The following is a 54,904-nucleotide window of genomic DNA, read 5'->3' on the forward strand; positions in this document are numbered from 1 at the left end:
GGTCCGTTCTGGACACATAGGTTACGGTTTATTCCTGAGACATAGGTAACACCTTTGGGCCGAAGGGGTTCGGCAGTGGTTCGAGCCTGCATGTCTCGTCATCGAAGTATCCCAGATCGTAATCCATGAAGCTTGCGAGCCAGATATGGTCTTCGACCTGTTTGATTCCAACGGCCTGTCCGGCAAAAACCAGGCTGAGATTGATCTTCTTTCGTTTGTAACAGATGCGGCCGCATGTTGTGACGGTCACGGTCTGGTCGTGGAACGGATAGTCGAGCTCCGGCAGGCCGTGATAAGGTCGTGATGAAGCGTGGTAGCGCTCTGCCGGGCAAGCCATATTGAGGGCCTGGTGTGGCCGCTCGGTGTTAAATTCTTCGACGAAGTCGTCAAAGCGGGCCTGCTGCTGCAGGAAATTGGCGCCGGCCGGCTTGGTGGTTTCCAGCTTGAGTGTGAGATGCATGCGTTCGTGGCGGCCGTTCTGCTGCGGATTGCCTGGCTTGATGCGTTCGATGTCGATACCGAGCCGGAGCCACCAGACCGCCAGTCGCGACAGATTGAACAAGCCGTTGGGACTGGCGAAGGGGACGCCATTGTCGGTTCTGATCGCTCCGGGCAGGCCGAACTCCTTGAAGACGCTCTCGAACACGGTGAAGGCGTAAACTTCCTTCGTCGTGTGCAGCGCTTCGCAAGCCAGGAGATAGCGGCTAGCGAAGTCGGTGATCGTCAAGGGATAGCAGTAGCGCTTGTCGGCGAGCATGAACTCGCCCTTGTAATCGGCGCACCACAGGTCGTTGGCCTGGCGGGGTTGGGAGAGCGGCGTGCCTTCCGCCCTGTTGCGCCGTCGCTTGCGGTGCTGGACCAGCCCGTTGCGGTCGAGCACCGCATGCACGGTCGAGATCGCCGGCGTTTGCACGTCCGGATAAAGCCGCGCCAGTCGTTCCCTGATCTTCGGTGCGCCCCAGTTCGGCTTCTCCTGCTTGGCACGCACAATCAGCTTCTCGATTTGGAAAGGAAGCTGATTGGCGTGCCGGTAGGGACGCCGCGAGCGATCCGTCAGTCCTTCCAGCCCGCAGGCATTATAGCGGCTGATGATCTTGTGGCCGGTCTTGCGGGAGATGCCGAACTCGCGGCATAGCGCCGCGATCTTCTCGCCATCCAGAACCCGCGCAACGAATTTGAGACGCTCGTCCATGCGGTTACACTCCTGCCAAGGCACCTTCGCTCTCCTCGCAAAGGCCAAAAGTGTAACCCATGTCTCCGGTATGAACTGTCACCCTTCTCTCGGGAAGGACATATCGTCGGCAACGATTGCATCAAGAAGATCCAAAGCAAGCGAAGCTGCTCAATTGGAATCGCCGTCCCGTATGTCTTCCGAGGATAAATGCCGGCAAGCGCCAGTCACCCCACCTTACCAAGGTTTAACCCAACGGACGTCCGGCGGTAATCTTCGGCACGCTATTGTCTGATCGTACTCAGCGGCCAAGCGCCGCTCCTATTGGACATAAGGATCAAGACTATGTGGACCACCATGCGTACGCTCGTTGCCACCGGTCTGGTCGCCTTGACAATTGCAGGCACGTCAATTGCCACCGCTTCCCAGGCTGAAGCTCACAACAATTTCGGCCGCGGCCTTGCCGCCGGCATCGCTGGCGCCGTCATCGGCGGGGCTCTGATTGCCGGTGCGACCGCGCCTCACGCCTATGCCGAGCCCATGTACGCCGGCCCCGCCTATGCACCCAGCTACTTACCGCCGGCAGCTTATTATCCCCAATGCCATGTGGTCTGGCACCAGAATGCTTGGGGCGATATGTACCGCACCCGCGTCTGCGATTGATAAGCCTCCACGCCCGGGCCTGATTTCAGCTCAGGTGGATGAAATAGATCGGCGTGGGGAGACCGGCCATTTTCCGGGTCGTCTTCCCATCCGGCAGCGATAAGCTTGTGATAGCTCAATGAGCGACGCGGCGAGCGCATAATGGAATTGCGGAAACCGGCCAAAGAGGCGGTTTCACAGCTTCAACACCACTACATCCGGTTGAGATGACAGAAATCAGATCGACAATGGGTGCCTGCCCTTTGCGGGGCAGTAATCAATTCAACCCGCCAGCCGGCGGCAAGCCCCCGCCGCGCCGGCATTCGCTTTATAAGAAAACGGCTTTTCCTCAACCTAATGGTTCTTGTTCGGCCCCTTGCCGGTCGCGAAGCTGCAGGTCTTGATCTTGCAGTTCGGATCGTCGCTGGTGGGCACGCTGGCGCTGGCCATGGCGCCTTGCCCCAGGCAAGCCATCGAATTCGAGACGGTCCGATGGTACATCATCAGGCCCGGATGGTGTGAGGGATATCGCAGCACGATCGACCCTTCCTGAGCCATCTTTTCATGCACGGCTGCGCAGGTCATCGACTTGGAATTATAGGCTGACATGGCCATCGCGTTCGTGGAGAACATTCCAACTGCGGCAAGTATCATGATCGTCTTCATGGGGCTTCCTTTGGTCGCGCCGAAGGGCGCTATCGAAAATGAGATAGTCGTTGATTAGCATTGGGTTTATGACAGCGAACCGACTTCCCTTTATCGGCTGTTTGACCACTGCCAAGGGTGACCGACGCCTGTCTGGATACGACTGCGCTGGAGGTCACTATGCGTCGCACGGTGCCGGTCGGCAGGATGCGGTGCGAACGGAGATTCAGAAATCGTCCGTCACGACAGATGGGGCCCGATACGAAGACCGGGCCTCATTTCTGTGAACGTCAGCCGAGACCAAAAGCCTCAGAAGGTTCGCTCGAAGCGGAGGATACCCGAAAAGCTATCATCGCTCGGCAGATCATAGTGAACATAGGTGAACTCCGGCTCGACGAGCAGGTTCTTCACCGGATTGAATTTGACGTTGGTGGTCGCTTCGAAGATCTTGGAATCGGTATAGGCGAGCTGCAGGTTCCACTTCAGCTTGTCGTTGATCGGAACGCCGACGCCGCCCCAGACTGCCCAGTCACCCCAGCCGCAATCTGCGCCGTGAACGACGCCGTCGGAAGTCGTGCAGGCCGAGACGTTCTGGTTCGAACCGGCATATTGGTTGAGCTTGTCGCCGTCGGTATTCCACCCGCCCATCAGGAAGGCAGAGAAAACGCCGAAATCGGCATCAACGCGCGCCTTGATGGCCCCCTCTTCGACGATGGAGTCATAACCGCCGACCACGCGAAACTGCCAGGCGCCGGCTTTATAGCCGAGACCGGCAACAACATTCGGAGCGTAATGATCGCTCTTGGAGAGCTGCCAGCTTCCGCCATAGGCGCTGGTCGTCGTTCCGGAGTTGCTGTCTTCGAGCGAGATGACGCCGGTGAAGCCCGTGCCGCTGTCGTAGTTGTAGGTGATCTGGTTCAGCTCGTACGGGCCGTCATAGATCACGTCGTCCTGGATCACGTCGCCGGCGTAACCGATGAACTGGTTGTACTGCGAGTCCGTCTTGCCCACGCTGAAGCCGCCGAGGTTGATGTAGGCCCACAGCAGGTTCGTGCCGGTGGAACCGCCGTCGTTCCAATCCCAGCGCACGATGGTTTCGGTCTTCAGCGGACCATATTCGGTATCGGTTGCGGTATTGAGGTTGAGCTCGGCGCGGGTATGCCACTTGGTGCCGAAGTTGCTGGCGCGATTGTACGGATCCTTCCACTGACCTTCGGTGCGAACCTTGCCGCCGACGCGCAAGCAGGTCTCCGTGCCGGGAATGAAGAAGTAGCCCGCACCGAACGCGTCGCAGATACGGACATATTCCAGCGGCTCCGGTTCGGCGGCAACGATGGCATCGGCAGCATGTGCGCCGGATACGATGCAGAGGGCAGCGGCAGAACCGATAAGCAAACTCTTGATGTTCATGGTAACTCCATCCGTCGAATGAACTTGCGCGATGGACGAACCTGGGGGTCGCTCGACATCAAGTTCCAGTGCCTAATTCGAAGCACAAGCCTCACTTCGATTAGTAAGCTGCATTTACTATTTTCCCGTGACAAGGATTTAACTAGGCCCTCAACATATGTGACAGCACCCAGATATGGCATGTTGCTCAAACAACGCATATGTGTATGAACGATGACAACCGGGTGACAACTAGATGACAACACAGACAGTTAAACCCCGTTTGCCATGCTCCACCGAGATACATTGCTGGACTGGTGGCGACGAATTTTGGTAGACTCTTCTGCAGAGACAGCACATCCATCCACGGCAAATCGCAGGCAGGATCATCATGCCGAAGATCGATATTGCAGCCATACCCGAAGTCAAAGGCACGCGTTATCCCGCCCCATTCAATGACCCCTGCGCCGAGCGCATACGCCAGCGGCTGGGCGATGCCGGCGGCCTCATGGATTTCGGCGTCAACCTGATGCGGCTGCCGCCGGGGAACTGGTCGAGCCAGCGGCACTGGCATTCCGAGGAGGATGAATTCGTCTATATACTGGAGGGCGAACTGACGCTGATCGAGGATGATGGTGAAACCATCTTACGCGCCGGCGATTGTGCCGCCTTTCCGAAAGGTTCGGGCAACGGCCATCACATGATCAACAAATCGGCTACGACGGCTGTTTATCTTGAGGCCGGCACGCGCTCGCCCACGGATCTAATTACCTGTTCGGATGTCGACATGATGAGCTCCAGCACCGATGGACGCTTCGTGCACAAGGACGGCATGCCCTATCCGGACGGCTAAGTCGGCTCGTCGATATCAGCCGCAGCCAGCCGATGGGAAAGCAGATGGGTCGGCGCACCATGCAGCATGACTTCACGCTCGAAATGGAATCCACATTTTTCCAGCACGCGCAGGGAGGCCAGATTGACGGGGCGTACAAGCCCGATAACGCGCTTCGCCTGCAGATCGTTATGGGCGAAAGCCAGCGCCTCCCTCACCAGCTCGGTCGCATAGCCGTTTCCCCAATGATCAGGATGCAGATGATAGGAGAGATTGAGCCCCTCGAATTCGGTGGAAACGGTAACGCCCCCGAACCCGATCAGCCGCCCTTCCGTTTCGATCGCCCAACGCCCGAATCCATGCAGCCGCCAATGTGCCCGGTCACGGGCCAGGCGCCGGGCACTCTCTTTGGGAGAATCCGGCCTCGGATCCGGCCGATGGACGACCATTTCCGGCCGCAAGAACAGGGCCGTCAGAAAGTCGATATCCCCCTCCTCCGGCATCCGCAGGGAAAGGCGCGAGGTACGACGGATCATGGCGCCTCCGCTCGAAGGGTCAAACAGCTTCCGCGAGTTCAGGCGGATCGTAGCAGCAGGCATCCGTGGAAACACCCATGCGGCACCCGCTCGCCTCGAGCGCTTTCTTAACGACATCAACGAAAAGGCGGCGGAACCATACCGAGCGGCTGTCGGCCTGATCGACGCGGCGATAGAGCATCGTCACCGGATCAGCCGGCAGCTCGAAAGGCGGCTCCGAAATCGTAAGATCATGCAGTTGCGCCATGCAGCGGGCAATCGCCTCGGGAACCGTCGCAATGGCGGGAATGGCTTGTAGCGTCGTCGGCAGGGCCGAAAAGCGGGGAACGGTCGCCACCACTTGCCGGCGATGGCCGAGGCGCGCGAGAGCGACATCGACACTGGTGGATATGGAGCCTTCAAGCGAAACAGTCACATGCGGCGCGCTGGCAAAATGCTTGAGGCTCAGCGGCGCCGCGCATTTGAGATGCCGGCCATCATAGATGCAGAGCGAAGCCTGTTCGAACAGCGGCGCGCGAACATGCCAGGAAGCGGGCTCATCATGCACGGAGATACTGAATTCGAAGGCGCCCTCGTCCAGCAGCCGCACGGCATCACGCCGGTCGAAGGCAACGCTGGTCAGCCGGGCATTCGGCGCGAGCTGGCGCAGCCGCGCCGCCAGCGGCCCGAAGAAGGATGATTCGAGATTGTCGCAGAGTCCGACGCGGAATTCCCCCTGCCAACTTCCCGGATCGAAGGCCGCCGGCGGGCGGATGGCACGCTCGATACCGGAAAGCGCATCCTCGATCGCCGGCGCGATAGACAGCGCCCGCGGCGTGGGCTGCAAGCCGCGCCCGACGCGCACGAACAATTCGTCATCCAGCGTCTCGCGCAGGCGGCGCAGCGCCGCAGAAAGCCCGGGCTGGCCGAGCAGCAGCCGCTCGGCCGCACGGCTCACATTCCGCTCCTGCATCAGCACGGAGAAGGCGAGCAGCAGATTGAGATCGATCTTTCGAAGCGTGGCATCATTCATCATTATCAGTAATACCTGACATGGTTACTATCAATTTGCAATAGGGTTTGAAGGTGTACATTTTCTCGTTCCCTGCCGTTTTCAACCTCCCAAGAGGCGGCAGCCTAGAAAGGAACGATCCCGATGACTTCTTCCCAAACCCGAAGCGGGGCCGGATTGGCGTTGCTGCTGCTATGCGCCGCCAATTTCCTGGACGCCATGGACGTATCCACCATTGGAGTGGCGCTGCCCGCAATCCAGACAGAATTAGGTATGAAAGCCACCTCGCTGCAATGGGCCGTCAGCGCCTATGTGCTCGGCTATGGCGGCTTTCTGTTGCTTGGCGGCCGCGTTGCCGACCTTTTCGGCCACCGCCGCGTCTTCCTCTGGTCGCTTGCCGTCTTTGCCGCCGCCAGCATTGCCGGCGGGTTCGTCGATAGCGCTCCGACCCTGATCGCCGCCCGTCTGATCAAGGGCATCGCCGCCGCCTTCACGGCCCCTGCCGCGCTTGCCCTCCTGCTCTCCGTCTTCGGAGAAGGCAACGCCCGCGCCAAGGCGCTCGGCGTCTTCTCCTCCACCGGTGCCGCCGGTTTCGTGCTCGGCATGGTGCTCGGCGGTGCGGCGACTATCATCAGCTGGCGTGCGACCCTGGTCATGGGGGCTCCCATCGCCATCCTCGCGCTGATCGTCGCGCCGCTCGTCCTGCCCGCCGATCACAAGAGAAGCGGCGTGCGACCTCCCTTCGATTGGGCCGGCGCATTGACGATTACACCCGGCCTTCTGCTTTTCGTCTTCGGCGTCACCAATGCCGCCGCCGATGGCTGGCAGGCATTTGCAACCTGGGGTTCTCTGGTGGCAGCGCTCGTTCTGATCCTGCTTTTCCTGGTCGTCGAGTCCCGCCACCGGGATCCGATGGTGCCGCTCGCCATGTTCCGGCGTGCCAAGCTCAGCCATGCCAATGCCATTGCCGCGCTGTACCAGGGAGCCTATGTCGGCTTCCAGTTCATCGCGACACTCTATTATCAGACCGTCATCGGCTGGTCGGCCTTTGCCACGGGTTTTGCTTTCGCCATCGGCGGGACCTGCGTCATGTTCCTCGCGCCACGCTTCGCCACGATCGGCCAGAGCCGCGGAACGACGCTCCTGATGACCTTCGGCGTGGGATTGCAGGCCATCAGCTATCTTTTCTGGGTGCTGTCGGCCGGCCAGATCGATACGATCGTGCTCGTTATCGTCTCGCAGCTGTTGCTCGGTATCGGCTATGCCATGACCTATCCGTCAATCCAGGTCGCGGCCCTGTCCGAAGTCGGCGAGGATGAATCCGGCCTGGCGTCGGGCATGCTGTTTGCCTCCTTCCAGATCGGCGGCGGCATTATCCTGGCAGCGGCCTCGGCCGTCTTCAGCGCTGCACCGAGCTTCGGCTGGAATCCCTACATTGCCGGCATCGGTTTCGTGACGATCCTCGCGGCTGCCATCACGCTGCTTGCCGCCATCGGCCCGCGCTCATCCGCCGCGAGAGCCGCAAATTATCAGGCTGCAGAATAGCTTGAAACAAGCTGATCCGCCTCCCGGGCGGATCAGCTCTTCTCCGCGTCGGCGGCTTCGGCGGCGCGGCGCAGCAGCAGGTCACGCTCCCTTTGATTTTCAGCGATCGTGGCTGCCGTTTCGAAGGCCAGCCGCGCTTCGCCGTATCGACCAAGCTTATAAAGAAGATCGCCGCGAACGCTCGGCAGAAGATGATAGCCCTTCAGCGCCGGCTCGTCGCGAAGACGTTCAATGATCTCCAATGCCGTTTCGGGACCTTCGACCATGCCGACGGCAACCGCGCGATTGAGCTCGACGATCGGCGAACGCGTGAGTTCGGCAAGCTCTGCGTAAAGATCAGCGATCAGCCTCCAGTCGGTTTCATCCGATGTCCTCGCCCTCGCATGGCATGCGATGATCGCGGCTTGCAAAGCATAAAGGCCGTCGGCGCCCCTAAGCTGCTCTACTCGCCTCAGCGCTTTCAAGCCGCGCCGAATCTGCAGGCGATCCCAGCGGGCGCGATTCTGCTCGAGCAAAAGTATCGGGTTGCCGTCGGCGTCCGTCCGGGCCGCTACGCGGGATGCATTCAGTTCCATCAGGGCCAGTAACGCATGCGCCTCCGGCTCCAGCGGGGCGACGGAGGTCAACACCCTGCCCAGCCGCAGTGCCTCATTGCACAATTGCAGCCGAAGCCAGTTCTCGCCGCGTGCGGCCGTGTAGCCTTCGTTGAAGATCAGATAGACAACCTCCAGCACCGAGGCCAGGCGCTCCGACAATTCCTCGCCGTGCGGCGTCTCGTAGGAAAGCCCCGATTCCGATAACGTCTTCTTGGCGCGGACGATGCGCTGGGCGATCGTCGCTTCAGACACCAGAAAAGCCCTTGCGATCTCTTCCGTCGTCAGGCCGCAGATCATCCGCAAGGCCAGCGCCACGCGTGCCTCGCGCGAAATCAGCGGATGGCACGCCGTGAAGATCAGGCGCAGCATTTCGTCGCCGATATCATCGTCGAGAAGGGTATCTAGATCAGGCATGATCCGCTCGTCCTCCTCCATCTCCCGAACGATCAACTCGTGCTTCTGGTCAAGCATCCGGCGGCGGCGCAAATGATCGAGCGCCCGGCGCCTGGCGGTAGTCATCAGCCAAGCGCCAGGGCGTTCGGGGATGCCCGTTTCCGGCCATCGCTCCAGAGCCACGATCAGTGCTTCTTGAGTGAGATCCTCGGCCAGCGGTACGTCGCGCAGCAATCGCGCCAGGCTGGTGATCAGCCGTGGCTGTTCGATCCGCCAGACGGCCAGAATCGCCCGATGGGTGCCGGCGGGCGTCACGGCCACCCGCCCCGATGACAGGCCGAAATCATCATGCCCTTGCTTCGGCGAGAGGATCGCATACCCCCTCCGCGCCCGGCTCGAAATAGGCACGCACTTCACATGTGCCTTCCCAGCCGGGCATGAAATCCTTGTGCAGCTGCATGAACTCGACCGCGAGCGCCACGGCCTCCTCCTTGCTTTGCAGCTCGAAGATCGCATAGCCGCCGACGATCTCCTTGGCCTCGACGAAGGGGCCGTCGATCACGCTCAGCTTGCGATCCTTGATGGTGACGCGGGCTCCGGTCGCAAGCGGCATCAGCCCGGCCGTGTCGAGCATGCGGCCGGCCTTGATCTCCCGATCGGCCAGCTTGCCCATGGCCTCGGCAAGTTCCGGCGTCGGAGCCATGTGATGGGAAGAGGTGACGATAGACATGAAACGCATGGAAAAAATCCTCCGGAAGCGAGACACCGGCACCATTGCCGCTTAACAAGCCCGCTCATATTGACGACGAAGCAGTCATTCGCAAATCGACAATCGTTTCAAAAAAATCAGCTTGCGGCCGGGCGCCGACAAATCCATGTCCGGCGCCGCGCAGTTCATCAAGATCGACAGCGCCCAGACGATTCGCGATTGGAAATTTGGATCGAACGATCCGATAACCCGTCGCTTCGCTTTGTTGACTTCCCATCACCATTGCAAGATGGTGAGACCCAATTGAACCTGCGGGCTTCGAAAGCTGGCATCTTCCAGGGGCGGCTTCGCAATACTCCGCAGACAACACGGAGCGGGTTTTCATGTTCGACCACATCTCGATCGGCGTCAAAGATCTGGCGCGGGCAAAGGCGTTCTACGATGCTGCATTGGCACCGCTTGGCTATGAACGTCTGACCAATTTCGACGGCACGGTCGGATATGGGGCGGAACGCGCCCAGTTCTGGGTCAGCGAGGTGGAGCGCCCCGTGCCCGCCGACCGTGGCTCCGGCCTGCATTTCTGTTTCATCGCCCCGAGCCAGGCTGCCGTCGATGCCTTCTATGCCGCAGGCATCGCCAGTGGCGGCGAAGACAACGGCAAGCCGGGCATCCGACCGGACTACAGCCAGTTCTACTATGCCGCCTTCGTCATCGATCCCGATGGCTATCGGCTGGAAGCCTATTTTCAGACGGGCGAATAGAGCGCAACCAAGGGCAACGTCGAGATCTGTTCGACCGGTCAGGATCGACCTGACCGGCATTGGTCGTGCCGTTCGATTTTCTTAAGCATTTGATCTTTCAGGCTGCTGTCAGGCTTCTGTCGTAGTGGACACTCGATAGTGGCCGCCTCAGCTTTTTTTGCAAACCCGGGCGGGCGCTCTTTTGAACTTGTTCAGACCGTGGCCGGCGTTCCCGATGTTCGATAATTCCATTGCCTATACAAAACGAACGGTCCCGGTAAGCAGATCCTTCGTCGCATTTCTGGCGCTCTTCACGCTCTGGTGGGTGCTGCTGTTCGTCTTCTATCATTTCCCCGCTATCGATCTCCTCGTCGCCAGGAGCGTCTTCACCGCGGCGCCTTGCGCGTCGATCACGCTAGCCGGCAAAGTGTGTGGCGCCTTTGCACTCGCCAAGAATCCTCTTCTCGAGATCGTGCGGGCTGTGACGCTTGCCCTGCCCTACATCGCCGCTGTCACCCTGGTTGCGAGTTTGATTTCATCCTGGCGCAAACATGGCGCTCGATGGCGCACGCCGATAACGGATCGATATGTCGCCGCATTGATATCGCTGACCATCGGCTGCGGCCTCATCGTGAACACCTTGCTTAAAAGCTATTCCGGCAGGCCGCGGCCGCGCAGCACCGATCTCTTCGGCGGTTCGCTCGACTTCGTCCAGGCAGGATCGTTTGCCGGTAAGTGCCTTGGAAATTGCTCCTTCGTTTCCGGAGAAGCGTCGTCCGGCGGCTGGCTGCTCTGCCTCATATTGCTGCTGCCGCCACATCTGCGCCTCCGGCTCGGGCTTCCGCTCGCGATCATCTCGATCATGATGCCGGTCCTGCGGGTAATAACCGGGGCGCACTACCTGTCGGATGCCGTTCTGGGCTGGCTCATGTCGTTGGTGGTCTTTGCCGCTGCCCTGGCCGTGATCGACGTCCTGCGGCTGGCAAGGTCAGCCCAATCCTGAAAAGCCGCGACTCAGCTGACATTGCGGATGCGCTTCAAGCTGCCGCGCGAGGCTGCCTTCCGCACACGGACCGCCATCTCGGCGAGCGCAAAGGGCTTCACCAGATAATCCACGGCGCCGATGCTCATGGCGGTCATCTGGTCCGAGAGCTGATCATAGGCAGACATGACGACGACCGGCGTCGTATCGCCGCGCGCTTTCATGAGCCTCAGCATGTCGAGGCCGCTTCCATCCGGCAATCGAAGGTCGAGAAGAACCACATCATGCTTACTCGACGCGGCCGCGGCCGTTGCGGATTCGAGAGTGATCGACCAGTCGACCGACCAGCCGTCCGCATGCAGATGATCCTGCACGGCATTGCCTATAGCCGGATTGTCTTCGATCAATAAGAGCCGCACGATTGCTCCCCGTTGCAAGCGGGCAGCTATGATGCCTATTTCTGACGGCGACCTGAACTCAAAGCGGGAGGCTGACAAAAAGCGAAGATAATCCGAACAGGGCTCGAAACAGCACTGCACAACGGTCCGTCATTCAGGTAAATGTCAGTATTGATCACCATGGTGGCCAACTTTGGCAGCCAAAACGCACCCTGCGGTAGTGGGCACTTCCGCCCCAACCGCCAGCAGATGCGCGGAGAAGACTATTGACCAATAGAAACGCCACGCCGGACCGGCAAAAATTCAGGCCGGCCATCGGCAGTGTCACGCTTTGCTTCATAGCCGCTTTATATGTACTTCTTGTGACAAACCGGATGTTTTGGACCAAGGCATACGGCTATTTTATCGCTGAACCCGCCGCCTTCGCCGCCTTCGTAATCGGCATTTCCGCTGCCATCCTGGCGCTCTTCACGCTCTTTTCCGCCAAATACCTCACGAAGCCGGCCCTGATCTTCTTCGTGCTGGTGGCATCGGTCTCTTCCTGGTTCAACGATCAGTTCGGCGTCATCATCGACAAGGAAATGATCCGCAATGCCGCAGTGTCGACCGGAGCGGAAAGCGGACACCTGATCACGGTGCGCTTCGTGACCTATGTCCTGCTGACGGGCGTCTTACCTTCGCTGGTCATCATGTGGATCCGGATCGTCCATCGTCCCATCCTCAAGAAGCTTGCCTACAATACCGCCGTCATTCTCGCCTGCTCGGCGATCTTCGTCGTTGCCGGCACCAGCTTCTACAAGACCTATGCCGGCGTCGGCCGCGCTCATCGCGACCTGATGGATACACTTAATCCGGTCATCCCGATCACCAGCGCTGTGCGCTACGCAATCGATGCCCAAAAGAACGCCAACGTCGTCGCGCAGCCGCTGGGTACGGATGCCCGCAGGGTCGGCGCGGTCGATAACGGCAAACCGCGCGTCACGATCATCGTTGCCGGCGAAACCGCGCGCGCGCAGAACTTCTCGCTCGGCGGCTACGCCAAGATGACCAATCCGGAACTGGCAAAGCGCGATGTCGTCTACTTCCCCAATACCAGCAGCTGCGGGACGGCGACGGCAACCTCCATACCCTGCCTGTTCTCGGTCTACACGCGTGGGCAATACACCCACCGTAAGGGGCTTGAGACGGAGAACCTGCTCGATGTCCTGACCCATGCCAAGGTGGATGTAACCTGGCTGGATAATGACACCGGCAGCTACAACGTCACCGATCGCGTCTCCTATACCTACCTGCCGCCCTCTGCCGATCCGCGCTTCTGCAAGGACGGCGAATGCAGGGACGAAATCCTCGTAGATAAGATCGACGGCTGGCTGGACAAGGTGAAGGGCGACAGCGTGCTGGTGCTGCACCAGCTCGGCAGCCACGGCCCGGCCTACTATCAGCGCTACCCGGAAGAATTCCGCCGGTTCCAGCCGGATTGCCGCTCCAATGACTTCAGCTCCTGTTCCCAGGAGGAAATCACCAATGCCTATGACAATACGATTCTCTACACGGATCACATCGTCGCCATGGTGATCGACAAGCTGAAGCAGCGCTCGAACTCGGTGTCCGGCTCCGTGCTCTATTTCTCCGATCATGGCGAGTCGCTCGGCGAAAACGGCATCTATCTGCACGGCACGCCCTATATCATCGCCCCTTCACAGCAGACGCATGTGCCGATGCTGGTATGGATGGCTGACGATCTCGCTAAGGCCGCCGGCTTCGACATGGCCTGCCTTGCCAAGCAGGCCGCCGAGGGCACCTACTCTCACGACAACATCTTCCACAGCGTTCTCGGCATGATGGACGTCTCGACGAAGGTCTATGATCCGAAGCTGGATGTTTTCGCGGCCTGCCGTACGCCGTCGAACAAGCTGGCGCTCAACTGATGGACTGGTCAATGTCCGGCAGCCCTTGACGGGCTGCCGGACCATCGGGATCGGTTAAAGCCGCTTGGGCGCGCGGATCGTCCGCTCGTTTTCGACATTGCCGGTATTGAGCGTCGTATTGCGCTCGAACAACACGACCTCGCAGGTCGGCTCGGCGACCGGACAGTGCTCCACCCCATGCGGAACGATGATGTATTCGCCAGGGCCAAGGACGATGTCGCCGCCGTTTTCCTCGCGCAGCTTCATGCGCAGCGTGCCCTTGACGACCAAGAACAGCTCATCCTCTTCTTCATGATGATGCCAATGGAAAGCGCCATCCAGCTTCACGAGCTTGACCTGGAAATCGTTGATGTCGCCGCCGACGCGCGGGCTCCAAGTCTCATCGAAGGCTGCAAAGGCTTTGGTAAGGTTCACCTTTTTCAGTGCGACCATGTGTTTCTCCTTGATTCAACCGCGCTCACTTCGGAGCTAATATTGGCGTGAGTACCACCGATCGCAACGCCGGCACTGCCGAATATCGCCGGTTGCCATCGGCATATCGAATTCTTCGAAGATTTCAGCCGAAACTTTCCGGGTAGTGGATGGTCGGGAGCGACACTACATGCTGTCTCAACATTATCATTTCGACACATGACAGGAAAAATCATGACGACAAACAACGTCGAATTCGGCCTGGATACTTTCGGCGACGTGACCTTCGACGATAAGGGCGCGCCGTTGCCGCATGCGCAGGTCCTGCGCAATGTCGTCGAGGAAGGCGTCCTTGCCGACCAGCTTGGAATAGACTTTTTCGGCATCGGCGAGCATCACCGTGAGGATTTTGCGGTCTCCTCGCCCGAAACGATCCTGGCCGCCATCGCCAGCCGTACATCGAAAATCCATCTGGGATCGGCCGTCACCGTGCTGAGCTCGGACGACCCGATCCGCGTGTTCCAGCGCTTCTCCAGCCTGAACGCGGTTTCGAACGGCCGCGCCGAAGTCATTCTCGGTCGTGGCTCGTTTACGGAGTCCTTCCCCCTGTTCGGCTTCGAGCTGTCGCAATACGAGCAGCTCTTCGAGGAAAAGCTCGATCTGTTCGCGGCCTTGCTCAAGAATGAGCCGGTGAACTGGCAGGGCAGCATCCGCCCGCCGCTGCGCAATCAAAAGGTTTTCCCGACCATCGAGAGCGGCCAGCTGAAGACCTGGATCGGCGTCGGCGGCAGCCCGGAATCGGTGGTGCGTGCCGCTCACTACGATCTGCCGCTGATGCTGGCGATCATCGGCGGCAGCCCCTATCGCTTCCAGCCCTATGTCGATCTCTACCACCGCGCCTTCGAACAGCTCGGCAAGCCCGTCAAGCCGATCGGCATCCACTCGCCCGGCTATATCGCCGAGACGGATGAACAGGCACGCGAGGAGCTGTGGCCCTGCTTCAAGGCGATGCGCGACCGCATCGGCCGCGAGCGCGGCTGGCCGCCCATGACGCGCGCGGAATTCGACAACGAGATCGAAAAGGGTTCGCTCTATGTCGGCTCGCCGGAAACGGTCGCCGCCAAGCTCGCCCCGGTCGTCAAGACGCTCGGCATCAGCCGCTTCCAGCTGAAATACAGCGCCGGCGCACTCGGCCATGACAAGATGCTGCGTTGTATCGAACTCTACGGCCAGAAGGTGATCCCGGCGGTGCGAGCCGCTTTGGCGGAATAGCCATAGCCAACTCTCCCGCCGACCTTTAACGCGATCAAAAGGGCGCTTTGCGATACAGCGAAGCGCCCTTTATTTGTGCTGTCATTCTTTTGCAGCAAATGCTACAGATAATCCAATTGGTAGCATTCACTACAGAAGATGTCCGATGGCAGAAGCGACGCAGAAACCTCGCACTTTCGAAGACCGCGTTCTCGATGTGATCGAGACCCTCGCACCCTCAGAGCAACGTATCGCGCGTTTCTTCGTAGATCAGAAGCAGGCCGCACTGTTGAATTCGGCCGCCCAGATCGCGCAGCTCGCCGGCACCAGCGACGCGACGGTCGTCCGCACCGCCCGCGCCCTCGGTTTCGAAAGTCTGTCGACGCTGCGGGCCGCTCTGCTTGAGGAACTGACCGGAGCGCCATCCCCCGGAACGCGGATGCAGCGCACGCTGGCTGAAACGGGCAGCCAGGCCAGCGATGTGCTTCACCATGTCATCAGCATACACGAACAGGCTTTGGAGGTTCTGCGGCGCGAGGAATTCGCCGCAAGCTTCGAACGCTGCGTCGACAGTCTCGCCAAGGCAGCCCGACGTCATGTCTTCGGCATCGGGCCTTCGGGCGCGATAGCGGATTATACCAGCCTGCAGTTCAATCGCATCGGCCTGCCGAGCAGCGCGCTCTCGGCATCTGGCATAGCGCTTGCGGATCGCCTGCTTGGGATTAGCAAAGGCGACGTCGTGCTTGTCATGGCCTATGCGCCGCTCTATCGCGAGGTCGAGGTGCTGCTGGAATACGCCGGCAAGCATGGCGCTCCGATCATCCTGATCAGCGACGATCTCGGCTTACAGATTGCCGACAAGGTGACTGAAGTCCTGCCTGTGCCGCGTGGCAACGCCGGCCACCTCGCCATGCATGCCGGCACGCTGGTGCTGATCGAATCTCTGATCGTGGCGCTAGCCGCGAAGGGCAAGGATGCTGCCATCGACCGCCTCGATCAGCTCAGCCAGCTGCGCGGTGCGCTCGATAAATCATGGAGCAAACGCGGCACGAGGAAACGCAAGTGAACCACGCCAAAGTGCAGCGCGCACGCGATATCGGCATTTGGCCAAGCCTCGGCTCATCCAAGACATGAAGAACCATCGTCCGGCAAATACCGTTCGCATTCAACGCCTTAATCGTCATTCGGGAATCAGTTCATGAACAGCCTCACGCCCATTCTCTCCACCGTGACGGCATCTTTCCTCGGCTCATTTGTCGAAGTCGTGGAAGCCTTCACCATCGTCCTTGCCGTCGGCGTCACACGAAGCTGGCGCCCGGCCCTCACGGGTGCCGCGCTCGCCCTTGCAGTGCTGGCTGCCCTCGTCCTCGTCTTCGGACCGCTGCTGGCGCTGATACCGATCGAGATGTTGCAATTCGTCGTCGGCGTTCTGCTGATCCTTTTCGGCATGCGCTGGCTGCGCAAAGCCATACTTCGCTCCCTCGGCGTCATCGCCCTGCACGACGAGGAAGCAGCCTTCTCCAAGGAGACGGCAGCATTACAGGCGCAGTCCACAGATCGCCGCGCCGATTATCTCGCCGGCCTTGCCGCCTTCAAGGCAGTGCTGCTCGAAGGTGTCGAAGTGGTCTTCATCGTCATCGCCGTCGGCGGCGCGCATGGCCTGACACTCTATGCCGGCCTCGGCGCGCTTGCCGCTTTCGTGCTCGTCATGCTGATCGGATTGCTGGTGCATCGCCCGCTCGCCACCGTGCCGGAAAACACCCTCAAATTCGTCGTCGGCCTCATGCTGACAAGCTTCGGCATCTTCTGGACCGGTGAAGGCATCGGTGCGCACTGGCCGGGCGAGGATTTCGCCCTGATCGCCATCTTCGCGATCGTCTCGCTCGCCTCCTACGCCATCATCCGCGGCCTGCGCGGCAACCCAGCAACAAAGGCAGCCCAATGACCATCCTGCGCATCGCTCTCTCCGAACTTATCGGCATGTTCATCGACGACGGCAGCCTTGCCACGCTCTGCCTTATCCTCATTCTCCTTATTGCCGGAGCGGTGGAAATCCTCGCCTTTCCACCACTCGCGGGTGGCCTTCTCTTGCTGGTCGGCTGCCTCACCATCCTGTTCTACAGCGTCCGCCGCGCCGTGAAACGATGAGATTCACAATCCTCTGCAAGAGCTTGGATTTGCAGAAGGTTGTCGGGTCAGCTGCCAATCCGCTTTAGCTCTCGACAGACGCTTTCGCAGATGCGAAGAATTTCGCACGGCAAATGCAAAGGAGAAACGGCATGAGCAGCGCCTATCCCGAAGTCTATCTGGTACGCCATGGACAGACGGAGTGGAGCCTTTCCGGCCGGCACACCGGCCGGACCGATATTCCGCTCACCGCTGCCGGCGAAGAGGCCGCCCGCAAGGTCGCCGGTCGCCTGCCTGCCATCGATTTCGCCGCCGTCTGGTCGAGTCCATCGCAGCGGGCGCAAAATACCTGCACACTGGCCGGTTTCGGCGACCGTCGCGTCGTCAAGGACGATCTGGCGGAGTGGGATTACGGCGCCTATGAGGGCATCACCACCAAGGCGATCCTTGCCGAACGTCCCGGCTGGCAAGTCTTCCGCGACGGCTGCCCGAATGGCGAATCTGCCGCCGATGTCGGCGCGCGTGCCGACCGCATCATCGGCGAACTTCGCGGCATTGCCGGCTCCGTCCTGATCTTTTCCAGCGCCCATTTCCTGCGCGTCTTCGCTGCCCGCTGGGTTGGCCTGCCGCCGGGGGGCGGTGCGCATCTGGTCCTCGACACCACGAGCATCAGCGTGCTCGGCTACGAGCATGACCTGACCGAGCCGGTCATCCGCCGCTGGAACGAAATCTGACGGACCCGCGCCTGCCCGCCAAATCTCCACAAACGCTTCGAGCGGCCCAAGGCCGCTCGAAGCTTTTTTCAAGAACCCGGTCTCTGTCGTTTACCAGGCCTTGAGACCCAGCAGCTTCTCGCCGAGCGGCGTCAGTTTGGCCGTCGTCGCATTGTGCTTTTCCCATTCGCGGGGGTCGCCCGGAAAGGCGTCGCGCTTCGGGGAGTCCAATTCCCGCCACAGACGAATGCGCTCCTCGCGCTCGGCGATATTGTCGTATTCCGCCGGATGCATGGAGATATATTGCGCCATGCGAACGCGGTTGTCCGAATGGTTGGGACGGACGCCGTGCGCCAGCAGCGAGTTGAAGATCATCAGGTCGCCGGGCTCCATGTCGATATTGACGACCGAGAGACCCGCCATGTCGGGATGCATGGGATCGCGATCCGCGGGCTGCGTCTTTTCCCATTCCTCGAAATGCTCGAAGAGCTGCGGCACGCACTGAAATCCGCCGACATCGCCATCCTGCTTCTTCAGGCTCAGAACACCCTGCACGCCGATCGGCAGGGGCCGGATCGAAGTATCGACATCCCAGTGGATGAAGCCGTTCGGATTGCCCTTCACCTTCTTCGGCGGGTTGAGATTGGCGCGATCGATCGTGACCCAGAGATCCTCGCGATCCCAGATATCGACGAAGACATCGTAAATCCGCTTTTCCATGCGGTTATCCCAGAGATACTGGTGATTATAGATCTCCAGCATGCCGGTATTGTTGAGTTCCTTCATCTTGTGCTCGCGCCGCTGCGGCGCATACCAGGTGGAAGGGTCGTTCGGGTCCTTCTCGTCAAAACGCCACAAGAGCTCGACAAGCCGCTCGACATTGACAGCAGGCACAGCCTGCCGCACGATCACATAACCCCTAGTGATCCAATGCTGCCAATCGTCCTTCGACAGCACTCTGAGCGGCAAAATCTTCCGAATATCCTTCAGTTGCGTCGTGACCGCTGACGCGGTCGGGTGAGCGTCTCGTTTCAAGGCAGGCTGCATCGGTCTCCTCCATCTCGCTGACCCTTTTGTTCTCGGGTTACGGAAGAAGTTGTAGCTCCAACAGGAGTTTCGATGTTGCCCGGCTCTGGCCACTTCTGATACTATTCTGGCTTGTCATCTATTACGGACGCTCCATGAGGCCCTATCTTGAAGTTCTGCCTCGTTCACCGGAAGCATCGTGGAGCATGCTGAACCGCCGGCTCGACGACTGCATTCCATTCCAATGGCACCACCATCCGGAATTCGAGCTGACGCTGACGCTGAATTCCATCGGTCAGCGTTTCATCGGCGATCACAGTGGCGACTATGGTGACGGCGACCTCGTTCTCGTCGGCCCCAATCTGCCGCACAGTTGGGTTTCGCATGCCAAGATCAAGGAAGAAAAGCCGCATATTGCCTTGGTGCTCTGGTTCAATCGCGACTGGCTTTTGCAGATGACGGGCGGCGCCGTCGAATTCCGGTCGATCGAAGCCATGCTGCGGCGTGGAGACAACGGCCTGCACTTTTCCGAGGCGACCTCCGCCGCCGTCCGCCCTGCCTTCGAAACCATTTTCGAAAAGCCGGCTGTCGAGCGCCTTCTGGCTTTGCTCGGCATTCTGGTGAAAGTCGCGGAAGACCGTCAGGCGACGCCGCTCGCCAGCGCGCCGGCGCAGGCTCCGGATCTCAAGGAAAGCCGTGAGCGCATCGACCGTGTGTTGACGCATATGCATCTTCACTATGCCCGCGCGATCAGCCTCGATGAACTGGCCGACATTGCGGCGCTTAGCGTCTCCGGCCTGCACCGCATGTTTCGCCGCCATACCGGCGGGACGATATCGGACTATCTCATGCGCATGCGCATCGGCGATGCCTGCGCCCGCCTCTCCTCCACCGGCCAGGCGGTCCACCATATCAGCGATGCCGTCGGCTATGCCTCGCTTGCCAATTTCAACAGGCAGTTCAGGGCACTCAAGGGCATGACGCCACGCGAATATCGGGCGATGTTTCTCAGGCGCTGACCGGCACTGCTTCGAGCAGTCTTGCAATCCTCGCCGCCGCCGCATCCGCTGCGTGCGCCTCCATGCGGGCGATGCCGAGCAACAGTCCGGGCTGCGCAGCACCCAGGTACAGCGCAGAGATGGGCCGAACCGCGAAACCATTGGCGTTGATTACACGCGCTACGGCGACATCATCGGTCTTTCCGTCGCGGAACCAGCTTGCCAGCTGCAACCCGCCGCCGCCCGCTCCGATCTCCAGCCAAGCGCAGCAATAGCGATCGAGTGCCGATACGGTCGCCGCCATGCGCTCGGCATAAATGGCGTTCATCTGCCTCAGATGTGCACGGAACCGCCCCTCGCGCATGAAATCGGCGAGGGCCGCCTGGATATGGATCGGTACGACGGTGCCTCTGAGCCGCTGCGCCGCCTCGGTCGCCGCCACCAACCGGGACGGCACGACGGCGTATGCGACACGCAGGCCGGGCGCGAGCGTCTTCGAGAAGGTGCCGACATAGGCAACGACTTCGCTGCGATCGATACCCTGCAAGGCGGCGATTGGACGCGACGCATACTGGAACTCGCTGTCGTAATCGTCTTCCAGCACGATCGCACCATTGGCCCGGGCGAATTCGAGCAAGGCGAGACGGCGCGGTAGACTCATAGTGGCGCCGGTCGGATATTGATGCGAAGGCGTAGCATAGATCAGCCGCGGCGGTGGCCCTGCACCTCGCGCAATATCGATACCCTCTGCATCGCAAGGTACCGGCACGAGACTGGCGCCGGCCATCCGCAGGATCGCTTGCGCGCTGGCATAGCCCGGGTCTTCCATCCAGACGATGTCGCCCGGATGATCGGGCTGAAGCAACACGCTCGCGAGCAACCCGATCGCGGCACCGGTCGACGGGACGATCACCACCTGTTCGGGCCGGGCGATCACGCCCCGCGTTGCAGCGATATGATCGAGGATGGCTTCGCGCAGTTCGCGGATACCACCGTGATCACTATAGCCAAGGTCGTGTACCCGCAAAGAGCGGCCCCTGGCCCCGAGATAACGCGCCCAGACTGCGTGGGGAAAGGCTGACACATCCGGCACACCCGGCTCGAACAATCCTCCGGTTTTGAATTCGGTAACGCGCGGCTGGTTCGGCAGTGGCGCAGCGGCTTGCCCTGACAATGGTGCCGATGGAAAGGCTGCGACGCGCGTTGCAGCACCGGGTGCCGATTGCAGATAGCCCTCCGCTTTTAGACGATCATAGGCATTGACGACGGTCGAACGCGCAATGCTGAGCGAGAGCGCCATTACCCGCGTCGACGGCACACGCTGTCCTGCCGGCATTTGCCCATGCAGAATACGGTCGCGCATCAGGCGATAGACTTGCCCCTCCAGGTCACCCGAATTCCGGTCGAGTGCCGGCCATTGCGCCACCGATGCCACGGAACCTCAACTGGTCTGCTAAAAATCAAGAAACTGGCTATTTATAGCCTACCTCTTTGCTGCCAGAGATCAATGCTCAATCGACGAGGAAGCCATGGCCGATCTCAACGCGCCCGATACGAAGACCTATCCGACCACCGAACGCACCCGGGTGCGGCGAAGCCCGAAGCGTGGCAGCCACGCCCATGCCGATGTCCATGCCATTCTGGATGCCGCTCCGCTCTGTCACGTCGGCTATGTCATCAACGGCGCGCCCTATGTGACGCCGACCCTGCATTGGCGGGAGGACGATTATGTCTATTGGCACGGATCATCCGCCAGCCGTTTCCTGCGCGCCGCAGAAGATATGCCGGTCTGCCTGACCTGCAGCATCATCGACGGCTATGTGCTGGCCCGCTCGGCCTTCAATCATTCCGTCAATTACCGTTCGGCCATGGTCTTCGGCACGGCCCGCCTGGTCGACGACATCGAGGAGAAGACCGATGCACTGCGCCGCTTCATCGAAGACCTGTTTCCCGGCCGCTGGGACAGTTTGAGGCCGATGACCGGTCAGGAGGTCAAGGCAACTTCTGTGCTGCGCATGAAGATCGATGAGGCCTCGGCCAAGATTCGCAACGGCCCGCCAGGCGATTTGGAGGAGGCAGATCATCCCGTCTGGGCCGGCGTCCTGCCCATCGAAAGCCGTCTGGTATCGCCACAGCCCGCCCCCGGCTTGCCCGATGGGATGGAACTGCCACAATCCCTCGCAGACCTGATACACTCCGGCCGGCTCCGCTAGGCTGTATTTGATGACCAAAGGACTTTGACATGGATCTGACGAACTGGAAGGGCGTATCCCGTCCCGAGCGCATTACTCTGGAAGGCCATTATACGCGGATAGAACCGCTCGATCCGGCCCGTCATGGCGACGATCTCTATGCCTCGGCCCGCGCGCCCGGCGCGGAAGATCGTTTCCGCTATCTCTTCGAAGACGCACCGGCTGATCGCTCTGCCTTTTCGCCCTGGCTTGAGAAAGCCGCATCCAGCGCCGATCCGCTCTTCTTCGCGACGATCGACAAGCGCACGGGCCGTGCCGAAGGCCGGCAGGCTCTGATGCGCATAGACAATACACATGGCGTCATCGAGATCGGCAGCATCCTTTGGGGACCCGCCATCGCCCGCAGCCGCGTGACGACCGAGACGCTCTATCTCTTTGCATCCTATGTCTTCGACACGCTCGGCTATCGCCGCTTCGAGTGGAAGTGCAACAACCTCAATGAACCTTCGAAGCGGGCAGCCGAACGGTTCGGTTTCGTTTTCGAAGGCATCTTCCGCCAGCACATGGTCGCCAAGGGCCAGAATCGCGACACCGCCTGGTTTGCCATGATCGACGCCGACTGGCCGCGGCTGAAGGCCGGCTACGAGCGCTGGCTGAAGCCGGAGAATTTCGATGCGGCCGGACAGCAGAAAACGAAATTGACATTCGCCTAGGCACAGTCCTGTAGCTCCGGCCTAGAGCAGCTTTCGAAAATAGACCACGCGCCTGGTTTCGACAAAACCGAGCGCTGCATGGAAGGCATGGCTCGCAAGATTGTCGATCAATGCATCCGAGGCAAACTCCGTGCAGCCGGCCTCCCGCCCCCAGGCGGCGACAGCCTCGCAAAGTGCCTGTGCCACCCCTTCCCGTCGATTTTCCGGGCGCACATAGATTCCCTCGAGGAACAGAACCGGGGATGTCTCGCAACCGTTGACGTAATCGTGCCGCAATGTTGCTTCGGCAAAACCGGTGATATGACCGGCAGCATCGATCGCCACGAAAGCAATACCGTTTTCATTGGAGCAAAACTGCGCAAGTTCCGCGCGGTGATGTTCGACCGAATGGCCGGGCCAAAGCGCCGCGCGCAAGCCAACCCACCCCTCCAGATGCTCGTGTCCCGCCTTTTCTATCCGCATGTTTCGGTCTCCCTTCCAACTGCCGTCGCCAGCGATCGGAAAAATTTCGCTTTCGACTCCACAATCATCGCGCTACATATCCCGCATACTCACGCGCAAATTTTTCGCTGATCAGAATCTGAGGATGATGGAATGACATTTCAAAGCAGTTCGCGTCTTTACGCTGCTGTTTCCTCCCTGTTGTGGCCTGCCATCCTATGCGGTGGACTAACGGGAGCCTATTTCGCCTTCCAGTCGGATATGCATCTTCTCTGGTTCAATGTCGTCTATCTTTCGACGGTGGCCATAATCGCCCTCTTCGAGCGGTTGATGCCTTACGAGAAGACTTGGCAGAAACGCGATGGCGAAACCTTCAACGATGTCGCCCATACGCTGCTGAACAAAGGCGGCGTGCAGATCGCCGCTGCGATCGGCACCTCTTTCCCCATGGCCGTTGCAACGGTTGCGCAGCCGGCACTGAGCTACCATTCGCATTTCTGGCCGGATCAGTGGCCGATGATATTCCAGGTGGCGCTCGGCCTCGTCATCGCCGAGTTCGGCCTCTATATGGCCCATCGTCTCGCGCATGAGCATCTGTCGCTATGGCGCTTCCATGCGCTGCATCACAGCGTCGAGCGGCTATGGGTCATCAATACAGGCCGCTTTCACGTCATCGATACGCTCTTCAAGATCGCGCTCGGTCAGATTCCACTCTATCTGCTCGGCGCGCCTTTGCCGGTCTTCCTCTGGATCGGTGCGGTCACGGCTTTCATCGGCCTTTTGACCCATTGCAATGTCGACATGCGCACCGGCCCGCTCGACCTCATATTCTCGACGCCGCGCCTGCATCGCTGGCATCATTCAAAAGTGCTTGCCGAAGGCAATACGAATTATGGGGAAAACCTCGTGATCTGGGACCAGCTTCTCGGCACCTTCTACAATCCGCCGCGCCCCTCCTCCACGGATATCGGCATCACCGGCAAGATCGCCAAAGGCTTCCTCGCCCAGCTCGCGCAGCCCTTCTCGAAGAAGGGCCGCAAGGAGATTATCGGCAAGAAGCCGAAGGAATTGATCCTTCAGGAAGAACAAGCCGCAAAGGCCGCCGCGGCAAGGCGGAACAGCAACATCAGGATCCGCAAATCAGGCTAGGATCGCTTTCGATAAACGCGCCGATCGCCTGGCGCACGGACGGATGCGTTCATCGATACATGCCTGTGGACAGAAACATCGCGAAAAACTCAAGCCCGGCGATTCACGTATTTCGGTTTCAAACCGAGAAAATATTGTCATTTAACGTGTATTGAAAAAGGTAGCCCAGGGGTCTACCTAGGTCCACGCAATTAATTTGGACGAAAGATTAGGAAAATCATTGAGATGGAAGGGAGGTTTACAACAGAATACCTCAAGCAACTTCACAGAATATTTTTCGTTTCCAGAGAAATAGACCGTCTTGAGCGAGAATTCATCAAGCAGGGCATAGCACATTTCCATGTTTCCGGCGCCGGACATGAGTCCACGGCGCTGCTCAACGAGTTTCTCCAAGACGACGACTGGCTGCATCTCCATTATCGCGACAAGGCATTGATGCTCGCGCGCGGCATGCCCATTCGTGAGTTCTTCTCCAGCCTGCTCGCCACAGCCAGTTCACACTCGGCCGGCCGGCAGATGAGCGCGCATCTCTCTTCCCGCGCTCTCAATATCACCTCCATCGTCGGCCCTGTCGGCAACAATGCGCTGCACGCTGTCGGCGTTGCCGCATCCCTGAAGCACAAGCCCGGCATGCCGATTGCCGTCTGCTGTGTCGGCGACGGCACCACCCAGCAGGGCGAATTCGTCGAAGCGGTCGCCGAGGCCGTGCGCGGCCAGTATCCCGTCGTCTTCGTTATCGAGGATAACAGCTTCTCCATTTCGACAAGAACGAGCAAGCAGACCTTCTTCGACCTGCCCGGCGGCCCGGCCTCCAGCTTTTATGGCGTCGAGATCATCCGCACCGAGGGTGACGATCTGCGGGCCTCGCGCGAGGCCTTTCACAAGGCGGTCCGCCACAGCCGCAACAACCGCACGCCGAGCATCGTGCTCCTCAATGTCGAGCGGCTGTCCGACCACACCAACGCCGACGACCAGAAGACCTACCGCACCCTGCTCGAAATCGAGGCCGGCTCCTCGCGTGATCCGCTGCCGAACCTGCGAGCCATGCTGCAGAAGGCAGGCACCGACGCCGACGCGCTTCGAAAGCTCGAACAGGAATTGACGGCCGAAGTCCAGGCGGAAGCCGCCCTCGCCCGCAAGGAAGACGCGCCCAAGGTCGAACCGGAGGCGAAGGCTCCCTATCCGGCTTCCTTCAAGGGAAAGACTGAATATCGCGGCAATGAAAAAACATCGACCTTGACGATGCGCGAAGCGCTGAATGCGGTCCTCGACAAACAGCTTGCCGCCAATCCCGACGTCGTCCTGTTCGGCCAGGATATCGAAGATCCGAAGGGCGACGTCTTCGGCGTTACCCGCGGTCTCAGCACGAAATATCCCGATCGCGTCCGCAATGCCGCTCTCAGCGAGTCCACCATCGTCGGCACGGCCGTCGGCCGTGCGCTGGCCGGGCAGCGCCCGGTCGCCTTCCTGCAATTCGCCGATTTCCTGCCGCTCGCCTATAACCAGATCGTCTCGGAAATGGGCAGCATGTTCTGGCGCACGGAGGGGGCATGGGAAGCTCCCGTCATTCTGATGGTGAGCTGCGGCGGCTATAAGCCCGGCCTTGGCCCGTTCCACGCCCAGAGCTTCGAGGGCATGCTGGCGCACACACCGGGTATCGACGTCGTCATGCCCTCCAGCGCCGGCGATGCGGCGGGGCTTCTCAATGCCGCCTTCGACTCACGGCGCCCCACGGTTTTCCTTTATCCGAAGGCCGTGCTCAACAATTCCGACGGCCGCACCTCCGAGGATATCGACAAGCACTTCGTCCATCCCGGCCTGTCACGCCATGTTACCCGCGGCCGCGACATCACGCTCGTCAGCTACGGCAATACCGTTTCGCTCTGCGCCAATGCCGCGAGCGCTTTCGAGGCCCAGGGCTTTTCCGTCGAGGTGATCGATCTGCGCTCGATCTCGCCTTGGGACGAGAAGGAAGTGCTGGCGAGCGCCCGGCGCACCCGCCGTCTGATCGTCGTCCATGAAGATAATCGCACCGTCGGCATGGGTGCGGAAATCATCGCGACCGTCACCGAAAAGACCGACGTGCCCGTCGTCGTGCGCAGGCTGGCGCGCTCGGATGCCCACATTCCCTTCAACTTCCGCAATCAGCTCGAAACCTTGCCCTCCTACCGCAAGCTGGTCGATCTGATGGCAGAGGTTCTCGAATGCGAAGTGACCTGGCATGAAGAAGATGACAGCGGCCCGACGGCAGCTATCAAGGCTATCGGCTCCGGCCCTGCGGACGAAAACGTCCTGGTGACGGATCTGCTCGTCAAGCCTGGCGACAAGATCGAGGTCGGTCAGCTCGTTGCCGTCGTCGAGGCGACGAAAGCCTCTGTCGAGATCTGCGCCAATATCGGCGGCGTCGTGCAGGAAGTCTTCGCCAAGGTCGGCGACCAGATCGCCACCGACAGCCCGCTTCTGACCGTCGATGCCAACCGCGATCTGAGCGAACAGAATTTTGCGCTTGCCTCCGAAATCCAGAACAAGTTCGTGCTGCGGCGCCTGAAGTCGCACGTCATCCCGGCGCTGCGCCGCCACACCGGCAGCTTCTCGGAAGTCGTCATCAACGGCATCGGCATCGCCACCGGCGCCCGCCGCGTCACCAACGAAGAGATCATCCACAATTGGCCAAATCGCCGCGCCGACGAGATTCTTGCACTGACGGGTATCAAGAGCCGCTTCTGGGTCGGGCCTGACGAAGGCACGCTGAGCCTCGCGACGAAGGCGGCTCGCGATCTCCTCAAGCAGAACCAGATCTCGATCCACGATATCGATCTGGTGATTGCCGCCACGGGCACGCCTGACATCGCCACGCCGTCGCTCGCAAGCCGCGTCGCGGTTGCCGTCGCCGAAGACGGCGTGCGGCCGTCGCTTGCCGCCTATGACATGGGCGCCGCCTGCTCCGGCTATCTCTACGCGCTGCAGCAGGCCTATGATTTCATTGCCCAGCAGAACGACGCCAAGGTGCTCATCATCACCTCGGAAGTCCTGTCGCCGCTGCTCGACATGAACGATTTCTCGACGGCGATCCTGTTCGGCGATGCCGCAACCGCCAGCCTCGTGACCAGCCGCGACATGGCGCGCAATCCGCTCTTCACCGCAAGCCGTCCGATCGTCAGCGGTCGGCCGGAACCGGGCGATCTACTCTACGTTCCGCTGCCGGACGATGGCGTCATTGCCATGAACGGCCGCTCGGTCTTCACCGAAGCGGTGCATTCGATGACCCGTTCGATCGAAAACGCCTGCGTCGATGCCGGCATCGAGCTTGCCAATCTCGATCTCCTGGTGCCGCATCAGGCCAACCAGCGTATCATCGACACGATTGCCAAGCGCAGTGGCCGCCCAGCCCTCAGCGTCATCGAGACCTACGGCAACACCAGCTCGTCAAGCATTCCGCTCGCCATGCTGCATGTTGCCGACGAACACTCCGAACCGCTCAACCTCGGCCTCGTGGCTTTCGGTGGTGGCATGACGGCAGGTGCTGCAATCGTACGGACAGTGAAATAACCTCAGTTTCATTCCCCTGGCGCCTCGAAGCCTTCAGAACGACGAACGCAACATCGCCGATTTGCCGCACTTCAGCGCTTGCGCGTGACTGAATAAAACAAAACCCCGGGCTCCCTCAGAGAGACCGGGGTTTATGAAGCTAAACAGTCGATAAAATCAGGGTTTCGGGCGGTTTCTAAACGCCTCGGCTTCGGCGTAGAACTTCTTTTCCCATTCCTTGTGGTTGTCGAGACCTTCCTTGATGAAGGGCGTGAAGATCGCCAGGTTCATCAGAGCCCAGTTGATGAAGCGGGCCGGGAATTTCAGCGGCTTGACGAAATCGACGAAGAGCACCACGCGGGTCTTGTCGGTATGGTTCCAGGCTTCATGCTCATAGGCGTCGTCGAAGATCAGCGCCTTGCCTTCCTGCCAGTGGCAAACCTGCTTGTCGACGCGAATGGCGAGCTTGTCATTCGGCTCCGGCACGATGAGGCCGAGATGCAGGCGCAGCACGCCATTATAGGGGCCGCGATGCGCAGGCAGATGTTTGCCCGGCTCGAAGATCGAGAACATCGCCGTCGTCAGGCCGGGAATCTTCTGCACGGCCGCCCAGGTATTCGGGCACGCCTTGATGTTCTGCTCGGACTTCACGCCGAAACCGAGAAGGAAGAACGTCTTCCAGCGCGTATCGGTCGAAATGGTCTTCACGTCGGTGGAGATGTCCTGGAAGGTCGGCAGCTCGCTCTGGCGCAGCAGCACCTTTTCGAGCTCTGCGCGGATGGCCGGATAATCCTTCTCGATCTCGGCCGCCCAGGGGAAGGTCGCGGTGTCATAGACCGGCGGATTGCCGAGCTTGGCATATTTCAGGTTGAGGCTTTCGGCCCAGGCAACGATGCTCATAAAAAAGCGGGTCATGGCGCTCGGACGGTCCATCGGCGCGATGCCGGCGGTGCCGAAGGTCTGTTCCGGAGCAGAAGATTGGTTGGAAGTGGGAGCAGGTGCGCTCAAGGGACTCTCCGTCATGTCTGTCTTTTGGGGCGGTGCGGTCCGGGAGGAGGTTGCCCGGGGAGTCCGCATGCGAATCCCGGAGCGAGAACAGGCTTGTCATTGGGAATGCTTTGCCGGTGCTTATCCTGATCGACGCCCGACTCCTTGTGTTATGCGGTGATCTTAATAGGCGATTATATGAGTTGATTAGTCGAATTTCGCAAGAGAGTCCGTTCGCAACAAACGGTGGTTTGTCGTGGAATGAACCTCTGCGATTCTCAAGAGGGATTCACCTCGGAATCGGCAAAAATGCGGCGAAATCTGCCGACGCCCAATCACTATGCCGTTTGAACCTGAATTATTAGCCGGACAATTGCAAGTCCTGCCATCAGAGCCCCGATCGACAGGAAAACGGACAGGCCGATATAGGCGATGGCCGGCATCCATTGGCCGCGCTCCCAGAGCATGACGCTCTCCAGCGCAAAGGTCGAAAACGTCGTGAACCCACCCAGAAGGCCTGTTGTTAGAAACAACCGCATCTCCTGCGACATACCGCCGCGAAAAGCGAAATACTCCGTCAGCAGCCCCATGATGAAGGCACCAAGCACATTGATGATCAACGTGCCGAATGGAAATTCGACCCCAAGCAGGCGGGCAACGAGCTCATTGATACCAAGGCGGAACGCGCCGCCCAATCCGGCACCGAGAAACACGACAAGATAGAGCACGACAACCTCCGCCGTCCTTGCGTCAAACCTTTCCGACCTTATGGGCATTTTCCCGCCGCGTCTTCAAGCCGCTCTCGCGAATATGGCGAAGCGGTGTATCGGCCGGGATGTTATCGGAAGCACCTTTGGCGATGCCGAGCCGCTGCGACAGATAGATGCTGGTATGGCCGCTGCAGATATAGGCAAGGAAGCATGCCACGGCGAGATAGACCGTATGCGTCGCGCCGAAGAGCTCGATGCCCATGATCATGCAGGCAAGCGGCGTGTTGGTGGCACCGGCAAAAACGGCAACAAAGCCCAACCCGGCAAAGAGATCGGCCGGGGCACCGAGAATGACGGCAAGCGCATTACCGAGCGCGGCACCGATGAAGAACAAAGGCGTCACCTCCCCGCCCTTGAAGCCGGCACTGAGTGTCACGATCGTGAAGACCGCCTTCCAGAACCAGCTCCAGTAATCCACACGGGCAGGATCGAAGAAGCCGAGGATCGTCGCATCGTCAGGGTTGGGCGACCAGACGCCAAGCCCGAGATATTGCCGCGTGCCAAGCAGATAGACGAGACCGATCAAGATCGCACTGGCGATGACAGGCCTGAGCGGCGCGTAAGCGCAGAGCCGCTTGAATGCCGCGGACGCCCGATGCGAGACCTCGCTGAACGAGCGCGCCATCAGGCCAAAGATCACGCCGGCGATGCCGGCCTTGACGAGCAGCAGTGCATCGAGATGGAAGGTGCCGGCTGGCGTGCCGGCGAGATAGCCGATCTGATACTGGATGTGCTCGATGCCCCAGGCATGGCAGGTCCAATCGGCTATGATCGCCGCCGCAAGGCTCGGGATCAGCGCCTCATATTGTATTCGCCCGATCGTCAGGACTTCGAGAGCGAAGACGGCACCAGCGATCGGCGTGCCGAAGACCGCGCCGAAGCCCGCAGCGATGCCCGCCATGAGGAGGATGCGGATCTCGGCATGACTGAGCCGGAAAACCCTCGCAAAGGCGCTGGCAATGCTGCCGCCGAGCTGCACGGCTGTCCCCTCGCGTCCCGCCGAACCGCCGACCAGATGCGTCAGAACCGTCGAAACCAGGATGAAGGGCGCCATGCGCAGCGGCACGCCGCCGCCGGGCTCATGGATCTGATCGACGATCAGATTGTTGCCGCCTTCCGATCCGCGGCCGAAGTGCTGATAGACCAGCACCATCAGGAAGCCGGCAACCGGCATCAGGAAGATCAGCCAGGGATGGTCGAAACGCGCGGCCGTCGCCTTGTCCAGGCTCCAGAGAAACAGAGCGCAAAGCGAGCCGACGACGACCGCCATCGGTACGACCAGAACTATCCATTTGAACAGGCTGCGAAACTGCTGAAAGCGATGATGAAAATAGGCGGAGGCGGACATCAGTTTGCCCCTCCCGCAAAGCCGGCGGATGGCCCCGCGGGGACGGTGGATAAATGACACGAATGGGATAACGGTAGAAAGACAGGCACGACTCTACTCCTTCGCCTCTCAGGCGCGTTGAGTAGGAGTCATCAGCTTCCCTGGAGAAATCAGAGCAGCGGTTCGGCCACCATGGCCCGGCAGAAATCCATTACCGTTATATTTTCCATACAGACACAGGCCCGCCGCTGTCAATGGACCGTGGCGAACCGCATCCGGCACAATGGCCTCAAATGGCTTTGGCAATCATCTCGATCGGCGCAAGCAGGCCGCCCTCTACCGACACGTTGACGTTACTCATGCGCTCGCCAGCCCGCGGACCCATCAGCGTACGGACACCCTGGTCTCGCACACCGCCGGCCGCAGCCGCCCTGGCGCGCGCTTCATGTGCCAATCGGATTGCGAGAGCGCTGCGGTCCTGCTCGAGCTCGACCGTGAAGCCGGCTTCGTCAAGCAGATAGCGATAGACATCGGGGCTGCGGACGAAACTCGTTTCCGGTTCCATCGCCCAGGGCATCGGATAGGGCAGCGTTCCCTCCCGCATCTGCATGATCTCATAAAGCCCGAAACGGCCACCGGGCTTGAGAATGCGCCTGATCTCGGAAAACAGCCGAGCCTTGTCCTCGATATTCATGCCGACATGGATGAGCGTCGCCCGGTCGAAACTGCCGCTCTCGAAAGGCAATGCCAACGCGCTGCCCTGCCGAAAGGAAACCAGATCCTTGAGACCGCAGCGGGCCGTCAGCGAATTGGCGACCTGAACGAATTCTTCGGTGAGATCGATTCCCGAGACGATGCATCCATAGGAATCGGCAAAATGGCGGCCAGGCCCGCCGAGCCCCGATCCGATATCGGCAAGTCGCAGGCCGGCGGAAAGTTCGAGATCCCTTGCGAAATCAACTGTCGCAGCGTGCCGCCCCAGATGGAATTCATCGATATCGGTCAGATCGCGGATGCGCAGGTTGTCGATATCCTTGCCCTCGGCAGCAAGCGTTTGCAGGATCGCCGTTTCCAGCGATCCATGCGTATAGTGGCTGGCAACTTTTTCCTCGGTAGACATGCACGCACTCCCAAGGCTTGGCCTGAAGATGGACTATTGCATATTAAACTGCTGCAGCGCCATCAGACCTTCAGTTCGCGCCGTTCGACTTCCGTCACCATGGCAAGATCCAGCACGCGCTGCAAGTTGGCCGCATGGCGGAAGCTCGGGTCCTGGCTGCTGCCGATCATGACAGCTTCAGCGAAGCGTTGATAATTGGTCAGGACCGGCTGCACTTCAAGCACCCTCCACGTGGCCGTTTCGGTGTCATCGCCAAGGCAGCCGCGCAATTCGGAACCGTTCGGGCTATGGGAGACTTCCAGGCCGCCGCGCTCGCCATAGATGCGCAGCTTCAACTCATTTAGATGCCCTGTCGCCCAGCGGCTCGCATGCACGACGCCGAGCGCACCGTTGGCAAAATCGACCGCCATCGAGAAGCTGTCGTTCGCATCAAGCGTATATTCGCCGATACGTTCACCGGGCGCTTTCTCGAAGGTCTTCAGACGGGCGAAGACGTGATCGATATCCGTCGCGGCGCCATAAGCGGCGAAATCGAGGATATGGATGCCGATATCGCCGAGTACGCCGTTCGAGCCATGCCCGGTCGACAGCCGCCAGAGCCATTTGGATTCACTGCGCCAGTCCCCCCAGGCCTTGGAGACGAGCCAGCTCTGCAGATAGGATGCCTCCACGTGCTTGACCGTGCCGATCTCGCCGGAGATCACCATCTCGCGGGCTTTTTGCAGTTGCGCGACATTGCGATAGGTCAGGTTGACCATGTTGATGACCCCTGCCCTTTCGGCGGCTTCCGTCATCTCGAGCGCCTTTTGATAATTCTCCGCGAGTGGCTTCTCGCAGAGAACATGCTTGCCGGCGGCAAGCAGTGGCAGGGTCGTCGGATGGTGAGCCTTATCCGGCGTGACATTGGTCGCCGCATCGAATTCGCCCCAGGCAAGCGCCTCGTCCAGCGACAAAAAGCGCTTCTCGATATCGAACGTATCGCAAAAGGCGGTGAGCCTCGTCGCATCCGTATCGACGGCGCCGACGATTTCGACGCCAGGAATACGGGCGAAATGCTCCACATGGTTCTTCGCCATGCCGCCCGTGCCAACTACTATGAGACGCATATGATACCTCAGCGATAACCGGCTTCGCCGGCCTGGTGCAGTTTCGGGCCGCGTTCGACGATCGGCTCCAGTGCTTTTTCGACCGGTACGTTCGGCGCATCATGGATGCTGGCCTGGGTGCCGAGTGGGTTGTAGGCCCACTTCACGGAATTGATCAGGACTTTCTGAACCGTGCCGTTGTGATAGGTCGGATAGGTTTCGTGACCCGGGCGGAAATAGAAGATGTTGCCGGCGCCGCGGCGCCAGGTCATGCCAGACCGGAAGACTTCGCCGCCCTGGAACCAGGAGATGAACACGGTTTCCAGCGGTTCCGGAACGGAGAACTGTTCGCCGTACATTTCCTCATTCTCAAGCTCGAAATGCTCGTCAAGACCGGCTGCGATCGGGTGGCGGGGATTGATGACCCAGAGGCGCTCACGCTCACCGGCTTCGCGCCACTTCAGCGCGCAGGGCGTACCCATCAGGCGCTTGAAGACTTTGGAGAAATGGCCGGAATGCAGAACGATGAGGCCCATGCCCTCCCACACCCGCTTTGCCACACGCTCGACGACTTCGTCCTTGACGGCGCCATGATCCTTGTGGCCCCACCACAAAAGGACATCGGTATCTTTCAGACGGGCTTCGCTGAGGCCATGCTCCGGCTCCTGCAGCGTTGCAGTGGACGCTTCGATACCGGCGTCGGCGTTCAATGCCTTGGCGATGGTATTGTGCATGCCCTTCGGATAGATCTCGGCAACGACCTTGTTTGTCTGCTCATGAATGTTCTCGCCCCAAACGACGGCACGAATAGTCATTTCGGCACTCCTCTTATACCATTGAAATTGAATGGGTTTATGCGATCCAAAGCGCTTTGGGAAAGCGCCGTACTTCAAGCCTCCATCAGCCCGCCCGCGGCAAGAGATAAAGCCTCCCCGTGAATTTGACAAAGACAAAAACGACCATAGACAACACCTGTGTTTTCAGTGCGACACGGATTTTGAAAAGAGATTGACGACGAGTACGCCGGCAATGATCAGACCCAGGCCAATGACAGCGGCAAGGTCAAGTTTCTGGCGGAAAAGCACGACCCCCACCATCGAAATCAGCACGATACCGAGCGCACTCCATATGGCGTAGGCAATGCCAACCGGGATGACGCGCAACGTCACCGAAAGACAATAGAAGGCGGCCGTATAGCAGATCACCAGAACCACCGTCGGGCCGAGGCGGGTGAACTGCTGCGACATCTGCAATGCCGTCGTGCCGACCACCTCCAGCACGATCGCGACCAGCAGCATTGCATACACGGATGCGTTCGCCATTCCATTGTCTCCGATAAGGTTAGAGCTGGGTCAGCTCGATCAGCCGGTTAATCAGCTTCTGACGGGCGCTTTCGTCCATGTCGTGGCTGCCAAGCAGGTCGGCGAGCCAGATCCCATCGGCCGCCAGCCTGACGATTGCCGCGTCCACCGAGGAATCCGTGCCGATATATTCCTCGCTGCGCTCGCGCACCCATGCGTGCCACCGCTGCCGCAATTGCGGCTCGGTCAGCAGCACCATCGTCACCTGCGCCCAGTCCTTCGTACCTTCGGGCTGATCGCGCAGCGCCAGGCAGGCATGCAGGTAGCCGCGGGTAAAGCGGCCATGCGGCAACGGATCGGCGCGCATCGCTTTCTCGATTGCCGCATCCAGCCGCTCCAGCAGGCTGTCGAACAGCGCTTCCAGCAGCATGTTCTTGCTGGGAAAATGATGCAGCAAACCGCCCTTGCTGACCCCGGACGCGCCGGAAACGGCGTCCAGCGTCACCGCCGTCATCCCCTTTTCGGAAGCAAGACGCGCCGCGACCTCCAGCAACTGCTGGCGGACGAACAAGGGCTGCTTCTTTCTGTGGTGCGCGGTGGACATGGCGATATAACATACCAGTTGGACGGTTTCGTCAACGGCCGACTTGATTGCCTCTGAACCTTATCGAACGTGGCTGATCTTTGTGTTCCTCCCTCCCTTAGTTTACGGAATGATGGGCCGCATCATTCTCATCGAAGATGCTTACCTTTGCGGCATCGACGGTGAAGGCGATCGGCGAGCCGGTCGTGATCGTCGTCATGCCGGGATCCGTGCCGATGATCTTCGAACCGTCCTTGAGCCGGACGTGAACGAGCGAACGGTCGCCCAGGCGTTCGATGGTCTCGACCTGCCCCCCGATATCGCCCTTCTCCGCCGTCGTAACGACCAGATGTTCCGGACGGATGCCGAGCGTCAGTCCGGAATTCGAAAGGCCATTGAGCGCAACAGCCGTCTTGATGATCGAACCATCCGGCAATCTCGCAGTCGCCAGCCCGCCTGCCTCGCCAACTTCTGCTATATTGATGAAGTTCATCCCCGGCGATCCAACGAACTGGGCGACGTAACGCGTCGCCGGGCGCGTATAGATCTCGACGGGGGTCGCCACTTGCTCGATCTTCTTGTTGTTCAAGAGCACGATACGGTCGGCAAGCGTCATCGCCTCCACCTGGTCATGGGTGACGAAGACCATGGTCGCGCCCAATCGCTCATGCAGCTGCGCCAACTCGACGCGCGTACGCGTGCGCAGGCCGGCATCGAGGTTGGAGAGCGGCTCGTCGAAAAGAAAGACGTCAGGCTCGCGCACGATGGCGCGGCCGATCGCGACACGCTGGCGCTGGCCACCGGAGAGTGCCGAGGGCTTGCGATCCAGCAGATGCGGCATTTCCAGGATCTTCGCAGCCTCCTCGATGCGTCTTGCGATCTCGTGCTTGGGCGTTTTGATATTTTTCAAGCCGAAGGACATGTTGTCGCGAACGGTCATATGCGGATAGAGCGCATAGGATTGGAAGACCATCGATACGCCGCGCTCGCCGGGCGGCAGCTGGTCGACCCGCTTTCCGCCGATCCAGATCTCCCCGCTGGTGATCGTCTCGAGACCTGCAATCATGCGCAGCAAGGTCGACTTGCCGCAGCCCGAGCCGCCGAGGAAGACGACGAACTCGCCGCGCTCGATCGTCAGATCGATGTCGTTCAGAACCTGCACGGCACCGAAATGCTTGGTGAGGGATTTGATATTGATACCTGCCACTTTACGCCTCCTGCGGAAAATCGAACTTATCGAACTTATCGAACTTGCCATTCGTCGCGCCCGCCCGGCGGCTTTCGCCGAACGGAGCTTCCGCATTGGTTATTTGACGGCACCTACCGCGACACCGCGCGTCAGCGTCCGTTGGAAAATAAGGAAGAAGATGATCGTCGGCGTTATGCCAAGCAGAGAAGCCGCCGCAATCGCAGTCGGATCCTGCGTATTGGCGCCTGTCAGCACGCCCATGGCAACCGAGATTGTTTGATTGTTGTTGGAGACCAGAAACACAAGCGGGATCAGGAATTCGTTCCACGTCCAGATGAAGAAGAAGGTCGCAAGCACCGCGAGCGTCGGGCGCAGCACCGGCACGATCACCATCCAGAGAATCTGCCACCGCGTCGCATTGTCGATCTGCGCAGCCTCGATGATCTCGCGCGGGAAGGTCGCCAGCACCGAAGACAGAAGATAGGTTCCGAATGCGGTATGCAGCACGCCGATGATCAGGATAACCGAGAGCATCGAGTCGAACAGGCCGACCTGCTTTGACATATAGTAGAGCGGATAGACCAATGCCTCCTGCGGCGCCATAATGGATATCAGCAGCAGGACGAGAAGCCCTTGCCCGCCTCTAACGCGTCCTATGCCGATGGCATAGGCATTCAGGAGACTGAGGACGACGGCCAGAATGGCGGTGCATCCGCTGATGAGAATACTGTTGAAGAGCTTCCGGGGGAAATCGACGGTCGCCCAGAAGTTCTTGAGTGCCGTCAGATCGAAGCTGTGAGGAAGAGCAAGCGGACCGTTGGCGGCATAGTCGGAAGGCGTCTTGATGGCGTTGACTGCCGCGAGAAAGAACGGAAAGAGCGTGCCAGCAAGGAAAACCAGCAGAATGCCTAGAACGACCCAGCGGCCGAAGCCCCTTCTTACGCGATGCTCCGTCGAAGCGATGTGTGTGGAAATCGAGGATGCCGTTGCCATCTCAATGCCCTCCTTCGGCCTGCTTCGACTGCATACGCAGGAAGACAATGCCGAGTATGATGGTCATGACCGTCTGCAGCGTCGCGATGGCTGCCGCATATCCGACGCGATTCGTCGTGAAGAAATGATAGTAAGACAGGTAGGATGGAACCGTCGTCGCATTGTCCGGTCCGCCTGACGTCAGAACATAGATCGGCGCAAAGACCTTGAGGGCTGCAATCAGCGTCGTCAGCGCGACGACGAAAATTTCAGGCATCAGCATCGGGATTGTGATGGCGCGGAAACGCGCGAACCAGCTCGCATTGTCGAGCTCGGCGGCCTCGTAGAGCGAAGGATCGACGCGAGCCAATCCGGACATGAACACGACCAGGCAATAGCCCACCTGAACCCAGACGATGACGGCCGAAACCGCCCACAGCGCATAAGTGGCATCTCCCAGCCAGTTCTTCGCCATGAAATCGAGGCCGATTGCCTTGAGCACCGCATTGATGATGCCGATGGGGTTGAGAATCCATGCCCACAATACGCCGGCTGCGGTCAGCGGCAGGATCTGCGGCAGGTAGAAGCCTGCGCGAAAGAAGCTCGACCATGTCTGGCTGAATTGTGCACTGATATAATCGAACAGCACCGCCGCCAGCACCAGCCCCAATATGATGGGCACGATCGTCATCGAGATGATGAACAGCAGCGTATGCTGGATGGAACCCCAGAAAGCCGCATCGTGAAGCAGCCGCTGGTAATTCTCAAAGCCAACATATCGCGGCGGAATGACGCCGCCCTTCCATGTCGTGAAGCTGATGGCGAAATTGGCAATCAGCGGAACGAGCACGACAAGAACAAACCCCAGCACGCCGGGGATCATATAGAAATAGTACCCCGCCCTGCCGGCGCTCTTCGACTTATCCATCGAAATCCTCCAGTCCGATACGGCAAGGCGGCATGAAAGCCGTCTTGCCGTTGTGATTGTCGCCGATGGTATTACTGCGCCGCCTGCACGTCGTCGTAGGCCTTCTTCAGACGCTCCGCGAACTGATCCGGCGTGGTCGAACCGTTGACCAGACCCGTGGTCGCCTGGATCAGCAGTTCGTAGTAGCCAGGTACCGGCCAGTCCGGATAGAAGCCGAGGCCGCCCTTGCTGGAGATCTGGTTGAAGAGCTCGACATTACGCTTGCCGACCTCATCGGTGACCGAGGCCGGATCGGCGGCAATGGCAACGCCACCGAGATTGGCCTGCAGGTTCTGGTTTTCCTTGCTCAGGACGAGATCGATGAACTCGTAGGAGAGATCCTTGTTCTTGGCGCTCTTCGGCACCATGAACAGGTTGCCGGTCGAACCCACGCTGTACTTCGGGGTCGGGAAGATGAACTGGCTCCATTTGAAGTTCTTGATCGAGCTCGCGAAATTGCCGTTGTTCCAGGTGCCGCTGACGAACATCGGAGCTGTGCCGGACGAGAAGAGATTGTCGGCGCCGCCGGTACCCTTCAGGCCGGTCGAGTCCTTCGAAATATAACCCTTGCTCACCCAGTCGGCGATCTTCTGAGCGGCAAACAGGAAGGGTTTGGTATCGAGCGGTGCCTTGAGCCCCTGATAGTTCTTGACCCAGGTGTCGTCGGCTTGCGTCAGGGCCAGCGTATAGACCAGATGCTGCGCGTTGGAATCCACCGTACCATAGGCAAGCGGCGTAACGCCCTTCTTCTTGAAAGTGTCCAGCGCGGCTTCGAACTCGTCCAGCGTGGTCGGCACTTTCACGCCGTTGGCCTGGAACATGTCGATATTGTAGAAAACCGAAACGAATTCGCCATAGACCGGGATGCCGACAATCGGACCGGAGCCGTAGATGCCGTTGCCATCATATTTGCTGAGCTGGCTATTGGTTTCGTTGAGGATCTTGTCCCATCCGCGCGATTTGAATTGATCGTCGAGCGGCGTCAGCAGGCCCTGCGAGGCGACGAGGCCAGCCGTGGCATTGCCCTTGTTGTATTCCAGGATATCAGGCGCCTGATCCGAATTGAGGATGAGGCTGCCTGCCTTCTGCAATTGCTCGAAAGTCTTCTGTTCGAAATTGATCGTAACGTCGGGATGCTTGGCTTTCAGCTCTTCGAGCGCCTTGGTCCATGCCTTGGCCTGCGAAGTATCCGGCAGTTCGAACCACCAGACGTTAAATGTCTTGCTCTGCGCTTGCGCCACACCGGCGGCAAGCAGAAGCGACATGCCGGCAGAGATCGCCAGCTTCGAAAAAATATTCATACATTCTCCTCCACCATGCGAACCGTGACGGTATCTGTCCGATGACATGGCCCGCGCTGCCATCGGCGTTTTCCTCTCACCTGCACCAGCGCCCGCCTATCCCATGGGACAAGGTGCGGACGCTCGACAGTTCCTCCGTTGGGGTATCCCGTCATGCCCTAAGCGTCGATCACTCAGGACATTTCATTAACGCACAACTTGCCTCTTAAATCGATGCGGTTTTGCAAATGCATGCATTACTCGACGAAGTCCCCACCCCGGCTTGCCTTGAGATAGTTCAGGCCGTGAACCTGGCCAGTCATTTCCAGCGCATCGCGATAGACGGGATCATGCCAGCCTTCGATGTCGATCGAACCGGACCAGCCGGCGAGGCGCAGCTCGGAAATGATGTCGGTCCAGTTGCTGTCGCCAAAGCCCGGCGTGCGCATGAAGACAAACTTCTCCTTGCCGAAGATGCCGTGCTCCTTGATGACATCCCAGCGGATGGTCGCATCCTTGCCGTGAACGTGGAAAATCTTTTTCGCCCACTTGCGGATCTGCGGCAGCGGCTCGATCAGATAGACCATCTGATGGCACGGCTCCCACTCCAGGCCGATATTGTCGTTCGGGGTCTCGTTGAACATCAACTCCCAGGCATCCGGATTATGCGCGATGTTCCAATCGCCGGTCGCCCAGTTGCCGTCCATGGCGCAATTTTCGAAGGCGATCTTGATGCCCTTGTCGGCCGCACGCTTGGCAAGCTCGCTCCAGACCTGCTTGTAGCGCGGCAGGCTGTCGGTGAGCGGCTGGTTGCGGATACGGCCGGTGAAGCCGGCAACGCAGGTCGCGCCGAAATGATGGGCGTTGTCGATGCAGTCCTTCCAGCCCTGCAGCGTCTGCAGGTCCATCTCACGCTCTTCGAGCGGATTGCCGAACATGCCGAGAGTCGAGATCGTGATGTCGCGGTCGCCGATGGCCTCGCGGCAACGCTTGCCGAGTTCCGCAAGGTTCTGGCCGTTGGTGCTCTGCCAGAAGAACGGCTCGAAACTTTCGAAGCCCAGATCGGCGATCTTGGCGATGTTCTCTGCGGCATCCTCGTTCGTCGCCCTGATCATCGTGCCGATGCGGATGGCCTTTGCCGGATTTGTCATGATGTCATTATCCTTGTGCTGAAATGTCGACGCGCCGGCCGGTCTTGGCGCTCTCAATGGCGCCTAAGACCATGGCAAGGCTGCGAATATTGTCAGAGCTCGCCGTCTCGGGCGGCCTGCCGGTTTTGATCGCTTCGATGAAGGATGCGATGACGCTGGCGTGGCCGTGCGTCTCCTCTTCATGTTTCGGCCCGGGGACCTCGATCGGCGTGAAGCCGTGCAGCAGACCCGGCTCGTTGCCGGCAATGGCCGCTTCGAAATTCTCCTCGCCGTCCCAGGTCAGCATGCCCTTGCTGCCCGTGAGCCGCCATTGGCTTTCCCAACTCGTGCGCCGGCCCTCGGCACACCAGGAGCCGCGATAGCTGAAGACGACGTCGTCGGAAAAATCGAACAGCGCATGCGCCGATGCGCCATGCTTGTACCAGGAGCCCACCGGGTTCTTTTCAAGGCAATAGACCGAGAGCGGCACCTTGCCGGACACGAAGCGAGCGGCATCGAAGGTGTGGATCGCCATATCGAGCAGCAGCACATTGTCCATTTCCTCGCGGAAGCCACCGAAATGCGGACCCAGGAAGAAATCGCAATGAACGCCCGTCAGTTCGCCGATCGCACCCTCCTCCACCAAGCGTCGCAGGCGACGGATTCCGGAGATAAAGCGGCGGTTCTGAATGATGGCGTGGACCTTGCCGGCTTCAGCGGCGAGATCGATCAGCGCGGCGCCCTCTGCGAGCGACGTCGCCATCGGCTTTTCGCTCAAGACGTGACAACCGGCCTTCAGCGCCGTCGAAACCACGCCGAAGCGCGCTGCCGGAATGACGATATCGAAGACCAGATCCGCCTTGGTGGCAGCAATGACCTCGGCGAGATCGAAGCCGATGACGGCACCGTCCAGAGAGAATTCTTTCGCAAGGCTTTCAGCGGTCGCTCGATTGAGATCGACCAGACCGACGATCTGAATGGATTCAGCGAGCGCCGGCGTCGAGGCGATGGCCCTGAGCCAGCCCTTGGACATAGCTCCGCACCCGCACAAAATGGCATTAAATTTCACGATGTCCTCCTGCGGGCCGTGCATTACCCCTCATGACACGCGCTCCGTAAACGTTTACGATACTATGCGAAAAGATTTTCCTGTGTCAATAGAGGAGGACTCTGGAAAATGGCGCATGGAGGAAAACTGCGGCCGATGAAGGGAATTCGTCAGCTTGCCGAGCATCTCGATATCTCGATCGGCACGGTATCACGCGCATTGAACGGCAAGCCCGATGTCAACGAGGAAACCCGCAAGCGCGTTCTCGCCGCTGCCGAGCAGCTCGGTTACGTGGCCAACCAATCGGGACGCAGCCTGCGACAGGGCACCACCAACGTCATCGGCCTGATGATCCAGTCCAGCCGGGAAACGGTTGAAAACAGCGACAATTTCTTCCTGACCGTGACGGGCGGGCTGCAAAGCGTCTTCTCGCGGCATAACCTCGATTTGATCATGCTCCCGTGTCCGCATGACGAAGACCCTTATGAATATCTGAAGCGTATGGTTGCGCGGCGTATTGCCGATGCGATGATCATTTCGGAGACGCAGCGTGTCGACAAGCGCTTCGATCTGCTCGCCAAGGCAAAGATCCCGTTTGCAGCGCTTGGCCGCAGTCTTTCCGGCGCGCAGCATGCCTGGGCCGACCTCGATTTTGCCGGCGTCGCCAATGCGGCCGTCGACCGGCTCGTCGCACACGGACATCGCCGCATTGCCATCAGCGCGCCGGCAAGCGATATCAATCTCGGTTTCATCTTCGTGGAAGGCTATCGCCGGGCGCTGGAGCGGCACGGCATCCCTTATGATCCTGCTCTGGTCCTTCGCGCCAAATCGAGCGAACAGGGTGGTTACCAGGTTGGCGACGAACTGCTGGAGCTGCAAGACAGGCCGACCGCCGTGATCCTGATCTACGAATTGATGGCGATCGGCTTCTATCGGCGCGTGATGGAAGCCGGCATCATCCCTGGGCGCGATATTGCGGTCGTCAGCTTCCGTGAGGCGCCGCGCGCCAAATTCCTGCAGCCGGCGCTGACCTGCTTTCGCACGTCCGTGCACGATCTTGGCGTCGAACTGGCGGAAATCCTGCTTTCCAGCATGCCCGCCTATAGTCAGGAATACCCCAGGAAGACACGCCAAACGGTGTGGCCGCTCGAGCTCATCCCCGGGGAAAGCGATGCATTTCATCTGACGACCGAAAGATAAGGCAGCGCCGAAACGCCGCACAGCCATTCCGAGGTTGCGACTTCGCCCGTCAATTGCCATGTAGACATCGCAAACAGGGGCCTGGGCTTGAGCGAAGAAACCATCACACTTTACGAAGCGATCGGCGGCGACCGAACCGTACGGGCGCTGACTGCGCGCTTTTACGAACTGATGGATACGCTGCCGGAGGCGGCCAATTGCCGTGCCGTGCATCCGCCGAGCCTCGAAGGCTCGCAGGAAAAATTCTACGAATATCTGACCGGCTATCTCGGCGGGCCGCAGCTCTATATCGAGAAGCGCGGCCATCCTCGCCTGCGCAGTCGCCACTTCGTTGCCGCCATCGGCCCGAAGGAGCGCGATGAATGGCTGCTATGCTTCCGCCGCGCTATGGATGAAACCATCGAGAATGAAAAGCTGCGGGCTATCATCTGGGAACCGGTTGAGCGTCTGGCTTTCCACATGCAGAACAGGGAATGAGGAAAACATGAGAATCGGCGCCATAATCCGTCCGGTCACCCTGTTTATCGCCGGCATTCTCGGCGGCGGCGGTGTGGCGCTTGCCGCAGCCGCGACCCATGGTGGCGACACGCATTTCCTCGGCGCGGCTTCCACCATGAGCCTTGCCCACGCCCCTGCCCTTCTGGCGCTCTATGCCGGCTATGATCGTATCCGCACGGCGCCGGCGGCAGCTATCCTGCTAGGGTTGGGAACGCTGGTTTTCGCCGGTGATCTCGTCAACAGGCATTTCGGCGGTGGCTCGCTCTTTCCGATGGCTGCACCGACAGGTGGAATGGGTATGATCGCCGGATGGGCGGCGGTAGCGCTCGGCGCTTTCTTCAGAACCGGTGCGACCAAGGCCTGAGAGAGACCTATCTTGCCGAGGTAGGTGACGCTGCCTCAAATCCCCGGCACGACAGCAAAACCTTCGAATTGCGGCGGCCCCCAATAGAGCCGCTTGTTATCGGCCGCGTTGCGGTGGGCCATGCGAAAATGCTCGGATTTCGTCCAATTCAGAAACGCCTCTTCGCTGTGCCAGGTCGTGTGCGAGGAAAACAACGTATAGCCCTCCTCCACGCTCGATTTTCCGCGCAATAGGCGGAATTCGAGAAAACCTGGGACTTCCGATAATCGTGAATCGCGGCCTCTCCAAACCTCTTCGAATTCGCCCTCCAAACCGATGACGACCTTGAAGCGGTTCATGGCGATATACATGGCAACCTCGTTCGACGATCAGACCTTCTTGCGATGGCCTACAGTCTTATCTACGGCAGGCGCAAAGGCAACGACATTTGCGCCATTGCGGCTTGCTTCATCGAGCGGCTGCTCCGGCGCCTCTCCCGGCGGCCGCGTCCTCCAGGCTGGAAATGTCGCGACATTGGCGGCCCGCCGTTGTTCCTCGGCGCGGCGCATCAGCAATTCATAGAGTTCGGGCACCAGGCCATCGCCGTTCTGTGCGGCCAGCTTGTGCAGGCCGATCAGCAGAAACCCGTCAGGGCCATGATCGATCATCGGGAAGCATCTCGTTCGTTCATGGTCTGCAGCGCTCGCTCGAGGCTCGACTTGCTGCCATTGCGCAAAGGGATAAACGCCTTGCCGAATTTCTTGCAGCCCGTCTTCACCCGCAGGCAGGCGTCGTGGCTGATGCAATCGATCGGGCAGAACACACAGTCGACCGATGGCAGCACGGTATCGATCCGCGATACCGCTTCGCGCAGGCCGCCATCATGATGGATCAGCTCGGCGCCGAAGCTGCTGGCGATCTCTCGCAGATGCGCCACCTGGCAATCGCGCCCACCCACATAGAGGAAGCTGCGTCCATCGAGAGTGGATTTTCCGGAAACCGGTGCCGTTGTCTGCGCCTCACGGCTCTCGCGGCCAGAATCCTTCTTCCCCTTACGCGCCATGCATCACCCGCTTGCTGGTTGCTCTTATGCCCTCGACTCCATCGAGCGCGATGGCGACCATATTAAACTTGATTTTTGCAGTAAAGTATAAAGTTGAGAATTTTCATCATATTTTAAAGCAGTGCCGGCGCAAGGGCTAGCGCCCGCCGACCTGAACCGCTTGCATGAACGGCCAGGTCGGCCTGCCCCACTCCGAAGGCAACGGTGGAAATGGCGCCGCATTCCGGATCTGCTCCATCACGGCCTGATCCAATCCGGAGTCTCCGGAGCTACGTGCCACGGAAAGAGAACGAAGCTCGCCACCGGAACCAATCGTCAAGTTTATAACGAGTGTCAGGCCCTTTTCATATTTCGAGGAGACCCGTTGAACATAGCGCCGAATACGAGATTGCACTTTGCCTTTATAGTTTGCGACAGCGGCATCACCCGAACCCGTGCGGCGAGCATTTACTTGCGAACTTGCGTCGGACTGTGCGGTCTCGACACCATCGGCAGAGCCTCGCTTGGTATCCTCCCGGCTCTCCCCTCGTGACCCCGACTTTGCCTTGGCGACCTTTGCAACCGGCCTCTTGATTTCCTTCGGCTTCTCGATTGGCTTCGGTTTTTCTACAGGCGTTGCCACTGCCGTGGGCGGCTCTACCGGCTGGGCTTCGACGACCTCAGTCTCCATGGGCTGCACCGGTTCGGCGGGCTGAACCACCGTCGTCTCGGCCGGTGCCTGCGTCGCCAATATCTGCGGCTGCTCCGGCACGACTGTCATTGGTTGAGCCTGCTCGACAGGTTCAACACTTTGCACCTGCTGCGTCTCGACTTCCTGTGGCTGAACGACGTCCGGCTGCGGTGGCTGAGTCTCTTCCGGCGCTACCTCGCTTGGCTGAACCGTTTGCGGCTGCACGGCCTCGGCCGTCACCTGTTCCGGTTCGCTCTGCGGCGTCTCCTCGCCGGCGGCCATCTGATCGGTATCGGAATTGCCGATCATGATGACGCTGACAGTGTCGCCGGCTTCCTCCTGCGCCTCTTCCGGCGCCGCCACGAAGGTCAGCAACACCACGGCAACGATCGCGGCATGAAACAGGCAGGACCCCATACCGGAGAAAAGCAGTGACGTCCTATGCCCGGCAACAACGTCGCGCGGCCTTTCGGGCAGCGCGTCCATCGGCAGGTGCTCCGCCGTCTCGACGGGCGCGGCTTCGCCTGGATGATCCGGAAAGGAACTGATCTCACTAAATCGACTGTAATGCGCCACTGCTTCGCCGGCCGGCGGTCGCGGCGTGCCCTCAAGGCCGGTCAGCTCGTGGCCCGGCAGCATACTCGGATGGTTGTCATTCAAGCCGCCGTTGCCGCGGCGTTCCATGGAAACCCTGGCCGAGCGTGTCGCCATGGCTTCAGCCCTCGAAGGGAACTGATGTCTGGGAACGGGTGGTCAGCGCCGCCTTGCATTCGCCGGCTGCCGGGCCATCACAGACCGGCGTATCATTGATGATGATGCGCGATACGGTCTCGCACTTCACGCCGGGCATATCGAATTGCCGTACTCGCTTCTTGCCGAGCGGCAGGTCGCGAAAATCGAGAACGGTAACGCGATCGACCGCGTTCTTGTCGTTGAAGAAGGCGAGTTCGAAGGAAATCTTGCTGATTGGCGTCGCCATGTCGTTTTCGGCGACGAAGGTCATCATGCACCCCTTCTGCGAAGGCGCCAGTGCATTGAGCTCGACGTCGAGCTTGTGTGCGGCGGCCGGAGCTGCCGATGCAGGCGCCGCTGCCGCATTCGCATCCTGGGCGGATGCGGGAATGGAGGATGCCGCGGCAAACAGCCCCGAGATAGCGAGCGCCAGGATCGTTTTCGTCAGCATCGGCATGCCTCCTGAATATGTTTTGACGCTTACCTCCGGGCCGACGGCCCTCGCGTGTAGCGTCGAAATTTTTAAACTTGACTTTGTCAGTCTCCTATTGCGTGTTTATGAAACCATGAGTATGAGAGTCAAGATAAATTTGGTCGCACGACGGTTCGGCCCCCGATGAATTTTCAGGCAAAACTAAACAGGATGATTGCTGAGAAGCCCCCTACGCCGCCGGTGCAGTGCATGGCCGCACCGCAGGTAAGAATTGTCGAGAGCACGGATATTTTCCGGGGCCAGACCGAAATCATGATCAGGCACGAGGGCGTCATCTACCGCATGAAGATTACGCGCCAAGGCAAACTCATACTCAACAAATAGGCATGACAGATGACTGATACGACCCGACCGACCCCTGCCGAAATCCGGGCCTTCCGCGCCGAAAACCCGAAGATGCGCGAGCGCGACATCGCTGCCCGCCTCGATATTTCCGAAGCTGCTCTGGTTGCAGCGGAAGTCGGCATTTCCGCCATCCGCATCGACGCCAATGTCGATCGCTTTTTGGAGCGGATCGCCTCGCTCGGCGAGATCATGGCGCTGTCGCGCAATGAAAGCGCCGTGCATGAGAAAATCGGCGTCTATGAAAACATGAAATTCGGCGCGCAGGCGGCCATCGTGCTTGGGGAAAATATCGACCTGCGCATCTTCCCGAAGCGCTGGGTGCATGGTTTTGCCGTCACCAAGACCGATGGCGATCAGAAAAAACTGAGCCTGCAGTTCTTCGACAAGGCCGGCGATGCCGTCCACAAGGTGCATCTGCGCCCCGCCTCGAATGTTGAAGCCTATCACACCATGGTCGCCGAACTGCGCATCGAGGACCAGTCGCAGGAATTCATTGAAGACCGCTCGGGCTATGACAGCGGCGCGACGGATGGCGATGTCACCCGCGACGAACTGCGCGACCACTGGAGCCGGATGACCGACACGCACGAATTCTTCGGCATGCTGAAGAAGCTGAAGATCGGCCGTCAGGACGCAATCCGCACCGTCGGCGACGATTATGCATGGAAGCTGGATACCGGCGCTGTCGCCGAGATGATGCACGCCTGCGTGCGCGAGGGGCTGCCGATCATGTGCTTCGTGGCCAACGAGGGCACTGTGCAGATCCATTCCGGCCCGATCTTCAACGTGCAGACCATGGGTCCCTGGATCAACGTCATGGACCCGACCTTCCATCTGCACCTGCGGCTGGATCACATCGCCGAGGCATGGGTGGTGCGCAAGCCGACCAAGGACGGCCATGTCACCTCGCTCGAGGCCTACAACGCCCAAGGCGAGATGATTATCCAGTTCTTCGGCAAGCGGAAAGAAGGCTTCGATGAGCGCCCCGATTGGCGCGCCATCCTGGAGAGCCTGACGAGATCAGGCACCAGCGTTGCCGCGTGAGAGATGGTCCATGACGATGTTTAAGAACTTGAAGCGCATCAGGCTGTGGGAGGTCGCACTCACCATGGTGGTGATGGCCCTGCCGCTCGTGCCGGCCAATCCGATCTCCAGCTTCGGCAGCCTGGTGCGCCAGGCGCATGCGGCCGAAACGCCCAAGCCGGATACGTCGCGCCTCGTTTCCATCGGCGGTGATATCACGGAGATCGTCTATGCGCTCGGCGAGGAAAAGCGGCTCATCGCCCGCGATTCCACCAGCCTCTATCCGAAAGAAGCGACCAAGCTTCCCGATGTCGGCTATATGCGTGCCCTGTCTCCAGAAGGCATCCTCGCCGTCAATCCGACCGCCATCATCGCCGTCGAGGGTTCCGGCCCGCCGGAAGCCCTGGCCGTGCTGCGCAATGCCAGCCTGCCCTTCGAAACCGTGCCGCAGCACTATGACCGTGACGGCATTCTGAAGAAGATAGAGACCGTCGGCGCACTGCTCGGCGTACCGGAAAAGGCGAAGGCACTGGAAGACAAGGTTGCGGCCGATCTCGATGCGGCAATCGCTGACTCCGCCAAGCGTCCGGAGGACGAGCGCAAGCGCGTGCTCTTCGTGCTCAGCAATCAGAATGGCAAGATCCTCGCATCCGGTAGCAACACGGCCGCCGATGGCATCATCAAACTCACCGGCGCCGTCAATGCGATCAGCGGCTTTTCCGGTTACAAGTCGGTGACGGACGAAGCGATCATCGAAGCCAAGCCCGACGTCATCCTCATCATGGATCGCGAAGGGCCTCTGTCGATATCGGATGAGGACCTGCTGAAGCAGCCGGCCATTTCACTGACGCCGGCCGCCGGCCGCAAAGCGATCGTTCGCATGGACGGCCTGTACCTGCTCGGCTTCGGACCACGCACGGCCAGCGCCATTCGCGAGTTGAACGCCGCGATTTACGGAGGCTGACGTGGCATTCAACGATGCCGTGGCGGGATTGAAGCAGATGTCGCAAACCACGGCACGCCGCCGCGCGGGGGATCGCACCGCACGTGCCATCCTCGTCATCGCCGGTCTCGCTCTGGTTTCCGCCGCTGCATTTTTCTTCTCCATCATGACAGGCGCCTCGAATGCTTCGGTGTTCGACGTGATGACAGGCATGCTGGGCGGCAGCGTGGAAAGCGCACTCAGCAACCGCGACCGTATCGTCATTTTCGACATCCGCCTGCCCCGCGCCATGCTTGGCTTCCTGATCGGCGGTGGATTGGCGGTATCGGGTGCGGTCATGCAGGGCCTGTTCCGCAACCCGCTGGCCGATCCGGGTCTGATTGGCGTGTCCGCCGGCTCCAGCCTCGGCGCCGTGTCCATGATCGTCCTCGGCGGTGGCGTGCTTGCTCCGGTCGCGCATCTTTTCGGCATCTTCGCGCTGCCGCTCGCAGCTTTTATCGGCGGCCTGGTAACGACCATTCTGCTCTACAGGATAGCAACCAGGCAGGGACAGACATCCATCGCGACCATGCTGCTTGCGGGCATCGCCCTCGGGTCTCTCGCTCTCGCGGCAACAGGAATCCTCATCTACATGGCCGACGACCGGCAATTGCGCGATCTCACCTTTTGGAGCATGGGATCGCTGGCGGGCTCGACCTGGAGCAAGGTCAGCGGTGCCGGCCCTATCATCGTCCTTTCCCTTCTGCCGCTTCCCTTCATGGCACGCGGCTTGAATGCACTGACGCTCGGCGAGGCTGCTGCCTTCCATATGGGGATATCAGTGCAGCGGCTGAAGAATATCGCTATAGTCAGCGTGGCGGCTGCAGTCGGCGCCTCCGTCGCCGTCAGCGGCGGCATCGGCTTCGTCGGTATTGTGGTGCCGCATATTCTGCGTATGGTCATCGGACCCGACCACCGCTTCCTGCTGCCGGCGTCCGCGCTGCTCGGCGGCTCGTTGCTGATCGTGGCCGATGTCGTTGCCCGCACCATCGTGTCTCCGGCGGAATTGCCGATCGGCATCCTGACGGCCGGTGTCGGCGGCCCCTTCTTTCTGTGGATGCTGCTGCGGCAGCGCTCGCGCCTCAGCCTGTGAACCTGCGATGATCGAAGTCTCCAATCTGAGCGTCCGGCTTTCCGGCAAGGCGGTCGTGCAGGATATATCCTTCACGGCCGAGGCCGGAACGCTGACTGCGATCTGCGGGCCGAACGGCTCCGGCAAGACCACTACGATGAAAGCGATCTCCGGCGAACTGGCCTATCGCGGCTCCGCGCAGGTGAACGGCGCGGAGATCGGCAGGCTGGAAGCCTGGCAGCTCGCCGAAACGCGCGGGGTCCTGCCGCAGGCAAGCTCCATCTCCTTTCCCTTCACTGTCCGTGAGATCGTTCGCATGGGTCTGACAAGGGGGCGCAACCGTCACCCCGAACAAGCGGATCGCACGGCTGCGGAGGCCCTCGCCGCCGTCGATCTTGGCGGCTTTGAAGGACGTTTCTACCAGGAGCTTTCCGGCGGCGAACAGCAGCGCGTGCAGCTTGCCCGCGTGCTCTGCCAGATTCCTGAACCCGTCGTCGACGGCAAGCCCTGCTGGATGCTTCTCGACGAGCCGGTCTCCAGCCTCGATATCAGTCACCAGATCACCATCATGACGCTTGCCCGGCAGTTCTGCCGGCGGGGCGGCGGCGTCATCGCCGTGATGCACGATCTCAACCTGACCGCACTCTTCGCCGACCGAATGATCCTGCTCAAGGACGGCCGGCTGCGGGCCAAGGGCGCCGTCAAAGACGTGTTGACGGACCGGCATCTCCAGGAGGTCTTCGGCTGCAATCTAAGGGTCAACCGCATTCCTGCCGACGGTGCCCCCTTCGTTCTAGCTCACAGTGCGCTGATCGACTGACCCTGCTTCCACCGGCCTTTCCGGAACTTTTTGCTGCACCCGCGCGTTGAAACCATGTGATCGAAATCGATGTTTCGAACGCTTGATTGTCTGGTGCGTTGGATAATTTCCGATCATCGCGACCAACAGGGTGTCCCCAGGGGCGCCGAAGCAAAGCGAAAGGGAGCTGAACATGGCTACATCCATTCTCCATTCGGTGCGCGGCAAGCGCAATGGCAGCAGCCTGCATGATGTCGAGGCAAGCATTGAGGAGCAGATCGAATCGCTGCGCGAGGAAGTTGCAGCTTTCGCCAAGCTGATCGGTGAAAACAGCGCCAAGCAAAGCAGGAAGCTACGCGCCAGCGCCGAGTCCGGTTTCGATGATCTGGCGGTTCGCGGCGAGGAGCTGCTGCGGGAGCTCCAGCGCGGCTATGCAAGGGGCTCGCGCGAAATGCGCAGGACCGTCCGGCAGCATCCCGTCGCTACCGTCGGGGCGGCGGCTGCTTTCGGCCTTGCCATCGCCCTGCTTCTATCTCGCCGCTAGGGTGGCGGGATGATCGCCCCGATCCTTGGCCTGCTTCTGTCAGGCATGTTCAACCGCACCGTTGCGCGGACCAAGCGCAACGGTATTTTCATCGCCATTGCGGCTCTTCTCCTGCTGACGGCCTATGCCTTCGCGCTGATCTCGGCGGCCATCTGGCTCGCGACGATCTACGGCGCGGCCATCTCGGCCCTGCTGATTGCGGCAGGCGCATTGCTGCTCGGACTGATCGTCCTTGTCATCATGGCGATCATCAACCAGCAGGAACAGCGCCGCGCCCGCGAACGCCGGCTGGCAATGGAGTCGATGGCAGCGGCAGCTCTTGGCCTTGTGCGCAAGCAGCCGCTGATGACCGCAGCCGTTGCAGCGGCCCTCGTATTCGGCAACCTCTTCGCCACGAGCGACGATGACGATTGACCCGCCAGCCTTCAACGCCTGCTGGGCGTTGAAGAAAATCGCGGGCAATACATCGGAGCGCGCCAAGCAGGCACAATGCCACGAATGAAATGATCCAGTGGAAGAGAAGACCCGGTCGAGAGACTGGGTTTTCTGTTAGAAGGCGAACGCCTTGGAGGTCAGCGGCGCTGACGTGGCATCCGGACCGAAATCCGCCTCGCCGGAAATATCCAGCAGTTCCTGCAGGCGCTGGCGGGCGCGGTTGACGCGGCTCTTGATGGTGCCGACGGCGCATCCGCAAATTTCGGCGGCTTCCTCATAGGAGAATCCTGAAGCGCCTACCAAGATGATGGCTTCGCGCTGATCCGGCGGCAGCTGATCCAGCGCTTTGCGAAAATCCTGCAGATCGACCGCCCCATATTGAGAGGGATGAGTTGCCATGGATTCGGTAAACACGCCGTCGCTGTCCTGTACCTCGCGGCCGCTTTTGCGCATCTGGCTGTAGAGTTCGTTTCGCAGGATGGTAAAGAGCCAGGCTTTCATATTCGTGCCCATCTCGAAATGATCCTGCTTGGCCCATGCCTTCATGATCGTGTCCTGGACAAGATCATCGGCGCGATCGTGGCGGCCGGTCAGGGAAATGGCGAATGCTCGCAGGCTCGGAAGGGCCGCAAGGAGTTCGCGCTTGAAGCTTGATTGCGTTTCCATCACGCCCACCTCCTATTCGGAGACCTTTGCGGAAGCCAGGCGCTCGGCCTGATCAAGCTTCTCGAGCAGATCGAGAAAGCGATCGGGAATGGCTTCGTCCTGCATGGCGGCATAAAACGAACGCAGCCGGTTGCCGATTTGGTTGTTGGGGTCGAGGATATCCACCGCGCGCAGGTCTGATGTCTTCTTGTCTGCGTCCTCGTGATTTTGGATAGTCATTATAGCCCGCTCGCTTCTTAATTGTCTCGCGTTCATGGATAAGCGCACCCTTTGCCTCCCGTCAGGAGACAGATTGACCTCATCCAAACATATTGCCTAACGAATCGTAAAGGATGAGATCTGCCGATTGTAAGCATTGTAATGCGACTGCCTAAAAAAAGTTCCGCCAAAGAGGAACTTTTTTACTCAATTGACGTTTGTTAGTCATTGCAGCGTCCGCGCTGTATTTAATTAGAATTTGATAAAAGGCGGGAGCCATTGATGACACTTTCGACACGCATTGCGCCGCATCTTCCCTATTTGCGGCGTTATTCACGTGCTTTGACCGGAACGCAGACGTCGGGAGACGCCTATGTTGCTGCGGTTTTGGAAGCCATCATCGCTGACATCTCCATCTTTCCGGACACGGACAGCGACCGTGTTGCACTCTATAAACTGTTCACGAAGCTGTTCGGTTCCGTGACTCTTCAGATTCCCGAGCCGATGTCGCCCTTTGCCTGGGAACAGCGCGCCTCGGTGAACCTTTCCAAGGTGTCTCCGCTTGCCCGCCAGGCATTCCTGCTTGCCTCCGTCGAAAGTTTCCGTCTCGGCGAGATCGCCGATATCCTGGACGTCTCTGAAAGCGAGGCCATGCATCTTCTCGATACGGCCTCCCAGGAAATCTCGCGCCAGGTGGCGACGGATATCATGATCATCGAGGATGAGCCGCTGATCGCGATGGATATCGAGCAGATGGTGGAAAGCCTGGGACATCGCGTCACCGGCATCGCCCGCACGCATGCCGAAGCCGTCGCTCTCTATAATGCGACAAAGCCCAACATGGTGCTTGCCGACATCCAGCTCGCGGACGGCAGTTCGGGTATCGACGCCGTCAACGACATTCTCAAGACCGCCAGCATACCGGTGATCTTCATCACCGCCTTCCCGGAGCGGCTGCTGACGGGCGAACGGCCGGAGCCGACCTTCCTTGTAACCAAGCCATTCAATCCCGACATGGTGAAGGCCCTGATCAGCCAGGCCCTTTTCTTCAACGAAACCACAAAGGTGGCTGCCTGATCGAAGTGCCCCCTCCGCAGCGGAACAAAGATAACGGCCGGACGTTGCCGTTCAGACCGGCCGGTTTACCGACTGTTATGCAGCGCGATTTAATAGGTCGGTTCGAGTTCTTGGAAATGAGAATGCCCTATCGGCGGGCTTCTCAAAATGCGAGTGAAAGGCAAGCCGGTGAATACGTCTGAACCATTACCCGGTGCGCCTTTGAGCTTGGAAGGCAAAGCGGCTCTGATGGAGCGGGCGCTTGCGAGCGCCAACGTGTCCATCCTGTTTCAGGATGTAAATTTAGCGATCCGTTTCGCCGACAACCTGCCGGACCAGCTGCGGCCATCCCTTGTCATCGGAGGCAACGACTCGCATCTGTTCGGCGAAAAGGATGGCGAGCATCTCTTGCGCCTGAAGCAGGGCGTGCTCGAAAGCGGCAAGTCCGCAACCGCCGAGGTTGAGATGGCAAGCGGCGACGGCGTTCGCGTCTATGAGCTGAAGATGGAGCGCATCGGCGGGCGAAAGGCGCAAGGTGTGCTGTCGGTCATTTCCGAAATCACCGAGAGCCGCCATCGCGAAAAAGTTCTGAAATCGCTGCTGCGCGAACTGTCGCATCGTTCCAAGAACCTGCTGGCGATCATACAGGGTATTGCCACGCAGACCGCGCGCCACACGCTTTCCGTCGACAATTTCCTCATCAAGTTCCGTGGTCGCCTGCAATCTCTCTCGAATTCGCAGGATCTCATCACGGATTCGAGCTGGCGCGGTGCGTATCTGTTCGAACTTGCGGAAAAGCAGTTCGCTCCCTACTGGCCAGATGCCGGCGTGCCGATGCCGATTTATGGAATCAATGCGCATCTGACGCCCAATGCAGCCGTGCATCTGGGGCTGGCGCTGCACGAACTGATCGTCAATTCCGCCTCACACGGCGCGATTTCGACGGGCGCCACCAGCATCACGCTGAATTGCAAGGAGGC

General features: G+C 59.9%; 62 protein-coding genes and 1 riboswitch (1 of these 63 cut by a window edge). Of the genes, 28 read left to right on the forward strand and 34 right to left on the reverse strand.

Features of this window, described 5'->3' with window-relative positions:
* Positions 1-28 precede the first annotated feature (28 nt).
* Positions 29-1,216 (reverse strand): integrase core domain-containing protein, encoded by a 1,188-nt coding sequence (locus DQ393_RS03170; RefSeq protein ID WP_432421976.1) that lies wholly within the window; start codon positions 1,214-1,216, stop codon positions 29-31.
* A gap of 300 nt (positions 1,217-1,516) precedes the next feature.
* Here DQ393_RS03170 and DQ393_RS03180 point away from each other — a divergent pair, with 300 nt between their 5' ends.
* Entirely contained in the window at positions 1,517-1,834 is a 318-nt protein-coding gene (locus DQ393_RS03180) for a hypothetical protein (protein ID WP_112340361.1), read from the forward strand.
* A gap of 333 nt (positions 1,835-2,167) precedes the next feature.
* Here the strand turns inward: DQ393_RS03180 and DQ393_RS03185 are convergent, their stop codons facing one another.
* Positions 2,168-2,479 (reverse strand): hypothetical protein, encoded by a 312-nt coding sequence (locus DQ393_RS03185; protein WP_112340362.1) that lies wholly within the window; start codon positions 2,477-2,479, stop codon positions 2,168-2,170.
* A gap of 288 nt (positions 2,480-2,767) precedes the next feature.
* A complete protein-coding gene (locus DQ393_RS03190; protein WP_112340363.1) occupies positions 2,768-3,868 on the reverse strand; it encodes a porin in 1,101 nt (366 codons plus the stop codon).
* Between the two features lie 370 nt (positions 3,869-4,238).
* On the opposite strand from DQ393_RS03190, the gene DQ393_RS03195 reads away from it, so the two are divergent.
* The gene (locus DQ393_RS03195) at positions 4,239-4,700 is read left to right on the forward strand and encodes a cupin domain-containing protein (RefSeq protein ID WP_112340364.1); all 462 of its coding nucleotides are present in this window, start codon (positions 4,239-4,241) and stop codon (positions 4,698-4,700) included.
* On the opposite strand, the gene DQ393_RS03200 is transcribed toward DQ393_RS03195, so the two are convergent.
* A complete protein-coding gene (locus DQ393_RS03200) occupies positions 4,697-5,215 on the reverse strand; it encodes a GNAT family N-acetyltransferase (RefSeq protein WP_112340365.1) in 519 nt (172 codons plus the stop codon). The genes DQ393_RS03195 and DQ393_RS03200 overlap by 4 nt on opposite strands.
* Before the next feature lie 19 nt (positions 5,216-5,234).
* A complete protein-coding gene (locus DQ393_RS03205) occupies positions 5,235-6,230 on the reverse strand; it encodes a LysR family transcriptional regulator (protein WP_112340366.1) in 996 nt (331 codons plus the stop codon).
* A gap of 120 nt (positions 6,231-6,350) precedes the next feature.
* Here DQ393_RS03205 and DQ393_RS03210 point away from each other — a divergent pair, with 120 nt between their 5' ends.
* A complete protein-coding gene (locus DQ393_RS03210; RefSeq protein ID WP_112340367.1) occupies positions 6,351-7,751 on the forward strand; it encodes an MFS transporter in 1,401 nt (466 codons plus the stop codon).
* A 32-nt stretch (positions 7,752-7,783) separates the two neighbouring features.
* On the opposite strand, the gene DQ393_RS03215 is transcribed toward DQ393_RS03210, so the two are convergent.
* The 3 genes from DQ393_RS03215 to DQ393_RS03225 are packed head-to-tail and all read right to left on the reverse strand — an operon-like array spanning position 7,784 to position 9,834.
* Positions 7,784-9,055: an RNA polymerase sigma factor gene (locus tag DQ393_RS03215; protein WP_112340561.1), complete on the reverse strand. Its 1,272-nt coding sequence runs from the start codon at positions 9,053-9,055 to the stop codon at positions 7,784-7,786.
* A 31-nt stretch (positions 9,056-9,086) separates the two neighbouring features.
* Positions 9,087-9,479 carry a YciI family protein gene (locus tag DQ393_RS03220; protein WP_112340368.1) on the reverse strand — a complete coding sequence of 131 codons (393 nt, stop codon included), beginning with the start codon at positions 9,477-9,479 and terminating at the stop codon, positions 9,087-9,089.
* A 55-nt stretch (positions 9,480-9,534) separates the two neighbouring features.
* Positions 9,535-9,834, reverse strand: a complete 300-nt coding sequence (locus DQ393_RS03225) for a hypothetical protein (RefSeq protein ID WP_146758959.1) — start codon at positions 9,832-9,834, stop codon at positions 9,535-9,537.
* Between DQ393_RS03225 and DQ393_RS03230 the strand changes: the two genes are divergently transcribed.
* Both DQ393_RS03230 and DQ393_RS03235 read left to right on the forward strand, forming a co-directional pair.
* Positions 9,833-10,210: a VOC family protein gene (locus DQ393_RS03230; protein WP_112340370.1), complete on the forward strand. Its 378-nt coding sequence runs from the start codon at positions 9,833-9,835 to the stop codon at positions 10,208-10,210. The genes DQ393_RS03225 and DQ393_RS03230 overlap by 2 nt on opposite strands.
* Before the next feature lie 214 nt (positions 10,211-10,424).
* Positions 10,425-11,192 carry a phosphatase PAP2 family protein gene (locus DQ393_RS03235; RefSeq protein WP_112340371.1) on the forward strand — a complete coding sequence of 256 codons (768 nt, stop codon included), beginning with the start codon at positions 10,425-10,427 and terminating at the stop codon, positions 11,190-11,192.
* A gap of 11 nt (positions 11,193-11,203) precedes the next feature.
* Here the strand turns inward: DQ393_RS03235 and DQ393_RS03240 are convergent, their stop codons facing one another.
* Positions 11,204-11,590, reverse strand: a complete 387-nt coding sequence (locus DQ393_RS03240) for a response regulator transcription factor (protein ID WP_112340372.1) — start codon at positions 11,588-11,590, stop codon at positions 11,204-11,206.
* Positions 11,591-11,835: 245 nt separating this feature from the next.
* Between DQ393_RS03240 and DQ393_RS03245 the strand changes: the two genes are divergently transcribed.
* The gene (locus DQ393_RS03245; protein ID WP_112340373.1) at positions 11,836-13,497 is read left to right on the forward strand and encodes a phosphoethanolamine transferase; all 1,662 of its coding nucleotides are present in this window, start codon (positions 11,836-11,838) and stop codon (positions 13,495-13,497) included.
* A gap of 54 nt (positions 13,498-13,551) precedes the next feature.
* Here DQ393_RS03245 and DQ393_RS03250 read toward each other — a convergent pair whose 3' ends face one another.
* Positions 13,552-13,929 carry a cupin domain-containing protein gene (locus DQ393_RS03250; protein WP_112340374.1) on the reverse strand — a complete coding sequence of 126 codons (378 nt, stop codon included), beginning with the start codon at positions 13,927-13,929 and terminating at the stop codon, positions 13,552-13,554.
* 213 nt (positions 13,930-14,142) lie between these two features.
* On the opposite strand from DQ393_RS03250, the gene DQ393_RS03255 reads away from it, so the two are divergent.
* From DQ393_RS03255 to DQ393_RS03275, 5 genes are all read left to right on the forward strand, one after another.
* The gene (locus DQ393_RS03255; protein ID WP_112340375.1) at positions 14,143-15,180 is read left to right on the forward strand and encodes an LLM class flavin-dependent oxidoreductase; all 1,038 of its coding nucleotides are present in this window, start codon (positions 14,143-14,145) and stop codon (positions 15,178-15,180) included.
* Between the two features lie 145 nt (positions 15,181-15,325).
* Entirely contained in the window at positions 15,326-16,225 is a 900-nt protein-coding gene (locus DQ393_RS03260; RefSeq protein ID WP_112340376.1) for a MurR/RpiR family transcriptional regulator, read from the forward strand.
* Between the two features lie 132 nt (positions 16,226-16,357).
* On the forward strand, positions 16,358-17,104 hold the full coding sequence (locus DQ393_RS03265) for a COG4280 domain-containing protein (protein ID WP_112340377.1): 747 nt from the start codon (positions 16,358-16,360) through the stop codon (positions 17,102-17,104).
* A complete protein-coding gene (locus DQ393_RS03270) occupies positions 17,101-17,307 on the forward strand; it encodes a hypothetical protein (RefSeq protein WP_112340378.1) in 207 nt (68 codons plus the stop codon). The genes DQ393_RS03265 and DQ393_RS03270 overlap by 4 nt, the downstream gene beginning before the upstream one ends.
* Positions 17,308-17,438: 131 nt before the next feature.
* Positions 17,439-18,020, forward strand: coding sequence for a histidine phosphatase family protein (locus DQ393_RS03275; protein ID WP_112340379.1), 582 nt, complete (start codon positions 17,439-17,441; stop codon positions 18,018-18,020).
* A 90-nt stretch (positions 18,021-18,110) separates the two neighbouring features.
* On the opposite strand, the gene DQ393_RS03280 is transcribed toward DQ393_RS03275, so the two are convergent.
* Positions 18,111-19,046 (reverse strand): phytanoyl-CoA dioxygenase family protein, encoded by a 936-nt coding sequence (locus tag DQ393_RS03280; protein WP_112340380.1) that lies wholly within the window; start codon positions 19,044-19,046, stop codon positions 18,111-18,113.
* 134 nt (positions 19,047-19,180) lie between these two features.
* Between DQ393_RS03280 and DQ393_RS03285 the strand changes: the two genes are divergently transcribed.
* Positions 19,181-20,044 (forward strand): helix-turn-helix domain-containing protein, encoded by an 864-nt coding sequence (locus DQ393_RS03285; RefSeq protein ID WP_112340381.1) that lies wholly within the window; start codon positions 19,181-19,183, stop codon positions 20,042-20,044.
* On the opposite strand, the gene DQ393_RS03290 is transcribed toward DQ393_RS03285, so the two are convergent.
* A complete protein-coding gene (locus DQ393_RS03290) occupies positions 20,034-21,458 on the reverse strand; it encodes a PLP-dependent aminotransferase family protein (RefSeq protein ID WP_112340382.1) in 1,425 nt (474 codons plus the stop codon). The genes DQ393_RS03285 and DQ393_RS03290 overlap by 11 nt on opposite strands.
* Positions 21,459-21,552: 94 nt before the next feature.
* Between DQ393_RS03290 and DQ393_RS03295 the strand changes: the two genes are divergently transcribed.
* Positions 21,553-22,236: a pyridoxamine 5'-phosphate oxidase family protein gene (locus DQ393_RS03295; protein ID WP_112340383.1), complete on the forward strand. Its 684-nt coding sequence runs from the start codon at positions 21,553-21,555 to the stop codon at positions 22,234-22,236.
* A gap of 29 nt (positions 22,237-22,265) precedes the next feature.
* Positions 22,266-22,928 carry a GNAT family N-acetyltransferase gene (locus tag DQ393_RS03300; RefSeq protein ID WP_112340384.1) on the forward strand — a complete coding sequence of 221 codons (663 nt, stop codon included), beginning with the start codon at positions 22,266-22,268 and terminating at the stop codon, positions 22,926-22,928.
* A 21-nt stretch (positions 22,929-22,949) separates the two neighbouring features.
* Here the strand turns inward: DQ393_RS03300 and aac(6') are convergent, their stop codons facing one another.
* Complete coding sequence (aac(6'), locus tag DQ393_RS03305) at positions 22,950-23,390, reverse strand: aminoglycoside 6'-N-acetyltransferase (RefSeq protein WP_112340385.1); 441 nt, start codon at positions 23,388-23,390, stop codon at positions 22,950-22,952.
* A gap of 132 nt (positions 23,391-23,522) precedes the next feature.
* On the opposite strand from aac(6'), the gene DQ393_RS03310 reads away from it, so the two are divergent.
* Together DQ393_RS03310 and DQ393_RS03315 are read left to right on the forward strand one after the other, a co-directional pair.
* Complete coding sequence (locus tag DQ393_RS03310) at positions 23,523-24,518, forward strand: sterol desaturase family protein (protein ID WP_112340386.1); 996 nt, start codon at positions 23,523-23,525, stop codon at positions 24,516-24,518.
* A gap of 225 nt (positions 24,519-24,743) precedes the next feature.
* On the forward strand, positions 24,744-28,067 hold the full coding sequence (locus tag DQ393_RS03315) for a thiamine pyrophosphate-dependent enzyme (protein WP_112340387.1): 3,324 nt from the start codon (positions 24,744-24,746) through the stop codon (positions 28,065-28,067).
* Positions 28,068-28,223: 156 nt separating this feature from the next.
* On the opposite strand, the gene DQ393_RS03320 is transcribed toward DQ393_RS03315, so the two are convergent.
* The 14 genes from DQ393_RS03320 to DQ393_RS03385 form a co-directional block, all read right to left on the reverse strand.
* Positions 28,224-29,069 (reverse strand): aspartyl/asparaginyl beta-hydroxylase domain-containing protein, encoded by an 846-nt coding sequence (locus tag DQ393_RS03320; RefSeq protein WP_112340388.1) that lies wholly within the window; start codon positions 29,067-29,069, stop codon positions 28,224-28,226.
* Positions 29,070-29,371: 302 nt separating this feature from the next.
* The gene (crcB, locus tag DQ393_RS03325) at positions 29,372-29,761 is read right to left on the reverse strand and encodes a fluoride efflux transporter CrcB (RefSeq protein ID WP_112340389.1); all 390 of its coding nucleotides are present in this window, start codon (positions 29,759-29,761) and stop codon (positions 29,372-29,374) included.
* Between the two features lie 22 nt (positions 29,762-29,783).
* Positions 29,784-31,151, reverse strand: a complete 1,368-nt coding sequence (locus DQ393_RS03330; protein ID WP_112340390.1) for a voltage-gated chloride channel family protein — start codon at positions 31,149-31,151, stop codon at positions 29,784-29,786.
* A 115-nt stretch (positions 31,152-31,266) separates the two neighbouring features.
* A riboswitch (Fluoride riboswitch) is annotated at positions 31,267-31,355 on the reverse strand.
* A 64-nt stretch (positions 31,356-31,419) separates the two neighbouring features.
* The gene (locus DQ393_RS03335) at positions 31,420-32,250 is read right to left on the reverse strand and encodes a class I SAM-dependent methyltransferase (RefSeq protein ID WP_112340391.1); all 831 of its coding nucleotides are present in this window, start codon (positions 32,248-32,250) and stop codon (positions 31,420-31,422) included.
* Between the two features lie 62 nt (positions 32,251-32,312).
* A complete protein-coding gene (locus tag DQ393_RS03340; protein ID WP_112340392.1) occupies positions 32,313-33,356 on the reverse strand; it encodes a Gfo/Idh/MocA family protein in 1,044 nt (347 codons plus the stop codon).
* A gap of 8 nt (positions 33,357-33,364) precedes the next feature.
* Positions 33,365-34,150: a ThuA domain-containing protein gene (locus DQ393_RS03345; RefSeq protein ID WP_112340393.1), complete on the reverse strand. Its 786-nt coding sequence runs from the start codon at positions 34,148-34,150 to the stop codon at positions 33,365-33,367.
* Between the two features lie 165 nt (positions 34,151-34,315).
* Complete coding sequence (locus tag DQ393_RS03350; protein ID WP_112340394.1) at positions 34,316-34,657, reverse strand: SMR family transporter; 342 nt, start codon at positions 34,655-34,657, stop codon at positions 34,316-34,318.
* A gap of 19 nt (positions 34,658-34,676) precedes the next feature.
* Positions 34,677-35,240 (reverse strand): TetR/AcrR family transcriptional regulator, encoded by a 564-nt coding sequence (locus DQ393_RS03355; RefSeq protein ID WP_112340395.1) that lies wholly within the window; start codon positions 35,238-35,240, stop codon positions 34,677-34,679.
* Between the two features lie 97 nt (positions 35,241-35,337).
* Positions 35,338-36,426 carry an ABC transporter ATP-binding protein gene (locus DQ393_RS03360; RefSeq protein WP_112340396.1) on the reverse strand — a complete coding sequence of 363 codons (1,089 nt, stop codon included), beginning with the start codon at positions 36,424-36,426 and terminating at the stop codon, positions 35,338-35,340.
* 99 nt (positions 36,427-36,525) lie between these two features.
* Entirely contained in the window at positions 36,526-37,401 is an 876-nt protein-coding gene (locus DQ393_RS03365) for a carbohydrate ABC transporter permease (RefSeq protein WP_112340397.1), read from the reverse strand.
* Position 37,402: 1 nt separating this feature from the next.
* Positions 37,403-38,308, reverse strand: coding sequence for a carbohydrate ABC transporter permease (locus tag DQ393_RS03370; RefSeq protein WP_112340398.1), 906 nt, complete (start codon positions 38,306-38,308; stop codon positions 37,403-37,405).
* A 71-nt stretch (positions 38,309-38,379) separates the two neighbouring features.
* Positions 38,380-39,648 carry an ABC transporter substrate-binding protein gene (locus DQ393_RS03375; protein WP_112340399.1) on the reverse strand — a complete coding sequence of 423 codons (1,269 nt, stop codon included), beginning with the start codon at positions 39,646-39,648 and terminating at the stop codon, positions 38,380-38,382.
* Positions 39,649-39,884: 236 nt separating this feature from the next.
* Positions 39,885-40,778 (reverse strand): sugar phosphate isomerase/epimerase family protein, encoded by an 894-nt coding sequence (locus DQ393_RS03380; RefSeq protein WP_112340400.1) that lies wholly within the window; start codon positions 40,776-40,778, stop codon positions 39,885-39,887.
* 7 nt (positions 40,779-40,785) lie between these two features.
* Positions 40,786-41,826 (reverse strand): Gfo/Idh/MocA family protein, encoded by a 1,041-nt coding sequence (locus DQ393_RS03385; protein ID WP_112340562.1) that lies wholly within the window; start codon positions 41,824-41,826, stop codon positions 40,786-40,788.
* Between the two features lie 135 nt (positions 41,827-41,961).
* On the opposite strand from DQ393_RS03385, the gene DQ393_RS03390 reads away from it, so the two are divergent.
* From DQ393_RS03390 to DQ393_RS03400, 3 genes are all read left to right on the forward strand, one after another.
* The gene (locus DQ393_RS03390) at positions 41,962-43,005 is read left to right on the forward strand and encodes a substrate-binding domain-containing protein (RefSeq protein WP_112340401.1); all 1,044 of its coding nucleotides are present in this window, start codon (positions 41,962-41,964) and stop codon (positions 43,003-43,005) included.
* A gap of 87 nt (positions 43,006-43,092) precedes the next feature.
* Positions 43,093-43,482, forward strand: coding sequence for a group II truncated hemoglobin (locus tag DQ393_RS03395; RefSeq protein WP_092711997.1), 390 nt, complete (start codon positions 43,093-43,095; stop codon positions 43,480-43,482).
* 7 nt (positions 43,483-43,489) lie between these two features.
* Positions 43,490-43,867: a DUF423 domain-containing protein gene (locus DQ393_RS03400; RefSeq protein WP_112340402.1), complete on the forward strand. Its 378-nt coding sequence runs from the start codon at positions 43,490-43,492 to the stop codon at positions 43,865-43,867.
* A 35-nt stretch (positions 43,868-43,902) separates the two neighbouring features.
* Here the strand turns inward: DQ393_RS03400 and DQ393_RS03405 are convergent, their stop codons facing one another.
* From DQ393_RS03405 to DQ393_RS03425, 5 genes are all read right to left on the reverse strand, one after another.
* Positions 43,903-44,217: an antibiotic biosynthesis monooxygenase family protein gene (locus tag DQ393_RS03405; RefSeq protein WP_112340403.1), complete on the reverse strand. Its 315-nt coding sequence runs from the start codon at positions 44,215-44,217 to the stop codon at positions 43,903-43,905.
* An 18-nt stretch (positions 44,218-44,235) separates the two neighbouring features.
* Complete coding sequence (locus tag DQ393_RS03410; RefSeq protein ID WP_112340404.1) at positions 44,236-44,514, reverse strand: hypothetical protein; 279 nt, start codon at positions 44,512-44,514, stop codon at positions 44,236-44,238.
* Entirely contained in the window at positions 44,511-44,909 is a 399-nt protein-coding gene (locus tag DQ393_RS03415) for a DUF2325 domain-containing protein (RefSeq protein ID WP_112340405.1), read from the reverse strand. The genes DQ393_RS03410 and DQ393_RS03415 overlap by 4 nt, the downstream gene beginning before the upstream one ends.
* 136 nt (positions 44,910-45,045) lie before the next feature.
* A complete protein-coding gene (locus DQ393_RS03420; protein ID WP_169645321.1) occupies positions 45,046-46,290 on the reverse strand; it encodes an energy transducer TonB in 1,245 nt (414 codons plus the stop codon).
* Positions 46,291-46,294: 4 nt separating this feature from the next.
* Entirely contained in the window at positions 46,295-46,762 is a 468-nt protein-coding gene (locus DQ393_RS03425) for a hypothetical protein (RefSeq protein ID WP_112340406.1), read from the reverse strand.
* A gap of 192 nt (positions 46,763-46,954) precedes the next feature.
* Between DQ393_RS03425 and hemP the strand changes: the two genes are divergently transcribed.
* From hemP to DQ393_RS03460, 7 genes are all read left to right on the forward strand, one after another.
* Positions 46,955-47,128, forward strand: a complete 174-nt coding sequence (gene hemP / locus DQ393_RS34195) for a hemin uptake protein HemP (RefSeq protein ID WP_112340564.1) — start codon at positions 46,955-46,957, stop codon at positions 47,126-47,128.
* Between the two features lie 9 nt (positions 47,129-47,137).
* Positions 47,138-48,193, forward strand: a complete 1,056-nt coding sequence (locus tag DQ393_RS03435) for a hemin-degrading factor (RefSeq protein WP_112340407.1) — start codon at positions 47,138-47,140, stop codon at positions 48,191-48,193.
* 10 nt (positions 48,194-48,203) lie between these two features.
* The gene (locus DQ393_RS03440; protein WP_112340408.1) at positions 48,204-49,136 is read left to right on the forward strand and encodes a heme/hemin ABC transporter substrate-binding protein; all 933 of its coding nucleotides are present in this window, start codon (positions 48,204-48,206) and stop codon (positions 49,134-49,136) included.
* A gap of 37 nt (positions 49,137-49,173) precedes the next feature.
* Positions 49,174-50,247, forward strand: coding sequence for a FecCD family ABC transporter permease (locus DQ393_RS03445; RefSeq protein ID WP_181592282.1), 1,074 nt, complete (start codon positions 49,174-49,176; stop codon positions 50,245-50,247).
* Between the two features lie 7 nt (positions 50,248-50,254).
* Positions 50,255-51,046, forward strand: a complete 792-nt coding sequence (locus DQ393_RS03450; protein WP_112340410.1) for a heme ABC transporter ATP-binding protein — start codon at positions 50,255-50,257, stop codon at positions 51,044-51,046.
* Between the two features lie 172 nt (positions 51,047-51,218).
* The gene (locus DQ393_RS03455; protein WP_112340411.1) at positions 51,219-51,569 is read left to right on the forward strand and encodes a glycine zipper domain-containing protein; all 351 of its coding nucleotides are present in this window, start codon (positions 51,219-51,221) and stop codon (positions 51,567-51,569) included.
* Positions 51,570-51,578: 9 nt separating this feature from the next.
* Positions 51,579-51,983 (forward strand): hypothetical protein, encoded by a 405-nt coding sequence (locus tag DQ393_RS03460; RefSeq protein WP_112340412.1) that lies wholly within the window; start codon positions 51,579-51,581, stop codon positions 51,981-51,983.
* 135 nt (positions 51,984-52,118) lie between these two features.
* On the opposite strand, the gene DQ393_RS03465 is transcribed toward DQ393_RS03460, so the two are convergent.
* Together DQ393_RS03465 and DQ393_RS03470 are read right to left on the reverse strand one after the other, a co-directional pair.
* On the reverse strand, positions 52,119-52,670 hold the full coding sequence (locus DQ393_RS03465; protein WP_112340413.1) for an RNA polymerase sigma factor: 552 nt from the start codon (positions 52,668-52,670) through the stop codon (positions 52,119-52,121).
* Positions 52,671-52,682: 12 nt separating this feature from the next.
* A complete protein-coding gene (locus DQ393_RS03470) occupies positions 52,683-52,889 on the reverse strand; it encodes a NepR family anti-sigma factor (RefSeq protein ID WP_112340414.1) in 207 nt (68 codons plus the stop codon).
* Positions 52,890-53,150: 261 nt separating this feature from the next.
* Between DQ393_RS03470 and DQ393_RS03475 the strand changes: the two genes are divergently transcribed.
* Both DQ393_RS03475 and DQ393_RS03480 read left to right on the forward strand, forming a co-directional pair.
* Entirely contained in the window at positions 53,151-53,945 is a 795-nt protein-coding gene (locus tag DQ393_RS03475) for a response regulator (protein WP_112340415.1), read from the forward strand.
* A gap of 147 nt (positions 53,946-54,092) precedes the next feature.
* Positions 54,093-54,904 carry the 5' portion of a sensor histidine kinase gene (locus tag DQ393_RS03480; protein ID WP_112340416.1) on the forward strand. It continues 220 nt past the right edge of the window, so the window shows 812 of its 1,032 coding nt (coding positions 1-812); the start codon lies at positions 54,093-54,095; its stop codon lies off the right edge, out of view.

It is taken from the genome of Martinezella tropici, assembly GCF_003287875.1.
Classification (GTDB): domain Bacteria; phylum Pseudomonadota; class Alphaproteobacteria; order Rhizobiales; family Rhizobiaceae; genus Rhizobium; species Rhizobium tropici_C.

What these genes read in the sequence shown, in the direction of transcription:
- DQ393_RS03340 (WP_112340392.1), bottom strand. Translation starts at nt 33,356, where the DNA reads ATGCGTCTCATAGTAGTTGGCACGGGCGGCATGGCGAAGAACCATGTG.
- DQ393_RS03405 (WP_112340403.1), bottom strand. Translation starts at nt 44,217, where the DNA reads ATGTATATCGCCATGAACCGCTTCAAGGTCGTCATCGGTTTGGAGGGC.
- DQ393_RS03460 (WP_112340412.1), top strand. Translation starts at nt 51,579, where the DNA reads ATGATCGCCCCGATCCTTGGCCTGCTTCTGTCAGGCATGTTCAACCGC.
- DQ393_RS03440 (WP_112340408.1), top strand. Translation starts at nt 48,204, where the DNA reads ATGACGATGTTTAAGAACTTGAAGCGCATCAGGCTGTGGGAGGTCGCA.
- DQ393_RS03205 (WP_112340366.1), bottom strand. Translation starts at nt 6,230, where the DNA reads ATGATGAATGATGCCACGCTTCGAAAGATCGATCTCAATCTGCTGCTC.
- DQ393_RS03400 (WP_112340402.1), top strand. Translation starts at nt 43,490, where the DNA reads ATGAGAATCGGCGCCATAATCCGTCCGGTCACCCTGTTTATCGCCGGC.
- DQ393_RS03345 (WP_112340393.1), bottom strand. Translation starts at nt 34,150, where the DNA reads ATGACTATTCGTGCCGTCGTTTGGGGCGAGAACATTCATGAGCAGACA.
- DQ393_RS03320 (WP_112340388.1), bottom strand. Translation starts at nt 29,069, where the DNA reads ATGACGGAGAGTCCCTTGAGCGCACCTGCTCCCACTTCCAACCAATCT.
- DQ393_RS03220 (WP_112340368.1), bottom strand. Translation starts at nt 9,479, where the DNA reads ATGCGTTTCATGTCTATCGTCACCTCTTCCCATCACATGGCTCCGACG.
- DQ393_RS03225 (WP_146758959.1), bottom strand. Translation starts at nt 9,834, where the DNA reads ATGAAAACCCGCTCCGTGTTGTCTGCGGAGTATTGCGAAGCCGCCCCT.
- DQ393_RS03465 (WP_112340413.1), bottom strand. Translation starts at nt 52,670, where the DNA reads ATGGAAACGCAATCAAGCTTCAAGCGCGAACTCCTTGCGGCCCTTCCG.
- DQ393_RS03275 (WP_112340379.1), top strand. Translation starts at nt 17,439, where the DNA reads ATGAGCAGCGCCTATCCCGAAGTCTATCTGGTACGCCATGGACAGACG.
- DQ393_RS03365 (WP_112340397.1), bottom strand. Translation starts at nt 37,401, where the DNA reads ATGGCAACGGCATCCTCGATTTCCACACACATCGCTTCGACGGAGCAT.
- DQ393_RS03295 (WP_112340383.1), top strand. Translation starts at nt 21,553, where the DNA reads ATGGCCGATCTCAACGCGCCCGATACGAAGACCTATCCGACCACCGAA.
- DQ393_RS03235 (WP_112340371.1), top strand. Translation starts at nt 10,425, where the DNA reads ATGTTCGATAATTCCATTGCCTATACAAAACGAACGGTCCCGGTAAGC.
- DQ393_RS03380 (WP_112340400.1), bottom strand. Translation starts at nt 40,778, where the DNA reads ATGACAAATCCGGCAAAGGCCATCCGCATCGGCACGATGATCAGGGCG.
- DQ393_RS03310 (WP_112340386.1), top strand. Translation starts at nt 23,523, where the DNA reads ATGACATTTCAAAGCAGTTCGCGTCTTTACGCTGCTGTTTCCTCCCTG.
- DQ393_RS03370 (WP_112340398.1), bottom strand. Translation starts at nt 38,308, where the DNA reads ATGGATAAGTCGAAGAGCGCCGGCAGGGCGGGGTACTATTTCTATATG.
- DQ393_RS03315 (WP_112340387.1), top strand. Translation starts at nt 24,744, where the DNA reads ATGGAAGGGAGGTTTACAACAGAATACCTCAAGCAACTTCACAGAATA.
- DQ393_RS03200 (WP_112340365.1), bottom strand. Translation starts at nt 5,215, where the DNA reads ATGATCCGTCGTACCTCGCGCCTTTCCCTGCGGATGCCGGAGGAGGGG.
- DQ393_RS03280 (WP_112340380.1), bottom strand. Translation starts at nt 19,046, where the DNA reads ATGCAGCCTGCCTTGAAACGAGACGCTCACCCGACCGCGTCAGCGGTC.
- DQ393_RS03265 (WP_112340377.1), top strand. Translation starts at nt 16,358, where the DNA reads ATGAACAGCCTCACGCCCATTCTCTCCACCGTGACGGCATCTTTCCTC.
- DQ393_RS03335 (WP_112340391.1), bottom strand. Translation starts at nt 32,250, where the DNA reads ATGTCTACCGAGGAAAAAGTTGCCAGCCACTATACGCATGGATCGCTG.
- DQ393_RS03180 (WP_112340361.1), top strand. Translation starts at nt 1,517, where the DNA reads ATGTGGACCACCATGCGTACGCTCGTTGCCACCGGTCTGGTCGCCTTG.
- DQ393_RS03350 (WP_112340394.1), bottom strand. Translation starts at nt 34,657, where the DNA reads ATGGCGAACGCATCCGTGTATGCAATGCTGCTGGTCGCGATCGTGCTG.
- DQ393_RS03425 (WP_112340406.1), bottom strand. Translation starts at nt 46,762, where the DNA reads ATGCTGACGAAAACGATCCTGGCGCTCGCTATCTCGGGGCTGTTTGCC.
- DQ393_RS03470 (WP_112340414.1), bottom strand. Translation starts at nt 52,889, where the DNA reads ATGACTATCCAAAATCACGAGGACGCAGACAAGAAGACATCAGACCTG.
- DQ393_RS03230 (WP_112340370.1), top strand. Translation starts at nt 9,833, where the DNA reads ATGTTCGACCACATCTCGATCGGCGTCAAAGATCTGGCGCGGGCAAAG.
- DQ393_RS03300 (WP_112340384.1), top strand. Translation starts at nt 22,266, where the DNA reads ATGGATCTGACGAACTGGAAGGGCGTATCCCGTCCCGAGCGCATTACT.
- DQ393_RS03420 (WP_169645321.1), bottom strand. Translation starts at nt 46,290, where the DNA reads ATGGCGACACGCTCGGCCAGGGTTTCCATGGAACGCCGCGGCAACGGC.
- DQ393_RS03255 (WP_112340375.1), top strand. Translation starts at nt 14,143, where the DNA reads ATGACGACAAACAACGTCGAATTCGGCCTGGATACTTTCGGCGACGTG.
- DQ393_RS03450 (WP_112340410.1), top strand. Translation starts at nt 50,255, where the DNA reads ATGATCGAAGTCTCCAATCTGAGCGTCCGGCTTTCCGGCAAGGCGGTC.
- DQ393_RS03250 (WP_112340374.1), bottom strand. Translation starts at nt 13,929, where the DNA reads ATGGTCGCACTGAAAAAGGTGAACCTTACCAAAGCCTTTGCAGCCTTC.
- DQ393_RS03185 (WP_112340362.1), bottom strand. Translation starts at nt 2,479, where the DNA reads ATGAAGACGATCATGATACTTGCCGCAGTTGGAATGTTCTCCACGAAC.
- DQ393_RS03190 (WP_112340363.1), bottom strand. Translation starts at nt 3,868, where the DNA reads ATGAACATCAAGAGTTTGCTTATCGGTTCTGCCGCTGCCCTCTGCATC.
- DQ393_RS03210 (WP_112340367.1), top strand. Translation starts at nt 6,351, where the DNA reads ATGACTTCTTCCCAAACCCGAAGCGGGGCCGGATTGGCGTTGCTGCTG.
- DQ393_RS03260 (WP_112340376.1), top strand. Translation starts at nt 15,326, where the DNA reads ATGGCAGAAGCGACGCAGAAACCTCGCACTTTCGAAGACCGCGTTCTC.
- DQ393_RS03445 (WP_181592282.1), top strand. Translation starts at nt 49,174, where the DNA reads ATGTCGCAAACCACGGCACGCCGCCGCGCGGGGGATCGCACCGCACGT.
- DQ393_RS03435 (WP_112340407.1), top strand. Translation starts at nt 47,138, where the DNA reads ATGACTGATACGACCCGACCGACCCCTGCCGAAATCCGGGCCTTCCGC.
- DQ393_RS03270 (WP_112340378.1), top strand. Translation starts at nt 17,101, where the DNA reads ATGACCATCCTGCGCATCGCTCTCTCCGAACTTATCGGCATGTTCATC.
- DQ393_RS03455 (WP_112340411.1), top strand. Translation starts at nt 51,219, where the DNA reads ATGGCTACATCCATTCTCCATTCGGTGCGCGGCAAGCGCAATGGCAGC.
- DQ393_RS03330 (WP_112340390.1), bottom strand. Translation starts at nt 31,151, where the DNA reads ATGTCCGCCTCCGCCTATTTTCATCATCGCTTTCAGCAGTTTCGCAGC.
- DQ393_RS03390 (WP_112340401.1), top strand. Translation starts at nt 41,962, where the DNA reads ATGAAGGGAATTCGTCAGCTTGCCGAGCATCTCGATATCTCGATCGGC.
- DQ393_RS03410 (WP_112340404.1), bottom strand. Translation starts at nt 44,514, where the DNA reads ATGATCGATCATGGCCCTGACGGGTTTCTGCTGATCGGCCTGCACAAG.
- DQ393_RS03285 (WP_112340381.1), top strand. Translation starts at nt 19,181, where the DNA reads ATGAGGCCCTATCTTGAAGTTCTGCCTCGTTCACCGGAAGCATCGTGG.
- DQ393_RS03195 (WP_112340364.1), top strand. Translation starts at nt 4,239, where the DNA reads ATGCCGAAGATCGATATTGCAGCCATACCCGAAGTCAAAGGCACGCGT.
- DQ393_RS03415 (WP_112340405.1), bottom strand. Translation starts at nt 44,909, where the DNA reads ATGGCGCGTAAGGGGAAGAAGGATTCTGGCCGCGAGAGCCGTGAGGCG.
- DQ393_RS03475 (WP_112340415.1), top strand. Translation starts at nt 53,151, where the DNA reads ATGACACTTTCGACACGCATTGCGCCGCATCTTCCCTATTTGCGGCGT.
- hemP (WP_112340564.1), top strand. Translation starts at nt 46,955, where the DNA reads ATGATTGCTGAGAAGCCCCCTACGCCGCCGGTGCAGTGCATGGCCGCA.
- DQ393_RS03375 (WP_112340399.1), bottom strand. Translation starts at nt 39,648, where the DNA reads ATGAATATTTTTTCGAAGCTGGCGATCTCTGCCGGCATGTCGCTTCTG.
- DQ393_RS03355 (WP_112340395.1), bottom strand. Translation starts at nt 35,240, where the DNA reads ATGTCCACCGCGCACCACAGAAAGAAGCAGCCCTTGTTCGTCCGCCAG.